Below are 57671 nucleotides of genomic sequence, written 5' to 3'. Positions count from 1 at the left end.
AGAAGCGATCGCCGCTCAAGTGCAAACACTGGCCTTGCAGGCATTTGCTGCGGTCGATGCAGCGGGATTAGCGCGAATTGACTTCTTTTATGTGGAGTCTACGGGGGAAGTGTTGATTAACGAAATCAATACATTACCTGGCTTTACCGCGACTAGCATGTATCCTCAACTGTGGGCCGCTAGTGGGGTTGCCTTCCCAACCTTGGTTGATCAACTCATTCAGTTTGCTCTGGAGCGACATTCCTAAAACCAAATCACAATTTTTGGCGAGAAGGCGATCGCTTCAGTACAATCTAGAGACAACAGAGAATTCTAGCTAAAATCCCTATTTCTAAACCCTTTGGACTCCCTAGCCAAGATGAAAGTAGCTATGGTTAACCAGACTCATCCCCATCGGCAGCCACAGCTTTTGGGTACGACTTCACAACTGATACAAAAGCATCCTTTTATCCTTTGGGGAGCGTCTTTAGTCTTAGTCCTACTGCTGGGAGGATTTGCCCTTAAAGGGTTAATTTATCCTGGTCCTGTTGACCCTGTCGAGCCTGGTGAGCCAAAAGTAGCCACAGCGCCCGCCAAAGTTCCATCTCCTAAGCTTCAGGAGCAAAACCTCAATCTATGGTTATTTAGTGCTGTTGCCTTGGGATGTGCAGCCGGTTCTATTTTCATTTCTCGACGAATTGAACGAATGGAGCCGAAGCCCCAGCAAGCACAGCCAAAGTCAAAGCAAAGAGCCATGCCCTTTCAAATGAATGCGGCTCAAAAACGTCAGCCTGCAACAGCGACTCGCCGCCCCAGCTCACCTATGCGCCGCAAAAAAGCAGCAGCGGTTTCAGCCAAACGAGCCAATGCTCCAGCGACCACTGTTCTCCACGCTGAGCCTGTACGCATGAGTCAAAGGGGCTACTCACCAAGCCCTGTGATCATAGAACCAGTCGTCACTGTGGTTCCAGAGAACGAAAGCCATCCTTTAGACTGGGGCGAGGCGAGCTTAGCAGAGATGATGGACCTGCGCAAACAGAAACCTCTTTCCTCTTTGCTTTAGCTCTACGGCCAGAACCCCGTGGAGCTTAGTGCAGCCCAAGAAAAATTTCATCTTAGGTTTGCGACTGAAGTTTAGCGATCGCTCCCCAGTCCTTGATCGTAGATTCGGTCCACATCCAGTTTTTGCTTAAGGCATCGGGCTGGAAGGCCACTGGATTCTCAGTCATCACTTTTTGATAAAGCTTGAGCGCTTCATTTTGCAGGTTAGCGCGTTGCTCGGCAGGTTGACTTTGGGCAGACTTGGCTAGCACTAGGGCTAGGCCAGCATAAGCCATCAGATTCTCTTGGTTCCCTGGCTTCGCAGTTGCGGCTGACGCAGTTGCTGCCGTTGGAGTGGAAGCAATGACACCTGACTCAGATGGCGTAGTCGTTTGCGCTTCTTCTTGCAAGTAGAGTGCTTGGAACCAAGCCCGATTAGCTCGGTCCCAATTCTGCTCAGCGTAGTAAGCGAAGCCTAAGGCATTTTGATACAGCGCTAAGGATGCTGCATCCGTCTGTTCAGCTTCAGCTTGTTGACGAACCGCAGTTTCCCAGTAGCGACGGGCATCATCAACGCTATAGTCTTGGTTGCCCGTTTGCATGGACTGCCAAGCCAAGCGACCGCGTAAAAAACTCACGGCTGGATCATCAATCACAGTATTAGGAACAGCAGCCAAGGCAGCACTGGCTTGAGGCAAGGCTCCACGATCCAGCAGTTCTGCGATCGCTTGTTGCCCTGCGACCAGTTGTTTCCGACTTAGGTAGTCAATAGCAGCGGCTGTGACTGTAGCCGTATTAGTTGCTTTCAGGTCTAATGTAGTTTGGTTAGTTTGCGGATCAATGGCAAAAGAACTGTTGGAGTTGTTGGAGATAGATTCGGGCAAGGTTGGAATCGAAACTTGAGGACTTCGGTTTCGCTGGAACCACCAAAAACCTAGCAAAGCGATCGCCGTGACTCCTGCTGCCGCCAAGATCAGCCACAACTTAGAGCGTCTACGAGGCTGCTGCAACCAAGCGCCCCAGCCGCTAGAACTCCGACGAGGATATTCAGGCTGTAACGCTGAGTTTCTACCTGTGGTTGAGTTCGTGCCGCTAGGCAGTGCCGCTAGGCTCACCGCTTGTTGATACGCTGTTTTAGCTTCTGCAACCTTGCCTTGCTTGTATAGCGCTAAAGCCAAGTTACTATACACCTCAGCCAAGCTGGGGTTAATTTTTAGGGCTGCTTGGTAAGCAGCGATCGCATCTGCAAAGTTACCTTGCTGATAGAGGGCTAATCCTAGCTGGTTGTAGGCATCAACATCATTGGGATTTGCTTGAATTGCTCTTCGAGCCGTGGCGATCGCGGTACTAGCATTGGTAGGGGCAGCTAAGCCTTGCTCCAAATCCGAGAAGACTTGACTTAAGCGCGGATCGATCGCTGGGTTGGTAGGCGGCGTTTGGGGTGGCGGGTTGTGAGGAGGCGTGGACTTAGGCGAGGTAGGTTGGGGTTTGGGTGAGCCTGGCAAATCCAGATAAGGGGGGCGCTGAGACTCTGATCGGAGATTTTCAGCCGCAGGAGCAGACAAAAACGGTTCTTCTGCGGTCAGTTGGGGATCGGCAGGATTTTTTGACAACTGCTCAATCAGCTCAGCCACTAAAGCCGAGTCGGCTTCAGACCCGAACTCATCATCAAACTCCAGATCATCTAACTCACCTAGGTCTTCGTCACCATAGTCATAGGGATCGTCCTCTAAATCTGCTGCTATACCATTGAGGGACTGAGCAGAGGCTAGAAAGGCTTCTTCGTCAACCAAACCAGAATGCTGAGCCTCTCCTAGAGGAGTTAAATGATTGGTAGGGCGATCGCTAGGACTCCGCCAACGTGCAGTCGCCATTTCTTGAGCCGCACTGTAAAGGTCCGGTACGTTCCCAGTGATCAACTGCCCATCAAATTCGGGATGCAGATAGAGAATGGGCAAAGCCCAGTACAACTGGTGAGAACCATAGGCCGAGATCAAACCCTGACGTGCCCGACTCAAGCTGAGATCCACTGGATACCCTTGCTTCAGATTGCGATAAAACAAGCGGGTTAAGGTCAGTGCCACATCATCTGGAATCCGCTCTGCCATTGCCAATACGCCAGGAATGCCCCGCTGCACCAAAGCTTCAGCGAGATTCTGTTCGCCAATCTCATGCTCCAAATCTGAAGTGGCGGTATAGGCACTACGGCAGGAGTTAAACACCACCATGCGGATGCCATTGTTGACCAAAAGCCCAGCCAAGTCATCTCCACTCAGCACCTCAGTTAGCCCAGTTTTGCCGTTCACCAGGTAGAGGTTGCCTCCTGCGGCCCCTAAGTTGCTGTGGCCCGCATAGTGCAAAACCTGAAACTGGCCTTGCTCTAAAGCTTGAGTCAATTGCTCGCGATCGGGTTGGTCTAAGATCGTCAACTGAATTTCTGCTGTGCCGCCACCTGCTTCTGAGGCAGCTCCATGACGGCCACGCAATTCTTCTTGTAGGTGTAGTGCTTCACGTTTCAGCTCCAGTTGCTCTTGATCCGTTGGAGCTGCGATCGCCATCAAAATCTTGAGCGGTTGTTGCGACTCACGCATCAACTCTCTCAGAGCTGTCGTTGCCCCCACTAAACCTGGGCTGGGTTGATAGCGAGAAAATAAAACATCTGTGCCCGTCGCTAAAGGCCGAGAAGCGCCACCTACGCGATGCCGTTCTCCGGTGTGCAATACCTCCCACGGCAAGCGAACTAAGCGGGCTCCTTTTAAACCTAAACGCAAACGCAAAACTTCTCGCCGATGCTGGGCAATCCCTTGCGCGGTCATCCAGCTATCGCGGATCGTACCCTGGAACAAAGCATTATAGAGCTGCTGTCCTAATGCTACCAAATGCCGTGGCGGTAGATTTTGGTTAGGCTCGCTGCCTCCGAGCACCAAGTCCAGTTCGCGATCGCCTGGGTTATGCAGTTTATCTATCCCAGGATCAAAAGCATCTTCCTGCAACAATCCCAGCAGCGGGTCGTTCATCAACTGACGCGCCTGATTTAGCCACTCTTCAACGGGCCAAACCACTTGTTCTTCAGCTAGGGGTACCCCTGGGGCCACTCGCTCCGTCCGTATTAAATACTCATCTTCCCCAACTGGGGTAACAGAAAGATGAAATTCCTGCGTCACAGCTACACTCCGCAAGACCATTAACCTACAAATGCACTCCTGCTCTCAAGCTCTTTTTTGAGAGCTTCCATCCACCACTGATGCCAAATCGGCTCTCACTCTACTCTAATAACAATCCTGCCCAAAAGCTTGAAATGAGCTAGAGCGAACGGAGAAGTTACAGAAAGCACAACATCCTTCACTCTTTAAGGAATGACGGTGAAGTTAGGCAAAAAGTTACCAGTCATTTGCCAATTAATCAGAGCAATTGTCCATTTGTACAGACAACCTTCCGGATCTCAAGGCATGGCGCTAGAAAAGTAGTTTGGTAGATGCACCCTGATTTTAATCCCCTGGCTCCTTCGGGCAGTCGGGGGATTTTCTTTTGTGGGCTGGCTCAAGGCCTGGATCTTCACTGGAGCTTGATGCGATCGCTCAACTGCCTTGATTGCGGCTTCATAAGCTCGATGCTATGGTCGGAAAGCAGCTAGCCCCTGGTTTCGCAGATGGCATCCGCTTTATCCACAATTACGAAGAATATTCGTCAACAGCTTTTGGGCAATCGTTCTGTGCTGTGGATCAATGGCTTAACCTTGGTGCTTTTCCTGGTTTTGCTCACGCATGCCAAAGTTTGGGGCAGTCCCCAGGAAATTGAGTTCTTATTTCATAAAGCAGACCCCACCAAACAGCCTCACCTAGGCTTTCTCACCCTGATCTCCAATGTGCTGTGGGGCTTACCAGTAGCCTATTGTGCTTTTAGCTTAGGGTTGATGAAGCAGATTCACCCTCAGGGTAGGTTGGACCGTTTTCTCCTGCTCTCTGCCACTGGAATTTCGATCATTTTGATTGATGAGGTCTACCGGATTACGATTAGTTTGGTAACTTGGTTTGGCGTTTCTAAAGTGCTAATTGCCAGCCTTTATGGCGTAGCTGCCTTGGGCTATATCTTCAGCTTTCGAAAACGGATTCACTCCACACCCTACGCCTTACTCTTAGCAGCGATTAGTTTAGTTGTCATTTCCAGGGTGGTCGATTTGCTCAGAATTGCGGCTCCAGGGGCACCTGCCAGAATGCTGCTAGAAGATGGCACAAAGCTTTTGGGACTGGTGAATTTGACTTTGTACTGGTGGCTGGTCTGTCAGCAGGAAGTTTTGCGATCGCTTCAGCGATATCGTCAACCCACCTCTGTAAACGCGCATCAGCACCTATGATCGAAATTAAACCCTAGCGTCAGCTTGTGAGCCGCGATCGCAGGGTTGCCTCTAGTTTCGCTCATTCTAGTTTTGCTCAACGAAGGCAAGGGAATTTTATGGATCGAGCTGTTATCAAGTTTTCTTCAGAAGACTGTGGGACTTGCCACAAAATGTCTTTCTACGACCAGAAGGTGGCTGAAGAACTCGGTCTCCGCTTCATCAACTGCATGATGCAAGATACGGCCACTTACCGCCAGTATCGCAAGATTTTGTTGGCCCAATATCCTGACAAAGAAGGGATGGGGTGGCCCACCTATATTGTTTGTGACTCTCCTGATGCAGAATTTAAGATTCTTGGAGAAGTTAAAGGCGGCCACCCCAAAGGTGAATTTAGAAGTCGGTTACAGGCGGTTCTAGAAACAGTTCCGGCTGGCGAGAGTTAATCTTTCACTTCAAATTTGGTGACTTCTAAAACGGGGCCAATCATAGCGAATGTCATCACATCCTCCCGGACTTGGCCTTCCACCGTGACTTGGATGCCAGACTTTTTCAAGTCCCCAGGAGCATTGTGCAGTTCGTAAGATTGGCCATCTTCACCGACTAGCGCCCAAGTACCAGGCCCGATGCCTTTGCGCTCGATTTTGCCCGTGACTTTAATACTCATGCGGCTTCTCCTTCTCCTCTCGTTACCAGATAGGCTAACCCGAAACACAGCAGGGCGTTTACGGCTAAGTAAGCTTGGGCGATCGCGCCTGTACCGAGCCAAAGCAGGTGTGGAGACATAAACGCACTAATGGCTAAGCAAGAAGCGACTCCCAAAGTTGTGCCAACGGCAAACCACTTCCATTCCGCATGGCCGAGAAACAAGGCCAGCAAGAGGAAGGGAATCAAAACGCTGGCAAAGATAGGATTCAGTGCATTTGTCCCTTGAAGCGCCGTGCCTAATTCGGGAATTGAACTACCCATCACCCGGAAGGGCCACTGGGGCAAATCCATAATATAAAAGCCGCGAAAGACAAATAGCCCCGCGCTTCCAGCAACTAACCCACTAGTGAGCGGCCAACTCCAGAAAGGTAAGTAGTTGCGGAGGAACCAAGCCAGCAAGTAAGACCCCAGCACCATTGCGACCTTAGGTAGTATGGCCACGGCACCGCCATCAATCCAAAAACGGGGGTTGAGATAGCCATTATCCCGCAGCCAGCGGAAGAAATCGCGGAAGGTGATTTGCCCTCGCATTGCCAGTTTCACAGCATTGGCGGCATCTAAGTGACCTGCCCCATAGTAGTTGAGACCGTCATCTGTGACGGCGCGGGCCGACTCCAAAAGTACATTCCGAATCGCATCAGGTTCTTGTACCCCAGACGCTTTGATCAGCGCTGCTACACCAGCCACATGAGGAGCAGCCATGCTAGTGCCTTGGAAAGCTGCAAAGATCGGTGCGCCCGTTTCTGCATCAATCGTGTTTTGCAGAATGCCGCCTGTGCTGTCTTCACCTTGGGTTTGGCCACCTGGGGCTGCGATATCTACACCTGCCCCATAGTTGGAGTAGATGGCTTTTTCGCCTGTGGGACCTAAAGCGGAAACCCCAATCACATGTGGGTAGCGAGCGGGATAAGAAGCTGAGTTTTGATTGGCGTTGCCTGCGGCAGCGATGATCACCACGCCTTTGTCATGCGCATAGGCGATCGCTTCTTGCATGACTTCACTTTCGCCGCCACCCCCCAAGCTCATATTGATCACATCAGCATCGTGGTCTGCGGCAAACTTAATTGCTTCGGCAATATCGGCCACTGTGCCGCCACCCGCCGCACTCAAAACCTTCAAAGGCATCAGGTTTGCTTCATAAGCAACTCCCGCTACACCATAACCATTGTTAGTGGATTGAGCGATCGTGCCTGCGACGTGAGTACCATGACCGTTGTCATCACTAGCATCACTGCGATCGCTGACAAAGTCGTAGCCTTCCACAAACTGAGTGTCTTTGAGGTCAGGTACCCGGCTAACTCCCGTATCGATTACGGCGACGGTAACCCCACTGCCCTTAGTTTCATCCCAAGCAGCTTCCGCATTAATGCTTCTGAGGTTCCATTGCTTGCTGTATTCGGGGTCGTCAGGGGTGAAAAAGGCTCGATAAATATAGTTCGGCTCGATCGCTTCGGTAGACTTAGCCAGTTTAGATTTTTGTAGCGCTTGTAGAAGTCGAGAATTTCCTTCCACAATGTAAAGATGATCGCCCTCGGAAAACTCGCTATTTAACCGAGGCTTCACTTGATACTGCTGCGCGATCGCATCCAACTGTTGTTGAATTTGCACCGCTGGAATATCCTCGCGAAAATCCAGCACAATCGATTCGTAGGTTCCGTTTGCTGCCAATCCTTTAAAGCTGGCGATCGCTAACATTAGCCCCGCCAGAAACAAGCCCACCAGCCCCAGCCTTCTCATAGAAAATCATTACTACAGCTCGTTGCCTTCAACCATAGCTCACGCACTAGGGGGTAGCGGTAATATTGCAGGATAGTTACGGACTGATAATTTTTCTGGATTATCTCTAAATTCGATTATGGAAAGAGGTCTTTTGTGGCTACCCTTGCTAGGCGTCTTTATTTGGCTCGCTTGGGCAGGCTGGAACGAGTATCAAAAAGTAGAAGCTTACCGCCGCTGGGCAGAGCAATTTGAGCGAGCTAAATACGATATTTACGCCGTTCTGGGGCAGCAGGGCAGTGACCTTACTTGGGGGCAACCCACCCGTCGCGGCCCAATTAATTTAGCTGCTTTTTCACTCAAGGAAGTTCAAGCCATTCGCCTACTAGTGGACGACCAAGCAGTAGACTTAAACGCATTGCCACAAAAAGGTCGTAGTATTTTTCTGGAATTTTCTTTACCTAACCCAGCCCAGCCCATCCGCATCCCTTTCACGGATGTCACATTAGCAGCGAATTGGGGTAGACATCTGCAACAAGAACTTGGCAGCTACTCCTAACTGTTTAGCAACTCGTGACCCCGGCGATCGCCCCAACGTATTTTATAAAAGCTAGTAAAATTCTTGGAATTTGCCACGTTGCATGCTAAATCTGGCAACCTAGGGCAACGAGAGGCTAATTCACCCTCTACTAGGAGCTATCCCCTCTTAGATTTGGCTCTAGCGATCGCAAATTAAGCCAGTAGCGATTAAACTTCTACAGGGTTGGTTGCAAACACAGTCAATTCCTCGTTAATTCAGTTGATGGTTTGGTAACCAGTCTGCTCTTCACCCAATTGCCCAATTGCCCGTTCCTCGCTGCACTCACAAACTTATGCATCTCCCCTCTTCCCCCCATACTCTTCCTTTTGCGAATTGAGAGGTACCGATGACTAGTATTTCATCAGTCTCTCAAAACGAACTCGCGCAAAGACGCCAGAAGCTCCGCCAAGAACGACGCTTGAAAGCCTTGCAAACCAGTTGGCGCACCATAGCAGTCAGCGGTCTAGCGGGAGGGCTCGCTTGGGTGATCACCTTGCCAGGTTGGGTGATTCGCCAACCCGAACAAGTGGCGATCGCAGGTAATCGGTTTCTCTCGTCTCAAGCCATCCAGTCTTTATTGCCAATGGCTTATCCTCAATCGTTGCTGCAACTCGAACCTCAAGCGATCGCAGCCCAGTTAGAATCAAAAGCGCCGATCGAGGATGCCACTGTAGCACGTCAGCTATTCCCCCCCAGACTGATTGTGCAGGTCAAAGAACGCTATCCCGTCGCCATGATCTCCGATCTCCCTAACGCTGAAGCTATTAAAGACAAAGAGACAAAACCAGCAGCAGGTCTCTCAAATGTGGGATTTCTGGATGCGAATGGTGTCTGGATTCCCATTGAGAGCTATACTTCCTTTGATCAATCGTTCCAGTTGCCAACCCTCAAAATTGTTGGCTATCAAGAACAGAAGCGATCGCAGTGGGCTGAGCTGTATCAAGCAGTTAGCCAAAGCCCTGTGAAAGTCACAGAAATTGATTGGCGTGACCCAAGCAATATAGTCCTTAAAACTGAGTTAGGAATCTTTCATTTCGGCTCTTATAGTTCTAGATTTGCTGAGCAAATCCAAGCGATGGATCAGCTACGAAAACTCTCAGACAAGCTGAATCCCAAGCAAGTTGCTTATGTCGATCTACAAAATCCAGATGCTCCCTCAATTCAAATGCAGAAGGCCAATAACTCGGTAAAATCTAATACGGATAGCACTGATTGAGCTTGCCACCTGTAGGTAATAAGTCAGCGATAACTATCTTTAGGAATGCTGCTGATCAGTCAGATCAAATCAGATTAAAGATGGGTGGGAGCCTAATGCTATCATTGGTTTTTCAATCGACTTACCCTATAGTTAACTAGAGTTGCCCAGCGCTGCCCAGAATTAAAAAGTTGTTTATAAGCCATCCCCGATCCAATGACATCTAATAGTACATCTAATAGTAAATTGGGCTCTATCACCGAAGGCTCCCACGCAGAAGAGCAATCCTCTTTCTCAGTGGCAGATACTGCCAAAAACCCGTTTAGCAACTCTACAGTTCGGTTTAATCAATCTCGCGACGCAAAAGTTGTGCTAGAAGAATCTCGGATGGAGGGGATTGTCCCCAGTAGTGTTGCCAAAATCAAAGTAATTGGCGTTGGTGGAGGGGGTGGCAACGCAGTCAATCGCATGATTGCCAGCGACGTATCAGGAGTTGAGTTTTGGTCCGTTAATACGGATGCTCAAGCTTTGGCTCAAGCGATGGCCCCCAAGCATTTACAAGTTGGCCAAAAATTAACTCGTGGTCTAGGTGCAGGCGGTAATCCAGCGATCGGGCAGAAGGCAGCGGAAGAGTCGCGCGATGAAATTGCGGCGGCCCTAGAAAACTCTGACTTAGTGTTCATCACCGCTGGCATGGGCGGTGGCACTGGGACTGGTGCAGCTCCGATTGTGGCCGAGATTGCTAAGGAAGTTGGCGCTTTAACGGTGGGAGTCGTAACTCGTCCGTTTACCTTTGAAGGCCGACGGCGCACCAGCCAAGCCGATGAGGGCATCGCAGCGCTACAGAGCCGAGTAGACACCCTGATTGTTATTCCCAACGACAAACTACTGTCGGTGATCTCCGAGCAGACTCCGGTTCAAGAAGCGTTCCGAGTCGCTGATGATATTTTGCGCCAAGGGGTGCAGGGGATTTCTGACATCATTACCATCCCTGGTTTGGTTAACGTGGATTTTGCAGACGTGCGAGCCGTGATGGCTGATGCAGGCTCTGCCTTAATGGGCATCGGCATTGGTTCTGGCAAGTCACGGGCGAGAGAAGCCGCGATGGCAGCTATTTCATCACCTCTTCTGGAATCCTCTATTGATGGCGCTAAAGGGGTTGTCTTCAATATCACAGGTGGCACCGACTTAACACTACATGAAGTTAATGCTGCTGCCGAAATCATCTATGAAGTCGTTGATCCCAATGCCAATATCATCTTTGGGGCAGTCATCGACGAGCGCATGCAGGGAGAAATTCGGATCACGGTCATTGCCACAGGTTTTACGGGTGAGGCTCAACCCGCAGCTCAACCCGCTAGAGTCGCGCCACTGCGCCGAGGTGTCACCCCTCCGATTACGCCTCAAGCTCCTCAAACGCCAGTCAACGAGCCGAGAAATAGACCTGGTGAACCAGACATTCCTGAGTTTCTTCAAAGAAGAAGAGAGAGACCCCCAACCCGTTAAAGACTCGCTCAAGAGTTGAGTGCCCTTAGGCAGTGATATTTCAGTTCGTCACTTTGGATTGATTTAATATGACCCTGACAGGGAATTCACGGATTCCTGTGGCACTGACGATCGCGGGTTCTGATAGCGGTGGTGGGGCAGGAATTCAGGCTGACTTACGCACTTTTGCCTTTCATCAAGTGCATGGCACTAGTGCGCTCACTTGTATCACGGCCCAAAATACTTTAGGAGTCAATCGCGTTGATGCGTTGCCTGCTGCGGCTGTCGTGGCTCAGATAGAAGCGGTGGTGCAAGACATCAGGGTGCAAGCGACTAAGACGGGGATGCTGCTGAACCAAGAAATTATCGCAGCGGTGGCACAGCAGGTGCAGCTTTTGCGACTGCAGAATTTGGTCGTCGATCCAGTCATGGTGTCTCGGACTGGAGCACAGTTGATCGATGACTCGGCGATCGCCACCTTAAGAGATGCCTTAATTCCCCAAGCTGCGATCGTCACCCCCAATCGCTACGAGGCTCAACTTTTAAGCGGTCTGACAATCGCCACACTCGATGACATGCAAGCAGCGGCTCAACGGATTTATCAGCTAGGAGCTAAAGCAGTATTGGTCAAAGGCGGGGGCATGGCTGGCGAACTGCGAGGGGTTGATGTCTGGTTTGATGGCCAGCATCTAGAAACTTTGACCACTTCTAGTGTTGACACAAAAAACACCCACGGCACTGGCTGCACTCTCTCAGCCGCGATCGCCGCTAATCTAGCAGACGGCAAAGATTTACTGTCTGCTACCAAGATGGCTAAAGATTACGTCACTACAGCCTTGACTCACGCTCTGGATATCGGGAAAGGACAAGGCCCTGTAGGTCACTTTTTCCCTTTATTGTCCCGCTGAGAGTTTAGCTGTAGGTATAAGCGAACCCCTAGAACGATTCCCAATCAGAGCACTTCTCTGTCTCTACTCCGTAGGGGTGCATGCCACAGACTAGAGGATTACCACCGTAAATTTGCCCGTGATAGTGGCTACATCCCATGCAAGCAGGATGTTTAGTGACAATTGGCTCTACGTTGTAGAACAAAGGTTCCATCGATTCTATGTCGGAACTCTCCAACCCAAAATATAGCTCTAGGAACGAGCTGGTCAGCTCATCAAGTCGCTGGTCAACTTCAGTAAAAATCGTGCCTTGTACTTGTTCTACGATTTCCTCTGAGAGCTTGGCAAAGATATCAATCGCATCATCAATATCTCGCTTTACCTCTAAAAAAAACAGCTCTACTTCATCAGCTACTAATTCGAAGCTAGTAAAGAAATCTTTTGACCAATCTTCCATAAATTTGTTGCTTGTCTGCAAGCGAGAGCGGGGACTGCGCCGAGCTTGTCTCTAGTCAGCGCCAACATACTGGATGAAACCCCCATCTACCAACTTCAGCTTTAACAATTGGTGAGGGAGACTGATCAAAAATCATAACTTAGATAGATGACTCCGTAGCATTCTGTTTACACACAGCAACTACTCTCGCTCTAGGCGCCGTAGTTCCTCTTGCAAATCCATCACTTGCTGGCGCAAATTGTCTACATTTTGCGTTTCAGCCTTAGTTGGCTCTTCATCATCTGAGAGAATTTCGATCCGTCGCGGTTCCGAGCTTGTTGGCTCTGGAGCGGGAGTTGCTCCAGGTTGCTGGGCTCGATTCACCATATCGTCAACAAATCGACGGGCTTCTTCTGTGCTCATCTCGCCCTTAGCCACGAGTTCATCTGCTAGTTTTTGGGCTTGTACCCGTAGTTCCCCTAGCTTGCCGCCTGCTTTCTCGCCTGCATAGGAGGCCAGTCCGACTCCTAGGTAAAACGCTTTTTGGACAAGATCACCAAATCCAGCCATATCAACCACAGCTCCTTAGCAGTTTAAGAGTTTAATTGTAGTGAGCCATGCCAGAAGTTTTGCTATATTTCACTTCTAGCATCCAGACTCTGGAAGCAGATGCTTCTAGGATAAGCAGAAATCGAAATCACTGCCCATAGCTATACGGCCTGGCTTGCTAGCTTAGCTTGTTAAATGAAAAACTCTATAAGCTCAGGTAAGCGTAATATGTAGCGATCGCCCCTGGCAGTTTGTAAGTACCCCTTAAAACAAAGGAGACCCGGAGACCACGCCTGCTATAAGCATCCCGTATTGCTGCTACCTTCCGGTCCTGACAAGATTTGGGCGTTATGGCCGCGTGGGTCCGAGTCGATCCTTATTATAGCCCGAGTTACGTCAATTTTTCTATCTAGCAACTCAAATTATTAACTCGATTTGCCATTTGGGCGTTGAACTACCGTTTCCATCATGCGGCGCTTGGCTTTGGGATCAATGCCCACCACCCGAACGTAGTCATTACTATGCTCTGCTAAGCAGGCTTCTAACGCTGTGATCGCTTCTGACTCATGGCCTTGAATCGCAGCGTAGGATTGCCAGGAGTTAGTACGGAAGCGACGCTCATCCACAAATTCAATGCCCAAGCGGTAGCCTTGAGCCAAAATTTGCTGGACTTGGTCCGCCGCCTCAACATTTAACTTGGTGCTAGTAGAGTGGGTCTGCTGAGCTGTAGGCTGGGGACGCTGGTTAGATTCCTGGTTCACGCTTTTGGAACGGTTGCCATTGGCAGGCTGAGGAGGAGCGATTGGCTGTTCAGGTCGAGGTTGGGGAGCCGGGCGAGATTCCTCTTCATTGGTCCGATGGAATCCTAGCCGCAAGTTGCGATTGTATTCTTCTGACAAGCGCATTTGCTGCACCCGTTGCTGCTCTTGCACCATAAATTCACCGACTTCAATTAGATGCGGCAAGCTAAAGTCAGGTCTGTGGAATTCGGGGGGGCGATCACCGCTATTAACCACCCTGAGGGAGACGCGATCGTACCCGATATCTTTAATGAAGTTCAGCACCTGTTCATCGTAGAGCCGAGACCGAAGCGCTCCAAAGAAATCGACAGACTGATTGATAAAGTGATCGACAAGCTGTTCAATGTTTTGCTGCTGAATCGCATCCGCTTCAAAAATGCCACCAACAATGCCAATTTTGTCGTCCCGATTCGGCTCCCAATAGAACTTATCCATCCGCCCGTCCCGGATCAGGGGGGCGTATAAAGTTGACAAGTCATTTCCTGTGATAATGATCGGCACACGGTGCAATGGGGTCGAGTCGTAACTGCCAGGGAGTTGGACGTTGGTAGGGTTGTCGGCAATATTCATTAAGGTGCCGTTCACCAACTGGGTGTTTACGGTGTACTGCGTCCCTTGATCAAGTCGCCCAGCTCCAGCGTCTAAGTCGTTGATCATCAGCACGGTCATTTTGCCTCGCGTCCGCACCAACTCGGCAGCTTCTCGGTACCTTAGGCGGATTAGGCGAGCCGGATCTCCCGCATCTGGACTCTCTAACTCGCCCGCCGACATATGGACAACTTCGACCCCCAGGCGCTCGAAAACTAACTCGCACTGAAAAGATTTCCCTTCACCTTTACGACCGTGGATGCCTAAGAGCAACGGAACTCGGACGTTGGGTAAATCGAGAAAGTTTTTTGTGATATGAACAGCTAGCTTATCCAGGAAGCGAGGCGAGATGTAGTAGCTCATGACGTTGGGGGAGGTAAACTGCTGGGCCTAAAACTAATGTTAAGTTTTTCTGACAAACGCAATCGCTAAATGGCGCAAAGAATCTTAAATAATCCAAAAAATAAGGAGAGGTAGAGTCTTCTACCCCTCCAGACTTTCACCTAGGAGAGTGATTGCACTAGGTTGATATTAAGCACAGGTCGACAAATGTCCTGGCTTACTTGGTAGATACAAGCTTAGTAGCGGTTGGTGTTGGGCTTGTGAACGATAAAGCTCAACACTTGGCACTGCTTGATGTTGTCGAAACCCACAACACGGATGTAGGAACCAGAGTACTCAGAGCGGCAAGCGCGTACTTCACTGAGAACTTCTTGAGTGCTAGATGCACCAAACAGAGGCAACTTCCACAAAGTCCAGTAGTGCTGCTCAGGATCAGAATCTTCGCTGAACTCTACAGCAGGAATGTAGCCTTGGTCGAGGATGTACTGGAGTTGTCTGGTGATTTGAGCGTCAGACAGAGGGGGAAGATAGGATAAGGTTTCGTAACGACGCTCTTTGGGTAGAGTTCTCATGGGTCCTGTTGCTATTTCTTACGTTTACGGGGACTAAATCTCACTGCTAACCCGGGAGGTTATCCAGATTAGATTCAGAATCTTGGACAGGTTCAGGCTGGGGGGAAACATCGGTCGTGGTGAGCTGGCTCATTCGCTCCAGCTGTTGACGCCGGTGCTCAACGTTGGCCTGCTTAATGTCAGCACGCGCCATTTCGGGTAGAAATTCGGTTACTGACTCCGCTAGATGCTCTCTTACGGTCATGATGCGAAATGCCAGTTCCTGATTTTCTTTCAGGAGCGCTTTGAGGTATAGTTCTCCGTCTTGGATGGTGCCTTGACCAGAGAAGCGATGCAACCAAAGGGCTAATGGCGGATTCGTTTCACTTAATTGAGCTAGGACTGTTCGCATTGCCTGGTAAGTCAGGTAGCTAACTAGCACCTTCGTTGTATCTTTGGCAATTCTTTTGATATCCATGCAACGACCCCAGCCAATGGAAACAGATGAAGGATGAGGGATGAAGGATGAAGTTTGCCTTCATCCTTTGTATTTCCTTCAGCCTTAGAGAGTGTCCATTGCCTCGAATTCGAACTTGATTTCTTTCCAGAGTTCGCAGGCGGTCGCCAATTCAGGGCTCCACTTGCAAGCTTCACGGATGACGTCGCCGCCTTCACGCATCAAGTTGCGACCTTCGTTACGAGCTTGGATACAAGCTTCCAAAGCCACGCGGTTAGCGGTTGCACCAGGTGCGTTACCCCAGGGGTGACCGAGGGTACCACCACCGAACTGCAAGCAGGAGTCATCACCAAAGATTTCTACCAGCGCTGGCATGTGCCAAATATGGATACCACCAGAAGCCACAGGCATTACACCAGGCATGGAAGCCCAATCTTGGGTGAAGAAAATACCACGAGAGCGGTCTTGCTCCACGTAGTTCTCACGCATCAAGTCAACGAAGCCCATGGTGATCGCTTTTTCACCTTCGAGCTTACCTACAACGGTACCGGAGTGCAGGTGGTCACCACCGGACATCCGTAAGCACTTCGCCAAAACGCGGAAGTGAATACCGTGGTTCTTCTGACGGTCGATAACCGCGTGCATAGCCCGGTGAATATGGAGCAGGACTCCATTATCACGGCACCAACGAGCCAGGGTGGTGTTTGCAGTGAAACCACCGGTGAGGTAGTCGTGCATGATGATGGGGGTGCCAATTTCTTTGGCGAATTCAGCCCGCTGCATCATTTGCTCACAGGTAGGAGCAGTCACGTTGAGGTAGTGACCCTTGATCTCGCCAGTCTCAGCTTGAGCTTTTTCAATTGCTTCTTGAACGAACAGGAAGCGATCGCGCCAGCGCATGAAAGGCTGAGAGTTGATGTTTTCGTCGTCTTTGGTGAAGTCGAGACCACCACGCAGACATTCGTAAACGGCACGACCATAGTTCTTAGCAGACAAACCAAGCTTAGGCTTGATGGTGCAACCCAACAGAGGACGACCGTACTTGTTCAGTTTGTCGCGCTCAACTTGAATCCCGTGGGGAGGACCTTGGAAGGTCTTCAAGTAAGCAACAGGAATCCGCATGTCTTCAAGACGCAGAGCCCGGAGTGCTTTGAAACCAAACACGTTACCTACAATCGAGGTCAACATGTTGGTCACAGAACCTTCTTCGAACAGGTCGAGAGGGTAAGCGACGTAGCAGAAGTACTGGTTGTCTTCACCAGGAACGGGCTCGATATCGTAGCAACGACCCTTGTAGCGATCGAGGTCGGTCAGCAAGTCGGTCCATACAGTGGTCCAAGTACCTGTGGAAGACTCAGCAGCTACAGCAGCGCCAGCTTCTTCGGGAGGAACGCCAGGCTGAGGAGTTACCCGGAAAGCAGCCAACACGTCTGTATCTTTGGGTGTGTAGTCTGGGGTGTAATAGGTCAGGCGATAATCTTTAACACCAGCCTGATACCCAGTTTTTGTCTGAGTCTTACTTTGCGAATATGACATACTTTCCCTTCCTAGGAATCACTCAACTTACATCGATTAACTGAGTGCATCCAGACCAAATTGAGACTATAAAGATACTTCTCTAACCGAGTCTGAATACTGTGCGTAGGTACCTTTGCCTATGAACTTGACATTGCCAAAGCTTCACTAAGCTGGTGCGACCCCACCTTTTACCTGGTTCACTCTGTGCCCATCGGTAAGCTCAAACAAAATATATCAGGAATTCAATAAGCTAAACCTTAAACATTCTTTACTCACTTATATTTTTTACTTATAGAAAGATCTTAAAAGTAAAAGTTACATATTTTTCTTGATGGATCTCAATTCAAACGGGAGTAGAACCGCATAAATTCGTCGTTTTCTTAAATTAAGTTCATTTGAAAAATTGCCATCTTATGCATGTAGAGTTCAATCGAAAATAAATTAGGGATCAAGAATCTCAGGGAAATATTAGATAAATTCATCAAGTCGTATTCAAAGTAGGGGGACTTACGATCGCCCACTGATCAAGCCTATGTTTTTTTCACGGCCAAGCAATTTTTAACTCTGAATTTATTTGCATCTAGTAGCTGGCGATCGCTCTAAATTCGGAACATTTTTTGCCGAATTCCTGACTGATTCAGGAACTAGCGGGGTATGCTGATGCACAAGATGCTATTCAGCCTCAACTGTTCTAGCTCTAGGGACTCAACTCGGCTGTCCCTAAGGCTTATAGTAGGGTGGGTCGAAATTCTCTATTCCTAGATAATTAAGGCGCGATCGCGCTCTAAAACTCATACACTTACTGGGTTGAGAGCCTCTCATTTGACGTCTATTATTTCACTGCTTACTTCCCACGGTAGGAGCTTTGTCATGGCAGCTTTGCGAACTCATATTGGTGTGATTTTTGGTGCCACATTGCTATGGCTAGGTTTGCCGGGGGTAATTAGTCAATTTAACGGGCTAGCTAGCCGTACCTTGGCTCAATCAGCAGTTGGAGGTAGCGCGCCCGTTTACCCCAGAGAAGCGCCACCCCTCCGCGTGAGGCCGCTACCTAGCGATCGTCAATCACAAGAAACTGAAACCCTGGGAGCAGATTTCCGGGTGACTGCCTTACAGCCAGGCTCTACAGGCAGTTTGTGGGTGGGGTCTTGGCAGGGTTTAGCCCGGATTAACCCCAATACAGGCAACATTTTGGCGCGAATTAAACTGCCAAACTACACCATTGGAGCCTTGGCGCAAGACAAAGTGGGGCGGATTTGGGTAGGAACTTATACAGGTCTATTGCGCGTTGACCCTCGAAGCAATGAAACGACCGCCCAAAATTTCTCTTTGCCCTCTAACCGAGTCTTGTCGCTGCTAACCGATCGCCGGGGCTATCTGTGGGTAGGGACCGATCGCGGTTTGGCACTGATTAGCCCCGATCAAGGGCTGCTGATGACCACCGTGAAAGATTTGCCAGGGGTGAGTGCCAATGCTTTAAGCCTCGACCCGCAAGGGCAACTGTGGGTGGGCACTTTAGAGGGATTGGTGCAGATCAATACTGCCAATGGCTTTATCCTCAGACAACAACCGGATGTGCCCGGAACCACGGTTCAAGCCTTGACGCTTGGTCCTAGAGGGACTTTGTGGGCTGGCACTCCCAATGCGCTGCTCGAAGTTGACCCTAGGACTGGCCAAGTACTGCGATCGGTGACTCAGCTCCGGGGTCGCAATGTCATATCGGTACAGTTCGACAAAGTGGGGAGTCTTTGGGTTGGCACCACTAAGGGCTTGGTGCGGGTCAATCCTTACAACGGAGCGATCGCGGGTCAAATCCCTAACTTGCCTTCTGATGAAATTTTGGCCCTCTCTCCTGACACGGGAAATAAAGTGTGGGTAGGCACCAGTGAAGGATTGGGTTGGGTCAGCTTGACAACTGGCGAATCTAAATCACATTTAGCTTTTACTCGTCAAGATGCTGAATCTCAAAATCAAGCTCAACAGCCCTAACCGGAATTGAGAACTATGAAGGATTAGTTATTTTCAGGTGTTAAGTCAAGTCCGAAGTTTAGAATTTGCCAATTCACTCGGATTTATTGACCTTCGACCTGTTTACTGATCCTCAGTTTGAAATTGCTTATGGTTACTCGGCGCTTTTTCGACAGTCTACCGTTCTCGTGGGAAGGAAAATCTGCTGAAACCATTCAGAATGATTGTCGTTGGCTAGAATTCATTACGCGCAATGCGGCCCCATTTTCTGACTGGTGGACTAAAGCGCGAATTGTTCAGCTGGCTTATCCCACGCCTCCCCATCCGCTAGTCACGACAGCAGAGCCCTTACCAACTTATGCGGGGTTAGGCTCGGAAGCAGCGATCGCCGAAGTTTTGCAGAGCTTATGCAGCCCAGAGAAGTATCCTGACTTTCATCGCAAAGTGAATGTTGAGTTTGTGACGGAAACGCTCAACTGTTGGAAGTTGCGCCAGTTTTCTCAAGCAATTAGCCGCAACTTTGAGGTTTACGCCGATCTTGAGCATCCCAATACTTTTTTGGTGACGAGTACCGCTCCGGTTTCGCTAGAGGTCGATCGCCAACTGCCTCCTTCACACCGATTTCGGCCTCTGTTCAACGTCGATGAATTCGCTCGGATCGTTCAGGAGCGTGATGCTAAGCGGCTTAGCCTTAGAACTCATGGCTATTCCAGCCCTGCTTCAGGTTTTTACGAATCGTTTACCAATGAAGCCGACGAGCTAAACCGTCCTGACCCCGCGACCCACGCCCGAACGCTACAGGACGACCACTTTTACATCGGCTACCAATGGCCGAGTGAGCAGCCTGTGACTAGTCCTGGTTTGTGGGCTGACTACCGCAGCCATCTCGGCATTGTTTTCAAGTTTTTATTTGTGGTGAGCGGGATTGCGGGAATTTTTGGCACGCTGCTCTACATTTTTTTGAAGCTGTTCGGCATTCCAGTACTGAAGTTGCTGGGGTTGCTACCTGGCGTTGCTCAAGTCTGGGAGTGGACCGATTTTGTGGACACCGTCGATTTGGCGGTGCAGTGGTACTGGATTGTACCCACGATATTTCTGCTGTGGACGATTGTGTTTCTGCTGCTGCGGGTTGTGGTCTATCTGCGCGATCGCTATCGAGCGATTCACTATGGCGCGCCAGATTTAGCTGAGTTTTTCTGGCGGTTGGACCGAGCCTTAAGCAATCTCGCCAAGCGTTCAACCTCTGATTCGCCTCAGGCAATAGAGACAAATGCACCAACCACAAGCGGTCGCCAGCTCAGCCTCAATCTCATCGGCCACAGCATGGGTGGGCTTTTGGTGGTCACTGTGCTGCGAATTTTGTCCGATCGCTTTGGCAAGGATGACCAAGGTAGCTTACTGCCTGACCCCAGCAGCCCAGTGGGAGAAGAAGCTGACAGCATTGGCGAGCATCTGCGCTTAGACACGTTGATTTTGGCCTCACCAGATATTCCCTTGGAATTTATGCGAGAGGGCCGCAACAACTATGTGCGATCGGCGATGCGGCGCTGTCGACGAATTTATTTGATGTCGAGCGATCGCGATATTGTGCTGCGTTATCTGTCTACGGTGAGCAATTGGTTTAGTGAGCCGAGTATTCAGATGGCGGGGATGCGGTTGGGCAATCTGTACCTGAAGCCGATTCGGGTCAGCGGTAGTATCCAGTACCGTCCTTACATCCGCATCATGGTTCATTCGGAGCGAGCGGTACAACCAACTTCGTCTTATGAGCTGTTCCGCAAGTTCAATTATCTAGATTGCTCGGAGATGCGGGGTGACCAAGGAACGGGTGGCGTGAATGCGGTAGCTTTTTCGCTGAATCGGTTTAATGGTCTGCTGATTGACCTGATCAACACAACGCTATTTTTGTTTGGCATCAAAAAGCTGGATGTGCATGGTGGCTATTTTCAAACCAACACGCAATCCTTCCAGATTCTCAAGTTTTTACTCACGGCTAATTTTTTGGCGGATGAGGTGATTAAGGGTGAAATCGAAGCGATGATTGCGGGGACTCCGATTAAGTTTTTGCCGAGTGAGTCTTGGGTGATGCCTACTTCTACTGCTGACTCAACTGTGACTGGAGCTTGAGTGGGGCGATCGCTAAATTCGGCCTGTGGTGATTAATTTAGAACCCCCACCTAAACAGAGCAAGCATAAAAATAGTGTCCACAGGCTGGTAGGCCGCAACACTACTCCGCCGCTCATAAATACTAGGAGAATTCCTAGACCCACGAACAACCATCCTGTCTGGCGAATACTGCGACTTCCCAAAACTAATATACCGATACCGCTGGCTATGGAAATTACTGAACCTGCGGCTGGAATGTCTCGCCACCAATAAGGTGATATCCGGGTGGTGAAAATGATGTTTTGGCCCAGGAAGTAGACACCAACTAAAACTAGAGCCAGACCAATCAGTTTATTCAGGAGGCGCATGAGTCAATTGCACAGCTAGGTCGTCCAGTCAGTTCTAGCATGTCTGTTAGCGATCGCTTGGATTTTGAGAAAAGCTCAATTTGGTAAATCCGATCCCTTGAGGGCACCTGCCCTCAAACTCCCGCTGAGGGACGGTTGCGTCCCCCAGACCCCCTCCAAACGAAGCTGACGGTGAGTGTTTCGAGTCTTTTTTCTCTGACTTCTCTCTCCTCTCACTCCTCACCTTTCATCCTTAAATTCACAACCGCACTAAGCCACCATCGATCGCTAGGGTTTGTCCGGTGATCAAGGCGGCATCCTGGCAGGCGAGAAATGAGACAGCACCAACGATCTCGTCGGGGACAGCAGTTCGTTTGATGGCTTGCATCTGGGCGATCGGGTCAAACATATGCAGTTGTGGTCCTGCTTCTGTGGTGCCTGTGCGGACTAAGCCTGGAGCAACTGCGTTGACGGTAATGCCAAATTCTCCCATTTCGGTGGCTAAGGCTCTGGTTAAGCCGATCACACCCATTTTGGCGGCGTTGTAGTGAGCCAGGTTGGGAATCACTAGCCAATTAGCGGTGGAAGTGAGGTTAATAATGCGGCCAAACTGACGCTCTTTCATGCCTGGAATAAAGGCTTTGCACATGAGGAATGTGCCATCCAAGCTTACAGCTAGCACTTTGCGCCAATCTTCAAAGCTCATCTCATCAAAAGCATGAAAGGGATAAATGCCTGCGTTGTTGACCAGAATGTCACATTTTCCCAGTTGCGCTTGCACTACCGCTGCAAACTCAGCGACAGATTCAGGATCAGTAACGTCACAAATTTGCGCGATCGCCTTCTGGCCTATCGCTTTCACGATGTCTTCGGTCTCGGTGGCGAGTGAGGTGGCGGCGATCGCGACATCAGCTCCATCTTCCGCCAGTCGCTTGGCAAAGGCTTGCCCCAAACCTTTAGAGCCACCCGTCACCACAGCCACTTTACCTGCTAATCTTTTACTCATAACAGCGTCCCTATTCCTTAAGCTGGCGTTATTTTAGGAACTTGGCTTTCTGGAAGTAAAGCAGCAATAAATTTTAAGTCGGAGTTGAGGAGCTTAAGCGTTGGCGCAGAATGAACTCTGCGATCGCCAAATCTACTGGAGTAGTCACTTTCAAGTTGGTTTCTTCTCCGGGCACAATCCGCACAGGCAGGTTGCACTTTTCAAACAAGGCGGCATCATCGGTGACTTCCCAACCTTGCGATCGCCCTGCTTCGTGACATTGCTTTAGCTGGCTTACGTCAAAGCCTTGTGGCGTTTGAGCGGCCCACAAAAATTGGCGATCGGGGGTGCTGTTGATCCAAGGGGTTTCTGGCTCTACAACTTTGATTGTGTCTTTGACGGGGATGGCGGCAATCAGCCCGGAACACTCGAACAAGGCTTCAGCACAGCGATCGAGCAATTCTGGAGTTGCTAAACAGCGGGCACCATCATGAATCAGCACACGATCGGCTGCAGGCGGGAGTGCTTGCAGACCGTTGTAAACCGATTCCTGACGAGTCGATCCACCTTGAATCAGCTCTACAGGCTTGGTGAGGGAGACGCTAGCAATAATTTCTTTGAAGTCAGGCCAATCTTCTGGCTGGCCCATAATGCCAATCCATTGGATGTGACGAGACGCTTCCGCCGCCCGCAAGGTCCAAGCGAGCAAAGGTTTTTCTAGGAGGGTCAGGAGCAATTTATTGCGATCGCTACCCATGCGACGACCCATTCCGGCGGCTGGAATTAATAAGTACACAAGACTGACTAGTTAGGAATGATTGTTTTGCTAGGTATATCTTCACCTAAAATAGGGAGCGTCAGTCAACTTAAACTCTTCTAATAATGCGAGTACTGGCCCTTGTCCCTGGCGGGATCGGCGATCAACTTCTGTTCTTCCCGACCCTTGATGACCTAAAACGGGCATACCCCGATGCCCAAATTGATATTGTCGTGGAACCCCGCGCCAAAGATGCTTACAGAGTCTGTAAGTCTGTTCACGACATCATTCCTTTTGATTTCAAACAAAACAATAGTTTGGCAGACTGGGGCAACCTGCTCGGTATCATCCGCGATCGCGAGTACGATATTGCCTTGTCACTCGGTCAGCGTTGGGCGATCGGGCTGTTGCTTTGGCTCACTGGCATTCCCACGCGGGTTGGCTACGCAGCTGGTGGGGCTCGTTTCTTAACTAACCCAGTGCCGCTGAAGCAAGAGCAGTATGCCGCTCAGATGTACCATGACCTCTTGCAAGGTCTTAACATCTCCGGGGCATCTTCCGAAATCACCATTAATGTTCCTAAAAAAGATATTGAGTGGGCCGAAGCGGAGCAAAAGCGCTTAGGTATTCAGGAAAGTGGTTATGTCCTGATTCACGGTGGATCCAGCAAACTGTCTAAAGCTAAAGGTATTGATAAAATTTACCCGGTGCAAAACTGGCAAAAGATTATTCAAGATTTCCGAAAACGGCAACCCAATCTCCCTATTGTGGTGGTGCAAGGGCCAGATGATGCGGAGTTTGTCACTGAGCTACAGGCAGCAGCCTCAGATGTAAAAGTGACCAAACCGAGTGATATTGGCAAACTGGCAGCCATGATTGCGGCGGCTAACTTGATGCTCTGCACCGACAGCGCCCCGATGCATCTCGCGGTTGCGGTCAAAACCTTTACGCTAGCGTTGTTTGGGCCTACCAACCCTGACAAACTCCTCCCTCAAACCAACGGTTCGAGAGAAACTCGCTTCGTGGGCATCAAATCTCCTACTGGCAAGATGGCAGACATCACGCCAGAAACGGTCCTCAAGAAAGTTTGGGGCAGTTAGAGGCAGGATGTACGCCTTTGGCGTTCCCGCAGGGTGGGATGAAGGGGCAGGAGGCAGGGCTGCGGTTTTTTTGGACCGTGATGGGGTTCTGAATATTGAGGCTGGCTACATTCACAACGTTGAAGATTTGCATTTGGTCCCAGGTGCAGCTGAAGCAGTGCGGCGGTTGAATGACCAAGGCTTATTTTGCTGCTTGGTGTCCAATCAATCGGGGCCAGCCCGCAACTACTATCCCATTAGCCATGTCGAGGCTTTGCACCAGCGGCTCTGCGCTCTCTTGCAGCAAGAAGCACAGGCCCATTTAGATGCGCTATATTTTTGCCCTACCTTAAGCCCCCCAGAAGGTGGGATAAATCCAGATTTAGCGAGCTGGAGCACCTGGCGTAAGCCCAATACAGGCATGCTGATTGCGGCAGCATGGGAGCATAACCTCGACATCAGCCGTAGTTTCATGGTCGGAGATAAAGCGACAGACATTGATATGGCCCATAATGCTGGCTGTACGGGCATTCTCGTCCAGACTGGTTTTGGCGATCGCGTTCTGGGTGGTGAGTACCAACATCACACCCGCCCTGATTACATTGCCGCCGATCTCCCTGCTGCTGCTGAATGGATTCTTAAACAGTTAGCTACACAGCCACTAAATTAAAAAATTCGTCATCCAGCTCATAACCAAACATCTGAGCCATTGATTTGACGCGGGCTTTGCTGGGGATGCCATACTGCTTCAGCCAATCCGCCAAGGTAAATACCTTCTTCATCACAAACAACTCCAAAGCCTCTGGGTTGTATTGGATGCCTTCAACGCGATGAAACTGGTGGGGCACTAGCATGGCAGTGTAACGAGCCAGTTCTCCCGCCTTCCAATCGAGCAAAAAAGGTAACCAAGGATAAGCGGCATCAAGCCGCACAAACCACAGCCGAATCTCAGGGATTTCGGGCAACTCTCTAGGGTCTTCAGGCTCACGCGGATATTCAATTTCAAAGGTGATTTGCTGTTCTGTAGCCGCGATCGCTCCCTCTCGAATGAGTTTCTCAATCACAGTTTGCACGGGCGATACATCTAGGCTGTTGAAATGTTCGGGCTTGAGCGAAATTGTGATTGTCATTGACCTTCCAAGCTGAAGAAATTGTTTCGGCAGCCAGTCTGCCAGGAATGATTCAATTTTCGCTGAATTCAACCGCAATATTGCATTCTTACCAACTTCTTGGCGAAACCAAGGGGCGATCAGGCAGTCAGAAAAGCAGTATGATCAGTTCCCGTGATTTTTAGAGATGGGCGGACATGCAGAGATTCCAGGTTGAAGTCCTGAGGGCAACCTCAAATCCTCAACAGGCGATTTATTTAGCCATGCACCAGGACTACAGCGAAGCCTGGGTTTACGCAGAGCGCGATCACTGGCCTGATGAAGCTAAGTGTGGCGAGCTAATCACCAAAAACTTACTAGCCGGAAATCGGGGCCACTACGGCCCCCTAGAGCATCCGCAAATTATCCTCAACTGCGGCTGGTTCCCTCACTCCACCATGCAGCAAATTCGTACTCATCGCGTGGGCGTCTCTTTTGATGTTCAATCCTTCCGTTATACAGGTCAGCGCATTATTGATGTCGTGGAGGGAAAGCGAGATGTTGAAGATGTCTTCTATCTACGTCCCCTAGGCTTTTACACCGATCGCCAAGGTAAGCGCTACGAATACACCGAAGAACTGAGAAAGCAAGATTTGGAGTGGTGTTTTGCAGGTTGCGAACGCTACAAACTCCGCATTGACCAAGGTTTCTCTGAGGAACATGCCCGCAGCCTAATTCCCTTTGATGTGCGGCAGCATTGGGTAATGTCCGCCAACGTGCGATCGCTGATGCATCTGATCGACCTCAGGTGGAAAGCAGATGCCCAACTAGAAGCTCAAAAGCTCTGTGAGCTCATTTGGCCTCACTTCCAGGCTTGGGTTCCGGCGATCGCGGAGTGGTACGAAACCAACCGATTGAAGAAAGCTCGCTTAGCGCCATAGCTCTTTGTGAGTGCCAGAGTCAAGCGGTAAAAGAATTTTTTACCGTTAAAACATATTTCTCGAGTTTAGGAACCTCCGAATTTGCTCAGCAGTCAAGTGGGTGGAAATACGAGCGACTTTTAAGAGTCAAGCGTAAAACTTTACGAGTCCGTGCTCTTTCACCTACTTTCATCGACCTATGAAGAATACTGTGCATGGTACTTCCAAGCCGAGTCGTCCACTCTGGCAGCGAGCTTCAGTTGTAGCGATCGCTTCAACGATGATTTTGGGCAACTACAGCGCTCAACAAGCCATCGCTTTTACCCAAACCAGCACTGACAACACAGAAACGGCTGTAGCATCTGATATGCAGCTTAGCCAAACCGTGCAGATTGCCAAGAAGTTGGATGCTCACCGGGGTCACTTTGGTTTAACGATTTTGCAACCGCAAGGTACGCTTTCCTACGTCACCGCTCGCGTCTCGCTCAAGGCCAAGCGTTCTAATACCTACTTAGCAGAGCGCTTGATCGGAGATTTTCGCTACAAGTTGAAAGGCAAGATTAAAGAAAAAGACGGCAAGTACAAGCTGAAATCTAAGGCGAAATTCATCCGAGGCTTGAACGAAGGCGATCGCGTCGTGATCCGCCTGTTCAACCAACAAAATCAGCTTATCGGTTACACCGAGTGCGATCTGCTGTCGGATAACGCTGCCATCACCCTGATTCTGCCCGACCAACCCAGCCAATATGGTGTAGTACGAACTATTTACGGAATTGATGCCAACCAGGATGGCCTGATTGACGCTAGAACCAACACCTACGATTACTTTACGCAGGTGACAGGCGCTAGCTACAGCGAGCAGCGAGTGACTTTCCTCAGCAGTTCTCAGACGATCAACACCAGCAGTTTCCAGATTGCGGGTCTCCCCACCCCACCCCAAAACTGCGCTTACACCAACTCTTTTACGAATGGCAGCTTTGCGGTCGTCAACCGTACTGTACAGGTCTTCAGTTCCAACTTAGCTTCTGCAATTACTGCACCTCCGGGTCAAGTCGTACAAGTAATCGATGTGAGCGATACTAATGTCTCAACATACGAAGCTAGCAATCTGATCCTGAACTACAAGGCGGTAGGGGTCAGCGAAGGCAGCGTTACCAGCACCAGCGATTATGAATACAAGTCAAGCACCAAAGTGAAGGAGAAAAAAGGCAAAAAGGACAAAAAATAGCCTATATTCACTATTCATTTAGCCTCTGAATTGCAATCTAGTAGGGAGTTGGCTTCAGCTCGCTACTTTTTTTGTCGCTACTGAGGTTTGCCGCTACCGAGGTTCTACCTTGGTAACCGATCGCTCATCTACACCCAGGGTCAGCTCTAGGGGTGTGTTGTTTGGCAATGCCTTGACGATGGTTCGGTACACGTCATAGTTAGTGGAGGCGGTGGTTGAGCGATCCCCACTCTGATAAGTAATTTTATACTCCACAGTTTTGAGGATCTGGGGAGTACTAATTTTTTCGTAGGTGCGTTGCCGCCGCTCCATTTCATCTACAGTTGGCCGAGGCGGTAAAGCAGGCCACCACAAACCCCGGTCATCTGGTCCTGTCACTGCGCCTTCGGGCCGATTGCCGTTGCGATTGAGTAGAGAAGTCGTCGCGAAGGCTTCGGTACGAGTTGCTTGATCACGACCTGGGTTGGTGGAATATTCCACTTGCCACGTATAAATAGTACGAGCCGTCGCTTCATATTGGTTGGTGGTTAGAGTTTCGCACCCTACCAGCGCGATCGCCAAACTAGCTCCCATGCAAAGCCTCAAAAGCCTCACAGAAGCACCCACACTGTAAGTCATAAAACCCTCCCCATCAAAATTCTAATTTTTTGTCTATTCCTTAACAAAAAGCTAGTTTCTTAGAGAACAAATATAGAAATAATTAATTTTTAAGCCGATCGCTAATTTAGCTTTGCTCTTAAGCAGGGTAACAGAAGATAGATTGGCATTTCCCAACAAAATCTTTACTTTTTAGCCAAGATTTTTCTTGCACCAGAATTAGAAGCTCATAAATCCATATCTACATTAAAACTATTTCTTAATAATTCATTGGCATCAAAAAAACTAAGACTCAGCGCAATAACTATTCAAAACAACTCTCACCTTCTTCCAAATTCTTCAACTTTATTGCTTTCGCTTAAGATGTCCTTTCTTCAACTTGAGCCTTAATTGAGAAGCACCATCTGTAAAGAGTTTCACCGATCATAAAGACAAGTATGAAAAAGATTGGAGGCACAGTAGACATATTAAAAGATAGGTCGATATGAACCTTAATATTTTTTACTTAAACTGATTTTCATCAATGATCATGCTGCAAAAAATATATTTATTTTAGCAGGCGTTAATCTTCGGCAATATAAATAGCTCCTGCCTAACACCTCAAAGCTAAAGAAAGTAAAAAGCTGGATTTAGCTTCTACACAACCAGAAGATAATTAAGGCGAGAGATTTCAGCAGTTTAAAGACCATCCAAAGAACAGTTTTTTGTAGATATATTGTTTTGTAGCGTGCTGGGTTATTTATGCAATCAATTTCGAGTTATGTGTTGGTTCTGAGCCAACAATCAGATGATTTAGATGTCTTAAAGTCTCTACTAGACCGACTGTGTTGTGCTGTCAGTGTGGCTAGCTCAGAAGCACAGGCCGTAGCTCAAGCCAATCGAGAACCACCTTATCTAGTAATTTTGTCAGGCGATCGCCACAGATGGTCACGAGGCTTAGTTCATCATTTGCGTAGCATGACTCAGACTTGTAACACGACAATTGTGGCCCTTACAGATTGTCATGCTCCTAGCTGGCTACCACAGGAAGAAAATCCAGGATTTGATGGCTTCTTAGTCAAACCGATCAGTGGCGATATCCTTTCCTCGTTAGTGCAATCGGCTAAAGTTCGACGCAGTTGTTTGGTAAAGAGTTGAACTTCGTTAGGATCGAGGCAATTTGCTTCTAACTTAAGCCACATCACTCATGCAGCTTGCTCCTCTCTATCCAGTCTTATATCAGCTCCTCAAGCCTGCTTTTCCGGGTTGTCTCTGGAGTGGTCATTGTAGCTCACCCGCGATCGCCCTTACGTTTGATGATGGACCTCACCCGGAGTACACCCCTCAGCTTTTAGAAGTCCTCAATACCTACAATATTCCAGCGAGTTTTTTTTGGCTCGGTGCTTGTGTCGATCAAGCGCCTGCTGTAGCTCAAACTGTTTATGAACAAGGCTACTGGATTGGCTTACACGGTTACAATCATCGAGCTTTTCCCAAACTGACACCAGCAGCCTTAAAGCAAAGCTTGGAGCAAACTCAAAACGCGATCGCCCAAGCTTGTCATTTGGATCTAGCTTATGTACAGCAGCATGTGACCGATGTGCGGCCACCTAATGGCTTTTTTACCCCTCAAACCTTAAACCTGCTAAAAAATTGGGGTTATCGCCCTGTGATGTGGAGTGTAGTTCCAGAAGATTGGGAACGACCTGGCATTTCCATCGTGACGCAGCGAGTACTTAAACAAGTGCAACAGGGTTCGCTGATTGTTCTGCACGATGGCTATTTTGGGGGAGTTGACGTGGCAGCCACAGTAGCTGAGCTGATTCCTCTACTTCTACAACTCGGTTATCACTTTGTTACGGTCGATCAACTTTGGCAGATGCAAAGCCAACACTACAATAAATAATCATCAGGGTTGCATGATTTGACTGGTTGTAAACCTTTTGGGTTTAATTTTCATTCCTAGGCTAGGTTCTAGGGTGCAATAGTAAGCTGCACAATTTCAATTCAGCTCAAAATTAAATAACTTAACAATCTACTGATTTTTCACCCTCTCCGTTGAGAGGCTGGGGAGCAAGACTCTTATGCAGTCCTAGCAATTCCCTCATTTATAACGGAAGGCTACTGAATCTAAAATCAAGCAACTCTCTGGCAGGTACATCAAGTGTTACCTTTTGTTGTAGATGAGAGAAAAATTCTTATTTTTAAGTTTTGGTTTGGTGATAGCGTTCAAGACGGCTTGTCCTATCAAGGAGAATTATTTTGCCGACTGCAAACTTTGGAGCTACAGTACCGTCCTCAGCTCTATCACTTCGGTTGCAAGCTTGCCCAACAAGGCACCTCAGTCGTCATTAGTTCCAGCCTCAACACTTGCAGTCTCTGGATTAGCTTGCGCGATCCTGCGCTTAAAACGATGTTGGCGGATTCAGGAACTTTAGACTTACCTAAGGTGCCGCCGTTCTCCTTAGTAGAAGCTTCTGACCCGCCTCAAGCTGAAGAAACCAGCTATTAGCTGCCTAGGCTTTAATGGAAAAACTTAATTATCCGAGTGGAGCAATTTAGATCTCTTAATCTCTTCTCCAAAATAATCATGCTTTAACTGTAAGTTCACGGAGCTAGGGTGGGTAAGTTGAATCAACCGCTGGTGACTTGTGAGCTAACCTACGGCAAGGGCGATTGCCTTTCCAACTAAACTCAATGCTGCCGTTGGCGGTCCTAAAGCCGCACGCTTTAAGGCTCTCCGAAAATCGCCCAGTTTTGTGACTTCCCTTGATGAAAACCTCATCGTTCTAGTTTAGAAAGCTAAATTAACCTGTCAAAATTACTGACTTTTACAGCTTTGCTGGACTGGAAATCACATTTTTAGCTTGCTACGGTTATTGGCAACCCGTTATTGCATGAAATGTTTGCCTGAGTTCTACTTCTTCGTGATGTTTACGCTATCATCAGAAGCTCACGGATTTCTCACGAGTGTAGTTGATGAAAATCAAACTCCCTCTTGGCTGCATCATGCTGAGTGTGCATATCCTGTCAACCTTCCTTTGGAAGTTACTGCAGGCAAAAGGATGCAACTTTTGTGAGAAAAGCTACAATCGGAGAGACATTCAAAATTTCAGTATTCACCTATACCTTGGCAAAGCCTCAACCAAGCGTTGTATGTTTGGGAATGTGGTCGATTTTTGCGTTGCTAACAATTAGCGGTTGGAGTATTTCGCAAAGTTTATAACCAAATTCTCTAACTTCAGGGGGTTATCTTCTGAAAAAGCATGCTACCAATGATGGATAGGGATCTTTAAATCTCTGTTAGCTTGTTGAGGTGAATGCTGTTGTAGGGATAGCGATACTAAAGCTAGATGAGCGTCGCGTGCTCGACGGCATGATCACCTAAACAACTTGTTTGAGATTTCGCCAAACAAGTTTTTCAATTTAGATCTTTATGGTCTTAACTTTTTTGACTCTCTACATATAAGGAGCATGAGGAACGCGGCATGACCCAGGCCCATAACGTACTCGAAACCATCGAATCGCTTCGCGACGCTTCTGACGAACAGCCGGATGGTGAGCTGGATGACTTCTTAGTTGAAGAAGAAGATGATGACTCTCTAGATGTGCAGCCGGATGAAGAAGATGGTAAGCCTGGCAAGGGTCGCACTACCCGACGACGGGCTCAAGCTAAAAAGAAGCACTACACCGAAGACTCAATTCGGCTTTATCTTCAAGAAATTGGCCGAATTCGTCTCCTCCGGGCAGATGAAGAAATTGAGCTAGCGCGAAAGATTGCTGACCTGTTGGAGCTAGAGCGAATTCGCGAAAGGCTCTCCGATAAGCTAGAGCGTGAACCCCATGACGGTGAGTGGGCAAGCGAAGTCAATATGGGGCTGCAAGCTTTCCGCTCTCGCCTCCACCTCGGTCGGCGGGCTAAAGAGAAAATGGTGCAGTCTAACCTGCGCTTGGTAGTCTCCATCGCCAAGAAGTACATGAATCGGGGTCTATCGTTCCAAGACTTGATTCAGGAAGGTAGCCTTGGTTTAATTCGGGCTGCTGAAAAGTTTGACCACGAAAAGGGTTACAAGTTCTCTACCTACGCAACTTGGTGGATTCGTCAGGCCATTACGCGGGCGATCGCAGATCAATCTCGGACGATTCGTCTGCCAGTTCACCTGTATGAAACCATTTCTCGGATCAAGAAAACTACAAAGCTGCTCTCTCAAGAAATGGGCCGCAAACCCACGGAAGAAGAGATTGCCACTCGCATGGAAATGACCATCGAGAAGCTACGGTTTATTGCCAAGTCTGCTCAATTACCAATTTCTCTGGAAACTCCCATTGGTAAAGAAGAAGACTCCCGCTTGGGTGACTTTATTGAATCCGATGGCGAAACACCTGAAGATCAAGTCTCCAAGAACTTGCTGCGGGAAGATTTGGAAAGTGTTTTGGGTACCCTCAGCCCTCGTGAGCGCGATGTTCTCCGGTTGCGCTACGGCCTAGACGATGGACGGATGAAGACTCTGGAAGAAATTGGCCAAATCTTCAACGTCACCCGCGAACGGATTCGTCAGATTGAAGCGAAAGCGTTGCGTAAACTGCGTCACCCCAACCGCAACAGCGTACTCAAAGAGTATATTCGCTAAGCGATTTTTGATTTAGTACAGTTTTTAGAAGAGGCTCATAGCATACTGCTATTGAGCCTTTTTTGTTGTTTAGGAAAGCAGAAATGAAAAACTGGAAGCTTATTATGAAACTTCCAGTATCCTAGTAATTTGAGGTTGACAAGACGTTTTAACTAGAGCAATTACACCAAGCCCCAAAAGTGCAAAAACCCTTCATTGGAAAAGAGCTCAATTAAAGTAGCGGCTAGGAAGCCTAGCATTGCCAGGCGACCATTCCAGATTTCGGCTTGGGGAGTAAAACCAAAACGCCAAGCGTTGCGATCGTCCATGACAGGAGTGTTGGTCTTGTTGATGTCTTGCATCATTTTCTCTCCGAAGGTGTGAGATAAATAGAGATCACTCAGCAAACAACTTAGGTTTGGCTAAGCAAGAGAGTTGGTACGAAGTTTTTATAAACTTATGTGAACTAATGTAACCAATAATCTTGCTACATGCAATGTGAGTTTTCGCGATCGCTCCATCTATCGTCAGGGAAATTTAGGATAGCCTCGTTCAGGCTACATCAAGCCCCAGAAATGTAGAAATCCTTGCCCCGAAGCCAATTCAATTAAAGCGGCTGCCACAAATCCCAACATAGCAAGACGACCATTCCAAATCTCAGCTTGAGGCGTAAATCCGACCCGCCAAGCGTTGCGATCATCCATTGTGGGAGGAGTTACTTTCGTAGAGTCTTGCATCAGGTGCTTTTCGTGGAGTAGTTGGTTTTTAGTCAGCTCGTTAAGCTTTGCAAACAAATGTAAATTTAACTGAGATTAGAGCGCCTCTCTCATAAGGATGAGATATTAGTGTCACAAAAGTCAGAAACTATATCTCTCCTAGCTTCTGGACCTTGGCTCCAACTCACTCTGTATACATCTCTACCTAGAAAAAACAGCATGACCTGTTTCAGGTTCAAACAGGTGAATTTTGTCAGTGGCGATCGCGAGCCACATCTCCTCACCCAATTTCACCGCTTGCTCAGGGTTAATTCGGGCTTGTAGGGTTAACTCGGAGGTTTCAGCGCCCACTAGACGCACGAGCACTTGGGTTTCATTGCCCAGTGCTTCAACTCGCTCAACTCGTACGGGTAGGTTCTTGGGTGCTGGTACGCTGACGCTTACATGCTCTGGCCGAATTCCGAGCAGGAGCGATCGCCCATCATATTTTTGCAAGGTTGTAGCCCAAACTTCAGGTAAAGTGAGGCGAAATTGGGGGTGGGTAATTAATAGGGGAGCTTTGACCTGAACTGGCAAGAAGTTCATGGTAGGGGAGCCGATGAACTCTGCCACAAAGCGGTTTACGGGTCGGTTATATAGCTCTAACGGTGAGGCAATCTGTTGAATCTGGCCCGCATTCATTACGGCAATGCGATCGCCCATCGTCATCGCTTCCACTTGGTCGTGGGTGACGTAGATGGTGGTGGTGCCCAGTTGTTGTTGTAGTTTCACAATTTGGGCACGAGTTTCGGTGCGGAGCTTGGCATCCAGGTTGGACAAGGGCTCATCCATCAAGAAAACTTGAGGATTGCGAGCCATCGCCCGTCCCAATGCGACTCGCTGCTTTTGCCCACCGGAAAGTTGTTTGGGTAAGCGGTGCAAGAGTGGCTCAATCTGGAGCATTTGGGCCACGGTTCGCACTCGTTCATCCACGGCGCGTTCTCGATCCGACCAGTAGCGTAATCCTTTGGGTAGCGATCGCGTGGAACTAACCAACAAATTCTCAGCCCAAACGGGTAATCCTTGCTGTCTGCTATTTCTCCGGGTTCTGGTTGATTCTGGATTGCCTAATTCTGGGTTGCCCAGTTTAGTGCGCCTGAGGCCAAAGGCAAGATTATCGTAGACGCTCATGTGCGGGTAGAGCGCATAGCTCTGAAACACCATCGCGATATCCCGCGCCTTGGGGGGTAACTCGTTGACTAAGCGGTCGCCCACCCAAATATTGCCTCCAGTTAACTCCTCTAGCCCAGCAATCAACCGAAGTAAGGTGCTTTTTCCGCAACCCGATGGCCCCACCAGTACCATAAACTCGCCGTCATTCACGGTCAGGTTGATGCGCCGCAACACGCTCACATTAGGCGTTGGCAATGTTGTAGGCTCGGTTGGCGTAGCTTCCACCTCACTCACAGGCGCAATGCCCTTAGCGAGTAAAGGCTCCGCTGGAGCAGGAACACTCGTCCCTTCCCCTCGCCGACCAGCAAAGCTTTTATAGATATTTTCTAGAACAACCTGCGCCACGATAGTTGCGATCCAAAGCGTTGAAATTTAGCTTACTGGACTTTATCGCCAGATTGCACTGTCGCTAGCCCTTGTAGCTGGATGAATCTGTCGCTAATCTGTTGTCAATCCGTCTCTAAGGAACTAGTTGAAGTTTCTAGCACTGTAATCGTGGCAATTTTCTCCCCGGAATTGAGAGGGAAGAGGCGATCGCCTGGACTATCTTTACCCCGAATCGCCACTGTCTCAACTTCCAAGCGAGCTAAACGGTTTTGATTGGTCCACAACAGCACTTCAGTCTTAGGCAGAGCGGCGCTCATAGCTGCCAAGTTATCGGTTTTGGCAGTAAATTGAATCGCTTGGATACCAATTTCACCCCGGTTAGTCAGCCGCAAAGCTGTGACAGGCATCCGTTTCGCATAGCCGCGTTCTGATACCAGCAGTAGATGGTTGTCTGCTTCCAAGACGGCACAACCCACCAGTCTTTCTTGCTTGCGGAGACGTAAAGCTTGGTTGCCTTGGGCAGCGCGTCCCATCAACGGGAGTTGGTCTTCGTCTACCTCAAAGCGTAGCAATCGCCCGCCTGAAGTTGCTAGAATAATTTGTTGACCAATAAAAGCCGGACAAGCATACACTAGTTCATCATCATCTTTGAGCTTGAGAGCAGTCAACCCGCGACTCGTGAGGTTGGTAAATTCTGAGAGCGGTACGCGCTTGGCTCGGCCATGTTGGGTCAGCATGACCAAACTCAACTCTTCAACATGTTCTGGAATTAAAAGTTGAGCACTAATCGTTTCTGGATCACCTTGAGCCGCGTTGGGCAATAGCGTGACGAGAGGAGTTCCCTTGGCATTGCGCCCTGCACTAACTGGAATATCTCCGACCTTAATCGTGTAGGCTTTGCCGCTCCGGGTAACAACCAGCAGTTCTTGGGCGGTGTTGGTCCAGAGGGTTTGGTTGACGGCATCGCTGCTTTCTTCCGGTTTCGTAGATACCGATGAATCAGGTTTGCCGCGATTCTGCCGCTGAAAGGCTTTCACTGATAGTCGCCGGACATAACCGCGTTGCGTCAGCTCTAGGACTGTTTCCTCTTCGGCGCTGGGTGCCTCAGCTAGCAGTTCTTCTTCCGAGGCAGTTCTCACTGAGTCATTGCCAGCGATCCGAGTCCGGCGAACATCTCCATGCTTTTTCTTCAAAGCCCGGAAATCTTTTTTCAAAGCTTTTAGGAGTTCATGGCGATCGCCCAACAACCGTTGCAAGTTTTGCATCCGGCTGGTCAGTTCGTCATACTCTGTCTGCAAGTTTTGTCGCTCTAGCCCCGTTAAACGCCGCATCGGCATGGACAAAATAGCATCGGCTTGGCGATCGCTCAGGTTCAACTCGTTTTGCAGGCTGATTTTGGCAGTAGTGCCATCTGGAGCGTGACGCAAAATCTCGATTACAGGGTCTAGGTGAGATAAGGCGGTTAATAGCCCTTCTACCAAGTGGGCGCGACTCTGGGCTTGACTCAGCTCGTTGGTATATTGCCGCGTCAAAGTGACTTCGCGGAAGTCGAGAAAATGTTGTAGCAGTTGCTTGAGGGTGAGCTGACGAGGTTGACCATCAACTAAGGCCAGTAAAATGGCTCCAAAGTTGGTCTGCAATGGAGTTTGCTTGTAAAGGTGGTGCAACACCAGTTGCGGATTGACATCTCGTTTCAGCTCGATCACGATCCGCATGCCATCGCGATCGCTCTCGTCCCGGATGTCAGCGATTCCTTCAATGCGGCCTTGGTTGACCAAGTCAGCCATCTTCTCAATCAAGCCCGCTTTGTTGACCTGATAGGGCAACTCCGTAATCACAATTGCCGTGCGGCGCTGCCGTCCCTTGCCCACAGGCACTTCTTCTACTTGGGCAATTCCTCGCATGGGAATGCTGCCTCGCCCTGTGGTGTAGGCATCCCGAATTCCCTCTTTGCCCACGATCTCTCCTCCGGTCGGGAAATCGGGGCCAGGAATAATTTCTAGCAGTTGCTCATCAGATAGTTGCGGGCGATCGATTAAAGCGATCAAGCCATCGACAACTTCGCCTAAATTGTGCGGAGGAATATTAGTCGCCATCCCCACAGCAATGCCAGAACTGCCGTTGAGGATCAAGAATGGCAATTGAGCAGGTAGAACGGTAGGTTCTTGCTGCGAGTTGTCAAAGTTACCAATAAAGTTAACTGTGGCTTCGCCAATCTCGCTCAGCAAGCCTTCATTGCCAATCTGCGCTAGCCGAGTTTCGGTGTAACGCATGGCGGCGGGAGGGTCGTCATCCACCGAGCCAAAGTTGCCATGCCCTGCCAAGAGCGGATAGCGACTGGAAAAGTCTTGCACCAGCCTGACTAAAGCGTCGTAAACCGCTTGGTCGCCGTGGGGGTGATATTTACCCAACACATCTCCCACCACACGGGCACATTTCCGGTAGGGACGATCGGGGGTGAGACCGAGTTCATGCATGGCATACACAATGCGCCGATGCACTGGCTTGAGGCCATCCCGGACATCTGGCAACGCCCGCCCCACAATCACACTCATGGCGTATTCCAGGTAGGACTGTTGCATCTCTGTGTGCAGGGCAGTGGGGATGACCTGTCCGTTTTGGATCAGGTTCAACTGTTTCGCCATGAGCTTTATTCCTTAATTCCTGACTTCAAACCAATCTCTTGATAACTTGCAAACAGTGAGGCACAGCATACCTCAAATGACCCTGTTTACAGCATTCCTCACAGTAGGATCAAACGGGAGGGATGTGGCATAGGCATACCGAAGGGTAAACTACTGCATTGTGGGGCCATGAGTAAGGAAATCAAGATGAAAACCGTTTTAATTGTGGAGGATGATTTGGTAAACGCTCGCGTTTTTGGCAAAATTCTGACAAAACGTGGGGGTCTAGCCGTGAAGCACACAGAAAATGTCGAAGAGGTGATACAGATTGCCCGCTCTGGTGAAGCCGATATTATTCTGATGGATGTTTCTTTGGCTCGAAGTGTTTATCAAGGCAAGTCGGTTGATGGCATCAAAATTACGCAAATGCTGAAAGCAGATCCGCAGACAGCTCAACTTCCCATCATCCTAGTTACAGCCCATGCCATGCAGGGCGATCGCGAGACTTTTCTGAAGCAGAGTGGAGCTGACGGCTATATTTCCAAGCCTGTCGTTGATCATCAACAATTTGTTGATCAAATTACCGCTCTATTGCCTCAAGACTAGATCCAATTCAAATATCCTTCCAGATTTCTGAATTGATGCAAGCTGTTTAGCTTGGACCATACAGCAGGTTTTTCTAGTCTTATACAAATGTACTACTAGAGAAATTGTAGCAAGTCTTACTGACAATAGTTTTAGGCTGTCTGGGAGTCTCTACTCGGCTGGTCGATTCCTGATTGATAGGTTTGTAGCAAGGCAACCTAGCTTAGGTAAGCAACGAATGAGACCAAGGAGCTATCTGAAGCTGAGTTCTCCTAGCTCCTACTGATAGCGGCACCCTAGGCTTTGCTCCTGCTTGTAGCTACTGGGGAGGTTGCTGAGGGGTTGGTTGCGGCTGGCTCCGAGCTAGGGTCGCTTGGATTCTCGGTGTATTTAGCAGCTTCTTGGCATCTGTGAGTAAGCGATCGCCCCAGAGATTCTCCTTGAGGAACTTCAAATCGCCATATCGACTATCCAACTCAACCGCTTTTTCGCCCAAAACTAATCCTTGGTTGCGATCGCCTTTGTTATAAAGCGCCACCGCCAACGCTAATTGAGGCTCAGCCGCCTTAGCATCCATTGAGACTGCAGTCCGCCATTGCTTAATTGCTGCATCTACCGAGCCTTGCTCATATCGAATCAAGCCAATGTTGTTGACCGCAGGCCAAAACTTGGGGTCTTGTTCTACCGCAGTTTCGTACTGGGCGATCGCTTCTTGATAGCGCTCCAGCATGTAGTAGGCATTGCCCAGATCAAATAAAGCTCCAGCTGTATCTGGCTTGAGCTTCAAGCCTGCTTGCAGATAATCAGCCGCTTTGGCGTACTGGGCTTTTTGAAAATGTGCTGAACCCAGGGCAAACAAGATGGCAGTATTTTTGGAGTCTAGCGATCGCGCCCGCTCCAAAGCCCTAATGCCCTTATCTAGCTCAGTCTCTTGCAAATATAAGCTGCCAAGCAAGGACCAAACTTGGGAATTATTAGGAGCCAACTGAGACGCTAATTGCGCTCTGGACAGTGCTAATTCGTACTGCTGGAACTGAGCCAGCTGAGCTGCTTCCTGTGCTAAACTGAGGCCCTGCTGCTCTAATTGATTCGAGTTCAATTGCAGCGTGTGGGGAATCATTGCTTGCGCCGAGGCGGGTTGAGCCACACTCCACAAACCGAGGGCGATTAGGAGAGGAAGCAGAGGAGAGCGGTTAGGCACAGTACAGTCCTAAAGATAAAGAACACGAGTTTTCAGTTAGCTTAGACCATCTCACCCCAATCATGGCAACACCCTGAAGCAAAAGTCAGCCGAGATAAAGATAGCTGATTTATGAGGGAGATTGGCATCTGTAGCCCTTCCAGTGTAATTCATCGTCTAGGCTGTAAAGTTTCTCGCCTTTGTCTGTTATTAGCCTCTACCTTGCTTACCAGAGAGCAGTTGTTCACTTTCTAGGTTGAATTTGTCTTGAGCGCTCAGTTTACTTTTCAATGTCAGGCCCAGTGTTGTCGTACTCAAGCTAGAGCAGGTCTGTTTACAACACCACATGGTGTGGTCGAAACGCCTCGATTCATGCCAGTGGGCACTTTGGCGAATGTTAAGACCGTTACACCAGACCAACTCCAAGCCACTGGTGCCCAAATGGTACTCGCCAATACCTACCATCTACACCTCCAACCAGGCGAGGAGATTGTCGCCCAGGCAGGCGGACTGCATCAATTTATGGGTTGGTCTGGCCCAATGCTGACTGATTCGGGCGGCTTTCAGGTGTTTAGCCTGAGTGAAATGCGCCAAATCGACGAGACAGGCGTGAAGTTTCGCTCTCCCAAAGATGGGCAAATCATTCACCTGACCCCCGAGCGATCGATTCAGATTCAAAATCAACTGGGTGCAGACGTGATTATGGCGTTTGACGAATGTCCTCCCTACCCCGCTACAAGGGAAGCGATCGCCGAAGCTACAGCCCGGACCTATCGCTGGCTAGAGCGCTGCATTGCGGCTCATCAGCGACCTGATCAAGCTTTGTTTGGGATTGTGCAAGGTGGAGTGCATCTGGATTTACGGGCCGAAGCCGCTCGCTCTCTGGCAGCGCTTGACTTGCCTGGATACGCAATTGGCGGTGTGAGTGTGGGCGAGCCACCCGAGCTGATCGAACAAATTGTTAAAGCTACTACGCCTTTGCTGCCTGTAGACAAACCCCGCTATCTCATGGGTGTGGGCACTTACCGCGAAATGGCTCAAGCGATCGCGGCTGGCATGGATCTGTTTGATTGTGTCATTCCCACTCGGCTGGCGCGGCATGGTAACGCTTTAGTTCGAGGCGATCGCTGGAACCTTAAGAATGCGCGTTTTCGGGAAGACTTTACGCCACTGGATGCCACTTGCCCCTGCTATACCTGCCAGAAATTTACGCGGGCATATATCAGTCACTTGTTGCGATCGCGGGAAATTCTGGCTTACACCTTGCTATCCATTCACAACATCACTGAACTAGTTCGATTTACTCAAGAGATTCGAGCGTCCATCTTGCAAGGCTCGTTCGCAGAAGATTTTGCTCAGTGGTTAGTGCCTGCTCCCACTCCCGCCTCAGCCCCTTAGAACCAACAGCCAAAATCATCGTGACCTCAACGGCGCCTAGCAAAGCGTGTTAAGATACGTACCAATTCTGAAATCTGTGTTGGAGAGGTAGAGTCATTCATGGAAGCAGCACTGCTGTTGGCAAAACTGCCTGAAGCTTACGCAATCTTCGATCCCCTAGTGGACGTTTTACCCATCATTCCAGTCTTTTTCTTGCTGCTCGCCTTTGTTTGGCAAGCTGCTGTGGGCTTTAGATAAGCTGATAAACCTGTCTAAATCACCGATAAGATACCTGATTAAAAAAGGATGGCTATTCTGTTTATGAGTAGCCATCCTTTTTTAATTTGTTTTTGGCTCTTAATGAGAACAGCTTGGGTCGCAAGTAGTCTCAGCAGAGATTAGGTCGCACGCGCAGACATTACCTTTTGATAGGCTGGCCGTTCTGTAACTCGCTTTAAGTAAGCTAGGAGGCCAGGATAAGCACTGAAATCTAATTTCAGCATCAAGGGCATATAGGCTAGCATTGACCCCACTGCTACATCTGCGACACTAAATTCAGGGCCAAGCAAATAAGGTTGTTGCTCAAAAATTTGGTTCAGCGCAGGAAATAGGCGGGCGGATTCCCGTTCTCGACTCGCCTCAACAAAAATTCCTGGCCCCAGCGTCGCATTAGCAAACAAAACCCACTGAGCAATCTCACCTCGCTGCTCAGGTGAAGTAGGGGTCTGGCCATATTTCTCAGCCAAGTACAGCAAGATCGCCCCCGATTCCCAAAGATGATAGTTTCCATCCGCGATCGCAGGCACTTTCCCCATTGGGTTGATCGCCAGAAACTCAGGCTGTAAGTGCGCCCCCGCCTGCATATCTAGCAAGACAAACTCGTAGGGAAGGCCAATTTCTTCTAGATACCACTGCACAATAGATGCTCGACTACGGGCTCCACCATAGAGCTTGAGCATGAATGGACTCCTCGGCTAAATAACTTACCAAAGTCCTTTTTTACCACCCGGACGCACCGTTGCCCAGTTGGTGCGAGCCGCAGACAACTGCTCGTCGGTTACTTTAGCACCTGTCAAATTAGCGCCACAGAGATTCGCACCCCGCAAGTTGGCATTCGCGAGGTAAGCATGGCTCAGATCCGCGCCGCGTAAGTCAGCCCCTTCCAAGTCCGCATGGCTTAAATAAGCTCTAGACAAGTTGGCATCTCGAAGATTAATGCCGTTTAAGCTGGCTCGCCCAAAATCAGCATTGAAGAGATTCGCACCTTGGAGGTTGGCATTGTTCAGTTTGGATTGGTGAAAAATTGCTCCGGACAGACTGGCGCGTTGCAGACTCAAGAGACTCAAGTCATAGGCTGCAAAATCACGTCGGCCTTTAGAGTAAGCCAGTTGTAACGCTTGGGCATCAATTTTTGGTGGTACTTTTGGCTGCCCAGTGGTAGACCCTTTACTGCGTAGGGCAGTCAGTGAGGAGGGTTTCGCAGCTAACACTCGATTACGAGACATGCCTGACTGCAAACTCGTGGAGTCTGATTTTGCCTGTCGAGCTCGAATTGCCATTGCTACCCGTGCGGCGGGAGAAGCGGTGACAGGGCTACCGGTCTCATCCGTGCGATCGCCTGACTGACGACGAGTTGGATTCTGAGGATTACCCTGGTTCTGAGTTGACATACTCTTAGCCAGACTATCTAGATAAGGCTCTAGATCTAAGGCTCGGAGAATTTCAGCCGCAGACTGAAAGCGGTGACGTACCGAAACTTCTAGCATTTTCCGCAGCACAGTCGCAAAGTGCTCCGTAACATGCACATGCTTCTCCCACATGAGTTCCCCTGTGGCTGGGTCGTAGTCTAAATCTTTAGGAGATTTTCCGGTTAGGAGATAAATGCAAGTCACACCGACGGCATAAATATCACTGGCATATACAGGACGCATCGCCATCTGCTCTGGTGGCGCATAGCCAGGTGTCCCAATCGCGTAGGCGGTTAACGCCGTTTGCTCCGACACGCTCATGGAGGTTTGGCTAACCTGATCTTTCACGGCACCGAAGTCAATCAGTACCAGCTTGGCATCTTGAGTCCGGCGAATAATGTTGGCAGGCTTAATGTCGCGGTGAATGACTTGTTGGCTGTGGACGTATTGCAAAACAGGCAGAATTTCGCTGAGGAATTGCTTAATTCCTGCTTCGCTTAAGGGGCCACCTCGCTTGATCTCTTGCTGTAGAGTGGCACCGCCAACGTATTCCTGAACTAGATAAAATTCTTGGTTTGCTTCAAAATAATCGAGCAAGCGCGGCACTTGGGGATGGCTACCAATTTTGCCCAAAGTTTTTGCTTCTCGACGAAACAAATCTCGTGCCATTTGCAGGACGTGGGGCGCGGTTGAGGTAGGCCGCAACTGCTTGAGGACACAGTTGGGTTCCCCTGGCAACGATTCATCAATTGCCAGAAAGGTGGCTCCAAATCCACCTTGTCCTAGCGCTTGGCTAATTCGATAGCGATCGCGAAGCAATAGCTTAGAGCCACAGGCCTGACATAATTCAGTGTGGGTTATGTTCTCAGGATTAGGACAGGCTGGATTTATGCAGTAGCTCATTCAGCATCACCCACTACAACTTCGCTCACTTGGGAATATTCCTATTCCACCTTAATTATCTGGCTAGAAACGACGAAGCGTAGTGTAGGTCATGCGGGAAAACCCTTGAAGACTTGCTAAAGTTACGTGGAGATTCCTTAAAGCATCTGTAAATCCCCAAGTATCTACGGTCATCGTCGTTACTTCAACCATACATTCTGTAGAAAGAATGCCCTGAATTCGTCTACAAACCACTAATAACTCACGCAATTAGCTGATTTTGCTGTGGTTTAACCTTTTGGTGTTAGCTATCTGGCCCAACCCTGCCTAGAAAGTGCGATCGCTTCTAGCCGTATCAGCCAATGAATAACTTAATTTTGACCGAACTCTTCAGGCTTGAGTCAGTTCTAACAGATTTTGTCACGATTTCTTCTAAACTGACAATCGGAACTCCAGGCATTGGGATCCTTGAGCGCTACAATAATTTGGCTGACATCGGTTGACATAAGTATTTAAGCAGGGCAATGCGTATTTCTCTGAACTGGCTGCGGGAACTGGTGGACATTACAATGACCCCAGAGGAACTGGCTGAAGCCCTGACGATGGCTGGGTTTGAGGTTGAAGATATTGAAGACCGCCGGACTTGGGCGAATGGGGTGGTGGTCGGAAAAGTTTTAGAGTGCCAACCTCACCCCAACGCTGATAAGTTGCGGGTTTGCCAAGTCGATATTGGTGCAGATGAACCTGCCAATATTGTCTGTGGAGCGGCGAATGTCCGAGCCGACGCTTATGTACCCATAGCAACCTTAGGCACCTATCTGCCAAACATTGACCTAAAAATTCGTCCAGCCAAATTGCGAGGCGTGCCCTCAGCAGGGATGATTTGTTCGCTGACGGAATTAGGTTTAGCCAAAGAATCGGAAGGCATTCACATCTTTACCCAAGCAGACTTAAAGCCTGGCAACGATGTACGGCCCCTCCTAGGTTTAGAAGATGTGATTTTGGATGTCACTTCGACGGCCAATCGAGCCGATGCCCTCAGCCTGGTTGGAATTGCGCGGGAAGTTGCTGCCTTTACGGGAGCCACACTGCGCCTACCTGAACCTGCCGATGTTGCAGTTCAGACGGGTTCTGCTAGCTTGACCTTAAAAATCTCTGAACCACAAGCTTGTCCGACCTACATCGGTACGATAATTGAGCAGGTCAAGATTGCTCCATCTCCAGCTTGGTTGCAGCAGCGACTCCAATCGTCTGGTGTGCGACCGATTAACAACGTGGTCGATATCACTAACTACGTCTTGTTGGAGTGGGGTCAACCTCTGCATGCCTTCGATCGCGATCGCCTACAAGCTGTAGCTGGAGGTTCTAACCTCACCCTTGGGGTGCGATTCGCGCAAACAGGAGAATCGCTTAAGACCCTAGATGGTCAGCCCCGCACGCTTCAGGAACAAACACTGTTAATTACAGCCAACGATCGCCCCGTTGCTTTAGCAGGGGTAATGGGCGGAGAGGAAACTGAAGTCCATGAAGGCACCCAAAACTTAGTGCTAGAAGCAGCGCTATTTGATCCAGGGGCTATCCGGCGATCGGCTCGTAGTCAGGGTTTACGCACCGAAGCTTCGGCTCGCTATGAGCGGGGAGTTAATCAAGCCGAGCTAACGGTTGCTTGCCGTCGCGCCTTGCAATTACTCACAGAGTTAGCCCAAGGTACAGTGGTTGCTCAAGAAACAGAAACCCGCGCGGATCAATCTTGGACCCGTTCGATTGAGCTGCGTTTGGATCGCGTCAACCAAATCTTAGGTCCGATTGAGGTCGGGGATGATGTGGGTGACTTGCCCGCTGCTGAGGTAGAGCGGACTTTAACGAGCTTGGGATGCAGCTTGGCCCCCGCGTCTCAGCCAGGAGTTTGGACGGTTACGGTGCCACCCTATCGCTACCGCGACTTAGAGCGGGAAATTGACCTGATTGAAGAAATTGCGCGGCTCTACGGCTACAACAAGTTCTGCGATACGTTACCCAACAAAACGGAACCTGGATATCTCTCCGTTGACCAAGTTTTGACTCGCAGAATCCGCGAATGCTTACGGGCTGCTGGTTTAACTGAACTCATTCAATATTCTCTGGTGAAGCCCGGTGAGGATCGGCAGGTTGCGATCGCCAACCCTTTGTTTGTGGAGTATTCAGCTCTCCGCACCGATCTGATCGCTGGTTTAATTGATGCATTCCAGTACAATTTGGAGCAAGGTAACGGTCCCCTGAATGGTTTTGAAATTGGCCGCATCTTCTGGAAAGAGGAGGATGGGTTAGCGGAGGCCGATGCGCTGGGCGGTATCCTGGGCGGCGACTCTAAAGAAGGCAAGTGGCTCCAGAGCGGTCGAGATGTATCACTGTCCTGGTTTGAAGCCAAAGGAATTCTGGACAGCGTTTTTCAGCGCCTAGATATTGCGGTGGAATATCAGCCAGATCGTCGGGACTCTCGTCTCCATCCTGGCCGTACTGCTTCTCTATGGATCAAGGGCAACCGTTTAGGAACATTTGGTCAACTGCATCCGCAACTGCGGCAAGAACGAGGCTTACCTGAGTCTGTGTATGTGTTTGAGTTGGTGCTAGATGTACTCTTAAATGAGTTAGACCAAGACGAAAATATTACCCCTGCTTTCCGTCCTTTCTCAACTTATCCACCGTCTGATCGCGATATTGCTTTCTTTGCCTCCGTACAAGTCTCTGTAGCTGAATTGCAACGCACGATTATTAAGGCGGCGGGAGATCTCCTGGATCGGGTTGAGTTATTCGATGAGTACCGGGGTGAGAGTGTACCGACTGGGCAACGCAGCTTGGCTTTCCGTTTGGTATATCGGGCTAGCGATCGCACTTTGACGGACGCAGATATTGAGCCTGTACACCAGAAGGTGCGCGAGGCTTTAGTAGAAAAGTTCCGTGTTGAGCTGAGAAGTTAATCGTTTATGCCTAAATATGTGATGCAGGGACGTTACTGTGAGAATGTCCTGGAGAAACGCGCTCCTTTTCGCCAAGCTCACCTAGATGGTCTTGCGGCTCAAAAAGCGGCTGGGACTTTGGTTACAATTGGCCCCACGAAGGATTTGGCTCAGTGCTTCGGCATTTATGAGGCGGAAGATGAGCAGACGGTTCGGCAGTTGGTTGAGGCTGATCCTTATTGGCAAAATGGGATCTGGACGGAATACAACGTCTATGAGTGGATTCAGGCGGTTTAAGGTTTAGCGCTAACTGTTTGGATCATTGGTCTTGGATCACTGCTCACAGTGTTGCTTTTGAAATCCGAACCTTGGGGGATATCCCCCAAACCCCCTTGTTGGAGGACGCAACCGTCCTCCAAACCTCCTCCAAAAGGGCGCTGGGGTCTAAAAATCGCTCTTTTCAAAGCTTGAGGAATTACAACTAAGGTGCTGATGACAGAATTTCAGGGCTGTTGCTAGGTCGCTGGTTTGTTGTGGGTATGTGATGGGGGGACGGGCGATCGCGACTAAGGGTATCCCTAATTCAGCAGCGACTTGTCGCTTTACGTCTTCTCCACCAGCAATGCCAGAGGATTTGGTGACGACTACAGAGATTTGCCAATGTTGCCACAATGCTTTCTCGAGGTCGGGGGAGATGGGAGGACGCATGGCGAACAGGCGATCGGGGGTGAAACCTGCGGCGATCGCGGCTTCAATGGCGGTGACGGAAGGCAATAATCGGGCAAATAAGGTGGCGCGCTCTTGCCAAGGCTGAAAGAGGGCTAGAGGTCGATACCCCACAATCAACAACACCCGCTGGCCCTCTAAAACATCTGTCGCCACAAGTTCAGCAAAACTCTGAAAAACTAATCCCTTCTTCTGTCCCTTTTCCTCTTCATCCTTCCTCCCTCCCCCTTCATCCTTCCCTCTCGCATCCTTCCAAACCTCTCGCTCAAATCGGAGATAGGGGATGCTGAGTTGGGTGGTGATAGCGATCGCGAGTTGGGAAATTTCCACAGCATAGGGATGGGAGGCATCCAACACTGCCACAATTTGTTGCTGTTGCAGGAAGGATGCGGCTGTCTCTACGGTTAGTCGTCCGACCCAAACTCGCAAGGGTGCATGGTTCTCTGCCCTCTCGATAGAGGAGACATAGAGCTGTTTGGCCGTTTTTGTGGTGACTGAGACGATACAAGATAATTGAGCTTCAGCGATCGCAGCGGCTAATTGAGCACTTTCTTGTGTGCCGCCGATTAACCAAATTCGTCCTTTTGCCTTCACTCAATTGCTTATCTTTTTGAGGGTCAAATCGAGGGTTCAAAACTGCACTTTATAGAGTTGAAATAACTCGCCAGCCTGGGTTTTGACAATTTTCCCGCCTGCCGCTTGAATTGTTCTTTTCCAATCCTCTAGCGATTCTAAAAACACTTCTGCACCTAAATAGGTTTCTAGAATGGCCCAGTTTTCTGCCAGGGGTGTGTCTGAATTCAATACGTCGAAGACAAAGGAGGCTCCTGGCTTCAGGACTCGCTTGACTGCGGTCATGACGGTTTGCCAGTACTCTAACGGGTAGTAGCAACTAAAGCCAGTGGCGATCGCCAGGTCAAAGAAAGCAGGCTCGTGTTTAAGTTGATGAGCGGGAGCCAGTTCTACCCCTTTGAACAGCTTGGAGTTGAGTTGGGGGCCACGGGCGATGAGCGTATCACGGGCAAAGGTGCTCATCTCTTGCCCATAAAATAAAGCGCCCCAGTCGCGCCAGGGATAAATCAAAAAGCTCACACCACAGCCTAAATCTAAGCAGCGCTGATTTTTTTGGGGTTGAGCCATCTTCCAAAACGGAGAGGCAGTTTTCGTTTGCAGGGTTCCTGCGGTCCATTCTTGAAAGATGGGCATCGCTTCTACAGCTTCTGGCAGCTCAAAGGCTTCCCGGCGATATTCGCGATCGAAACGCTGGGCAACCCCAGCAATCTGAGCTTGCCAGTTACCGCTAGAGGAACTTAACACATTAGAGAGCAGGTCGCCTGATGAAAACGCTTTCGAGGAACGGCTACTACGTTTCTCAGACATCGCCTAATTCCTCTAACGAAGCTAAATTTCTGTAAAACACTACGCTTGTTTTTAACCCTTCAGTGCTTTGGTAAAGTTTTGGCGATAGGACTTATTCACGATCAGCACTGGCCAAAGCAGCCCTAAGTAGATTCGTCCTTGGCTAAAGTTCGTCCGCCGAAAACCACTCCAGAACTTCCAGGCTCCACCTGCATAAGCACCTATCAACAACAGGCTAAGCAGTGTAGTCATGTATCTATCTCTCCCATTCACACATCAACTTTAGCTGAGCGCCTACTCTACACTCAATGTAGCTTCGATTTGCTGGAAACGTATGTTTGGTCCTGACCTGACTTGGCGATCGCCAGAAAACTTAATGAATTAAGAACTTTATGCAGCAAATCGGAGATTTCAGTATTCTGTAAGAGCATGGATACGGTCTAAAAATTTCACTTCAATCGTAAGCAGAATCTAGATTACTTTTCTCTCTGCTATTCGTTAGTTTCTAGCGCTTGAGATAGTCAATCATTGCAATCTACAAGATGGTTGACCAGAGGGAGTGACTCCGCGATCCAGTTGGTTTGCTTTGTCCGGGAAGATGGCGCTAACCCCCATGAAGCTTACCTTCTGGAGGATACCCACAGTCTTACTGCCATAGGAGACTAGAGAACACGAGTCATTTGACGACTGAGTACGGCACGGGAATAAAAACTAGGAAGTAAAAACTAGGAAGGAGGATTTATGCGAGCAGTGCTGATGGCCGGAGGCTCAGGGACGCGGCTCAGACCGCTAACTTGTGATCTTCCTAAACCCATGGTCCCGATTCTAAATCGACCGATCGCCGAGCACATTGTTAATTTATTAAAGCGGCATCGTATCACTGAGATTATTGCGACGCTGCATTATTTACCTGATGTAATGCGGGATTACTTCCAAGACGGCAGTGATTTTGGCGTACAAATGACTTATGCCGTAGAGGAAGACCAGCCTTTAGGAACGGCAGGTTGCGTTAAAAATATTTCTGAATTACTTGATCAAACATTTTTAGTAATTAGTGGTGATAGTATCACCGACTTTGATTTAACTGCTGCCATTGAATTTCATAAACAAAAGCGATCAAAAGCAACTTTAGTATTGACCCGTGTGCCCAACCCAATTGAGTTTGGAGTTGTCATTACTGATGAAAAAGATCGCATTCGACGCTTTTTAGAAAAACCTTCAACTAGCGAAATTTTCTCGGACACTGTTAATACTGGTATCTATATTTTGGAGCCAGAAGTTTTAGGCTACCTACCCAACAATCAGGAGTCTGACTTCTCTAAAGATCTCTTTCCTCTACTCCTCGAAAAAGACGAGCCAATGTATGGCTATATCGCTGAGGGATATTGGTGTGATGTAGGCCATTTGGAAGCTTATCGAGACGCTCAATACGATGGGTTGCAACAACGGGTCAAGCTGGACTACGCCTATGAAGAGCGATCGCCCGGTATCTGGATTGGTCAAAATACCCACATCGACTCCACTGCCAAAATTGAAGCGCCAGTGCTAATTGGGCATAACTGCCGAATTGGGTCGAGAGTCCAGATCAGTGCTGGCTCTGTCATTGGCGACAATGTCACCGTGGGAGCCGACGCCGACTTGAAGCGGCCCATTATTTGGAACGGAGCGATCGTCGGAGAAGAAGCTCATCTGCGGGCCTGCTGCATTGGCCGTGGTACCAGGGTGGATCGTCGCGCCCATGTGCTGGAAGGAGCCGTGATTGGTTCACTCTCCATCATTGGGGAAGAAGCTCAAGTTAGCCCCAACGTCCGCATCTGGCCCAGCAAGAAAGTTGAGTCCGGAGCGACGCTCAACATCAACTTGATTTGGGGTCATGCCGCTCAGCGCAATTTGTTTGGGCAGCGGGGTGTCTCTGGATTAGCCAACGTCGATATTACGCCAGAGTTTGCAGTGAAGCTGGGTGCAGCTTATGGTTCTACCTTGAAACCAGGCGCACAAGTTACGGTTTCTCGCGATCAGCGCAGTATTTCTCGGATGGTGTCGCGATCGCTGATTGCTGGCTTGATGTCGGTCGGCGTTAATGTTCAGAACCTAGAAGCCACAGCGATTCCCGTGGCTCGGACGGCAGTGCCTACCTTATCGGTGCGGGGCGGCATTCATGTACGAGTGCATCCAGAGCGAGCCGACCACATTTTGATTGAGTTCTTTGATCAAAAAGGCATCAACACTTCTAAGGCGCAGGAGAAGAAAATTGAAGGTGCTTATTTCAAGGAAGATTTTCGGCGTGCCTTAATTCACGAGATTGGCAATGTCGTCTACCCCAGCCAAATTATTGACATTTACAGCACTGCCTTTGAGAAGCACATTAACATCGAGGCCGTGCGGCACAGCAGCTCTAAAGTCGTGATCGACTACGTTTATGCCGTATCTGGCGCAGTCCTACCACAGCTGTTGGGCAAGTTTGGTTGCGATGCCGTCGTGTTAAATGCCAGCCTCAGCCAGAACTCACCAACCACAGCCGATCGCGAGGGCTTGCTAAACCAGTTAGGCCACGTAGTGGAAGCGTTACGGGCCACCTTTGGCGTCCAAGTTTCTGCCAATGGCGAGCAGATGATTTTGGTGGATGAAGCAGGCATTCCGATTCGCGGAGAAATGCTGACTGCCTTGATGGTAGACATGATGCTGACCAGCCATCCACGCAGCACCGTGGTAGTGCCAGTCCATGCCTCTAGCGCTGTTGAGCAAATTGCGCGTCGTCATGATGGCAAAGTCATTCGCACAAAAGCTAACCCGACCGCTCTCATGGAAGCCTGCCATACCAACTCTCATGTCATCCTGGGTGGCAGTGGCGAGATGGGCTTTATCTTCCCGCAACTGCATCCTGGTTTTGACGCCATGTTCTGCATTGCCAAGATGATTGAGCTGCTAACCTTACAGGAGCGCTCCATTAGTCAAATTCGGGCCGACTTACCACGGGTTTGCCATCGCACTTATACCGTTCGTTGCCCCTGGACGGCGAAGGGAGCTTTGATGCGGCACTTGGTAGAAATCCATTCAGCGGAGAACTTAGAGCTGGTCGACGGCGTGAAAATTTTCAACAATCAGCACGAAAGCTGGGTTCTGATTTTACCGGATGCAGGAGAACCGTTAGTCCATATTTTTGCCAACAGTGATGACCGTGGTTGGGTAGACGAAATTCTGCGCGAATATCGTGGGCGAGTCCAAGACTTTGTCGATCGCGAGGAAGGGAGGGAAGATTCCAAAACTGAATCTTACAGCCTCTTGCAAATGTAGCGGATAAACGTTATTAGATGGCAAAAGCTTTGTCTAGCCTGAGTCTGCTGCCTGTTGAGGTGCCAATTTACTTCTACAGCTGCGATCGCCGTCCTAACGGGTACTGCAATTTCCTAATTCAACCTCCAATTCAAGTACGAATGTACTAAAATTAAGATCAGAGGACTGGTAGCTGAGATTGAGGAAAAGCTGTTTTCAAGCCCCAAAAAATCACTTAACTCTTAGGATGTGATCTATTAGGGTAAAGCATGAGTCACGATTGATATAACAGTTCCTGTCGCCCTAAACTGAACTCCCTGGGATTAGGAGAATTTTGATCTATGAATAGCTGTATCTTGATGGCAGAGATTATCCAAGACCCGCAGCTGCGCTACACATCTGATACTCAAACTCCGATCACGGAAATGATAGTGCAGTTTTCCGGGTTGCGGGCAGATGACCCCCCAGCCACCCTTAAAGTCGTGGGATGGGGCAACCTGGCTCAGGAAATTCAAGAGCGTTATCACCAAGGCGATCGCGTGGTGATTGAGGGTCGGTTGAACATGAATACAATTGAGCGGCCCGAAGGCTTCAAGGAAAAACGTGCTGAGTTAACGGTGCAGCGCATCCACAGCTTAGATGGTAGTTCTAGTAGTGCTGCTGTTCCTGCCGCAACAACAACCACTAGAGTCGCACCTGCACCCGCCGCTGCTCGCACACCCGCTGCCACTACGGCTAACCGAGCTGTGCCCGCCGTGAGTACTCCTGACGCTGCCCCTAGAGCGGCCACAAAATCTAAGCCTCCAGCTCCTCCGGTTGCGGAACCAGACTACGACGACATCCCTTTCTAGCTCCAAGCGCTAGCACCATCTAGGTCATCTCTGTCAGAGCATCAGTTGTACTTCTGGTGCTTATTTTACTTTGCCTATTTTGTTTGCTCAGAGAAAGTCTTGTAGAAACTCAAACGGATCATCATCCCAGCAGGGCTCTGGCCAACGGGTGAGCAGATTGCGGATGATATCTGTCTCAACATCGTGAATATCCTCTCGCTCAAATAGACCACCCAGAGCCGTTAAATCCCGTTCTCGCATGGGTGCTAGAGGAGCCGCATAGCTATCGAGCAGGCTAGCAAAGCCCTCGTATTCTGCTTCAGGCTGAGGCGATCGCCAACTCCCTGCGTCAGAGGTTTGAGTAGGGACAATTCCTAGCGGCCCTATTCGCTCTGGGGTCAAGGATGGAGCTGACAGGTTGGCTCCGTATCTTGATTTAACTGCATTTAGTCGTCGAGCGGGGGTAGAACGGGCCGCTTGAGTGCGTAAGAGATTCAACTCTGCCGGAAACGAGGTGGCATCGTCCGTGGAGGAAGGATTAAACATGGAGTGCACCAAATAACCGCCTCAATGCAGTCGCGCAGTCGAGCGGAGGAAAATTCACTGAAGCATGGCTTACAAGGTCTAGGCACCAGAGTTGAAAGTAGGTGCAGCCATGTTGCGTTTTTTCAGTAGATGCAAAGCCTGATTAGCTCTTACAGCGGCTTGATGAATCTCACACCCAAAATTTGCTCAAGCAGTTCAAGCAGTTATACAGGTTTAGCGCTGTGATGACCTGATTGATTTTGTACTTTCCCTGTCCTCAACCTTACATCCCCCCACCAGGGAATGAGCAACCAAAAGTTACGTTTTTTCACGTATTCTCATTGCTCATATTGTTACTAAACATGTAGTAATCCTACTGGATGAATTTGCTGAGGCTACGGCAAAAGCATCAAGACTAAAGCTTAATAGAGAACCGAGGGCTGCGAACTCTGTCTAAGGTAGAGCTAACGCTGGGGCGATCGCTTAGCTGCTGCCACTTCTGCCACCAATCGGTCTAGCTCAGCCTGCATTTGAGCGCAGACTTGCTGATAGCAGACTTCTACGTAAGCGCGATCGCTAGCAGCCGCTCGACCAGAGCGCTCGAAGACAATCGGAGCACAAACACGAGTATGAATTTGTACCGGAAGCGGAATATTTGGTACAGGCCCAATGCCGAGTCCCCAAGGCAATCCCAAGTACAGGGGAAACACTACTGGGTCGATCCCTAGTAACCAAGGCATGCCCCACTCGTGTAGTTGCCGCGCTTGCTCATAAAAATCTCCTAGGACGAAGAGGGTATCGTGTGCTCCCTCCGAGATCACGGGGACAATCGGTACACCTTCCCGCAATGCTAATTTGATAAAGCCTCGTCGTCCTGCAAATTCTATTTTGTGCCGCTGATTGTGAGGCCGAAACACATCTTCTGGACCTCCGGGATAAACCAATACTGCTGCGTTGCGACGGAAGGCAGCGATCGCCATTTGTGGATGGGCAATCACGGCCCCAATCTGAGCCGCAGCGGGCGCGACTAAAGGAACAGGTGCCCGCCAAACACTCGGATGCATCAAGCCATAAGCTAAACGCTCTGGTCCAAAACGTTGCACCCAGTCATACAAAAACATAAACATGTCAGGAGCAGCCAACCCGCCGTTGTGGGAGCCGACAATCAGCATTGGGCCTTGCTGAGGCAGGTGGTGCCAACCATCTGTCCGCACTCGAAAATAATGGTGATACAGCCAACCCCAAATCGGCATCCAGGCTTGAATGGCTTGAGGATCGCGGTCTTCTAAGGACCAACCATCAAAGCGATGAGTAGCATCAGGGCGATCGCTAGCGGAACGGTAAAGAAAGGGGTTTAAATCGGGAAACAATGGCTTCTAACTGCTTTATTCAATCAAATTGCGTTCTTTAGCCTAGTCTAGAGCCTCACCTGTTGCCAAATCCCAAGGGGTGAGGTCATGGGTCGTAGGTTGTACTAGCCTGACCCCAAGCACCTGAGCAAAGGCGATCGCTACTTGTTGTTGCACCTGTTCCAGATTTACGTCAGGCACAAACTCAGCCAAGCTGCCCACAGGCTTATCAGTAATGCCACAAGGCACAATATTTTGAAACCCTGTTAGATCTGGGCAAACGTTGAGCGCGAAGCCATGCATCGTAATCCAACGGCTGACTTTAATCCCGATCGCCGCTACCTTGCGTCCTTCTACCCAAACTCCTGTCAAACCTGCGTAGCGCTCTCCCTGCAATCCATACGCTGCCAACACTTGAATCAACACTTCTTCTAGCTGCCGTAAATACCAATGTAGGTCTTTGCGATAACGGTTCAGGTTCAAAATGGGATAACCCACGACCTGTCCTGGACAGTGATAGGTGACCTCTCCTCCGCGCTCCACTCGGCACAACTGCAAGTCAATTTGAGCGGGATCGAACTTAAGAAAATCTAAGCTGGCACCTTGGCCAAGGGTATAAACGGGGGGATGTTCTAACAGCAGCAACACATCGCTGAGTTCTGGATCTTCGCGCCGTTGCGCTACGAGCGATCGCTGCCAAGCCCAAGCCACCTCATAGGGCACCAAACCGGGTGTGTAAAGCCAGCAATCTTGGTAAGGCAAGCTTGGTACGGAGACACTGGATGGGGATGTACTTAATTCCATTAGCAAAAGCAAGCGAAATTTAACGCAATTTTAGAGTTTGTGTAAAGCGGCGAAATCAAGAATTATCAACAGATGCAAAAGATTTTAAAGGCCCCTGTTCTCCAGAATACAAAGTGCTAGGGTGAGACTAACACCCAAATTCCAAGGGGAGGAAGCTCTATGAAGCTTGTTATCCAGGGCAAAAATATCGAAATCACCGATGCGATTCATGAGTATGTGCATCAGAAGATTGAAAAGGCGGTTAACCACTTTCAGAATCTAATGACCGAAGTTGACGTGCATCTGTCTGTGGCCCGCAACCCCCGGATAAACCCCACTAAGCAAACCGCAGAAGTTACGATTTACGCCAACGGTACAGTCATTCGCGCCGAGGAGAGCAGTGAGAACCTATACGCGAGCATTGACTTAGTTGCCGACAAAATTGCTCGCCAACTCCGCAAGTTCAAAGAGAAGCGGCAAGACAAAAACCACACGCAAATTCGTACAGGTGTAGTGGTCGATCAACTGCCAGTGGAGACTTTGATTGGCGATCGCACCCCAGAACTACCTGAAGACGTAGTTCGGACCAAGTATTTCGCCATGCCGCCGATGACCATCCATGAAGCCTTGGAGCAGCTAGAGCTGGTCGATCACGACTTCTATATGTTTCGGAATGCTGAGACGGGTGAAATCAACGTGGTTTACGAACGGAATCACGGAGGCTACGGTGTGCTTCAGCCTCGCAATACGAACGGCCAGATCTCCACGAATGGCAAAAATGGCAAGACCGCCCATAGTGATCAGGCTGTGACAGAAAAACTCGATTCTGCGAAGCTATAACCAGCTTCTCGCCAACCAGTTCTATACCAGAACCCAGGAGGAAGGATGAAACTAGCATCTTTCCTCCTTTTTATATTTTTGGGTTGCCGCTGATTGAAGCCAGAAGGCACAAGACGCACGAGGGGCGATCGCGATGGCTTCGGCAATGTAACTTAACAATTTATAAAACATTTTGTTAGGCGATCGCGACTTAGTCACAGATAGCTAACTCGATCCGCGCAATAGCCCCTTCAACTCCCGCCATAACAATGGTTCACCTCGTTGAGCTGCGGGATATGTAAAAACTCCTTGCGTTGGGCTAAACAGAAGCGCTAACAAAAATAGCCCCGACACCACCAAAACAATGGCAGGGCCAGAAGGCACGTTGTAGAAATAACTGAGATACATGCCGCTGACACTCGCCACAATCCCAATGCCTGCTCCTAACCACATGACGCTGTGTAACCGCTGCACCAGCAAATAAGCCGTAGCGCCTGGGGTAATTAAGAGCGCCAGCACTAAAATGACGCCTACGGTTTTCATGCTGGCTACGATCGTCAGGGCAATCAGCACCATCAAGCCGAAGTTCAACAGGTTCACGGGTAAACCTGCGGCTTGCGCTCCCAAGGGGTCGAACGTGTAAAAAAGTAATTCTTTATAAAGCAGGACAACTACCAGCAAGACAAAAGCCGAAATCAAGGCTGTATCTAAGACTTCCTGCCGCGTTACACCCAAAATATTGCCAAACAGAAAGTGATTCAGGTCAATCTTGTTGTCTTTTTGAATCAGCGTAATCAGCGTCACACCAAGGGCAAAAAAGGCCGAGAACACAATCCCCATCGCGGCATCTTCTTTAATGGGCGATCGCGCCCGAATCCAGGCGATCGCCATTGTGCTGAGCACGCCCGCAATGAATGCCCCAACAAAAATATTGGCTCCTACCATGAACGCGATCGCTAAACCAGGCAGAACCGAATGGCTAATCGCGTCTCCTAATAAAGCTAAGCGCTGCACCATCAAGTAACTGCCCACAACCGCACAAATCAGCCCCACCAAGACCGCAATCACCAGCGATCGCTGCATAAACTCGTACTGCAACGGCTCTAGCAGTGCCTGCAACATTAGGCCGCTTCTCCCGCATGGAATACCACTTTGCCGCCGTAAGCGCGATAGAGATTTTCAGTGCTGAGCACCTGTTCACGCGGACCACTCGCAATTAATTCTGTGTTGAGCAAAATCAAGTCATCAAAGTGCGTAATCGACTCGCCCAGGTCGTGATTAATCACCACCACCACTTTGCCTGCGGCGGCCAGCTCATGAAAAATTTGGAAAATCACATCCTGGGTTTTTTGGTCAATACCGACGAAGGGTTCATCGAAGCAATAAATATCAGCTTCTTGGGCGAGCGATCGCGCCAAAAATACTCGCTGCTGCTGCCCTCCAGAAAGTTGCCCAATGGGACGATTCCGATAAGCACTCATGCCTACGCGATCCAAAGCGGCTGCGGCTAAATGCCGACTGGTGGTAGAAAAGCGACGGAACCACCCTGTCTTACGCACCCGCCCCAGCATTACTACATCCCAGACGGTCGCAGGGTAAGTCCAGTCAATCTGCGATCGCTGCGGCACATAAGCCACTCGCGCTAGTTGC

The 57671-nt window shown here is 49.5% G+C and carries 55 protein-coding genes and 1 other RNA gene (2 of these 56 running past the window's edge); 26 read left to right on the top strand and 30 right to left on the bottom strand.

Annotated elements, in window-relative coordinates; all coding sequences use genetic code 11:
* Positions 1-247, top strand: partial view of a D-alanine--D-alanine ligase family protein gene (locus tag H6F90_RS21390; RefSeq protein WP_190554215.1) — the 3' portion only. The gene continues 824 nt to the left of window position 1, outside the view; 247 of the gene's 1071 nt are visible here — the last part of the coding sequence; the start codon falls outside the window, past its left edge; its stop codon occupies positions 245-247.
* 123 nt (positions 248-370) lie between these two features.
* The gene (locus tag H6F90_RS21385) at positions 371-1042 is read left to right on the top strand and encodes a hypothetical protein (RefSeq protein ID WP_190554214.1); all 672 of its coding nucleotides are present in this window, start codon (positions 371-373) and stop codon (positions 1040-1042) included.
* Between the two features lie 52 nt (positions 1043-1094).
* Here the strand turns inward: H6F90_RS21385 and H6F90_RS21380 are convergent, their stop codons facing one another.
* Complete coding sequence (locus H6F90_RS21380) at positions 1095-4184, bottom strand: CHAT domain-containing protein (RefSeq protein ID WP_190554213.1); 3090 nt, start codon at positions 4182-4184, stop codon at positions 1095-1097.
* Between the two features lie 485 nt (positions 4185-4669).
* On the opposite strand from H6F90_RS21380, the gene H6F90_RS21375 reads away from it, so the two are divergent.
* On the top strand, positions 4670-5374 hold the full coding sequence (locus H6F90_RS21375; RefSeq protein ID WP_190554212.1) for a hypothetical protein: 705 nt from the start codon (positions 4670-4672) through the stop codon (positions 5372-5374).
* Positions 5375-5472: 98 nt separating this feature from the next.
* A complete protein-coding gene (locus H6F90_RS21370) occupies positions 5473-5799 on the top strand; it encodes a thioredoxin family protein (protein ID WP_190554211.1) in 327 nt (108 codons plus the stop codon).
* Here H6F90_RS21370 and H6F90_RS21365 read toward each other — a convergent pair.
* Both H6F90_RS21365 and H6F90_RS21360 read right to left on the bottom strand, forming a co-directional pair.
* Positions 5796-6020 (bottom strand): hypothetical protein, encoded by a 225-nt coding sequence (locus H6F90_RS21365; protein WP_190431609.1) that lies wholly within the window; start codon positions 6018-6020, stop codon positions 5796-5798. The two genes, H6F90_RS21370 and H6F90_RS21365, sit on opposite strands and share 4 nt — an antisense overlap.
* Positions 6017-7798, bottom strand: coding sequence for a S8 family peptidase (locus H6F90_RS21360; protein ID WP_190554210.1), 1782 nt, complete (start codon positions 7796-7798; stop codon positions 6017-6019). The genes H6F90_RS21365 and H6F90_RS21360 overlap by 4 nt, the downstream gene beginning before the upstream one ends.
* Positions 7799-7916: 118 nt before the next feature.
* Between H6F90_RS21360 and H6F90_RS21355 the strand changes: the two genes are divergently transcribed.
* From H6F90_RS21355 to thiD, 4 genes are all read left to right on the top strand, one after another.
* On the top strand, positions 7917-8336 hold the full coding sequence (locus H6F90_RS21355) for a hypothetical protein (protein WP_190554209.1): 420 nt from the start codon (positions 7917-7919) through the stop codon (positions 8334-8336).
* A 367-nt stretch (positions 8337-8703) separates the two neighbouring features.
* On the top strand, positions 8704-9573 hold the full coding sequence (locus H6F90_RS21350) for a cell division protein FtsQ/DivIB (protein WP_190554208.1): 870 nt from the start codon (positions 8704-8706) through the stop codon (positions 9571-9573).
* A gap of 366 nt (positions 9574-9939) precedes the next feature.
* Complete coding sequence (ftsZ, locus tag H6F90_RS21345; RefSeq protein WP_199296090.1) at positions 9940-11058, top strand: cell division protein FtsZ; 1119 nt, start codon at positions 9940-9942, stop codon at positions 11056-11058.
* Positions 11059-11126: 68 nt separating this feature from the next.
* Positions 11127-11945, top strand: a complete 819-nt coding sequence (gene thiD, locus H6F90_RS21340; protein ID WP_190554206.1) for a bifunctional hydroxymethylpyrimidine kinase/phosphomethylpyrimidine kinase — start codon at positions 11127-11129, stop codon at positions 11943-11945.
* Positions 11946-11973: 28 nt separating this feature from the next.
* On the opposite strand, the gene H6F90_RS21335 is transcribed toward thiD, so the two are convergent.
* The 7 genes from H6F90_RS21335 to H6F90_RS21305 all read right to left on the bottom strand — a co-directional run bounded on the left by H6F90_RS21335 (position 11974) and on the right by H6F90_RS21305 (position 17183).
* A complete protein-coding gene (locus tag H6F90_RS21335; RefSeq protein WP_190554205.1) occupies positions 11974-12381 on the bottom strand; it encodes a hypothetical protein in 408 nt (135 codons plus the stop codon).
* Between the two features lie 180 nt (positions 12382-12561).
* The gene (locus H6F90_RS21330) at positions 12562-12930 is read right to left on the bottom strand and encodes a phasin family protein (protein WP_190431595.1); all 369 of its coding nucleotides are present in this window, start codon (positions 12928-12930) and stop codon (positions 12562-12564) included.
* A 253-nt stretch (positions 12931-13183) separates the two neighbouring features.
* Positions 13184-13280, bottom strand: an RNA gene (gene ffs, locus H6F90_RS21325) — signal recognition particle sRNA small type.
* 54 nt (positions 13281-13334) lie between these two features.
* Positions 13335-14660, bottom strand: coding sequence for a ribulose bisphosphate carboxylase small subunit (locus tag H6F90_RS21320; protein ID WP_190554204.1), 1326 nt, complete (start codon positions 14658-14660; stop codon positions 13335-13337).
* Between the two features lie 215 nt (positions 14661-14875).
* Positions 14876-15211: a ribulose bisphosphate carboxylase small subunit gene (locus H6F90_RS21315; protein WP_190554203.1), complete on the bottom strand. Its 336-nt coding sequence runs from the start codon at positions 15209-15211 to the stop codon at positions 14876-14878.
* A gap of 46 nt (positions 15212-15257) precedes the next feature.
* Positions 15258-15668, bottom strand: coding sequence for a chaperonin family protein RbcX (locus H6F90_RS21310; RefSeq protein ID WP_190554202.1), 411 nt, complete (start codon positions 15666-15668; stop codon positions 15258-15260).
* Between the two features lie 84 nt (positions 15669-15752).
* On the bottom strand, positions 15753-17183 hold the full coding sequence (locus tag H6F90_RS21305; protein ID WP_190431588.1) for a form I ribulose bisphosphate carboxylase large subunit: 1431 nt from the start codon (positions 17181-17183) through the stop codon (positions 15753-15755).
* 852 nt (positions 17184-18035) lie between these two features.
* On the opposite strand from H6F90_RS21305, the gene H6F90_RS21300 reads away from it, so the two are divergent.
* Complete coding sequence (locus H6F90_RS21300) at positions 18036-19154, top strand: two-component regulator propeller domain-containing protein (protein ID WP_190554201.1); 1119 nt, start codon at positions 18036-18038, stop codon at positions 19152-19154.
* 129 nt (positions 19155-19283) lie between these two features.
* Positions 19284-21260, top strand: coding sequence for an alpha/beta hydrolase (locus tag H6F90_RS21295; protein ID WP_190554200.1), 1977 nt, complete (start codon positions 19284-19286; stop codon positions 21258-21260).
* Positions 21261-21272: 12 nt separating this feature from the next.
* On the opposite strand, the gene H6F90_RS21290 is transcribed toward H6F90_RS21295, so the two are convergent.
* From H6F90_RS21290 to ispD, 3 genes are all read right to left on the bottom strand, one after another.
* Positions 21273-21608, bottom strand: a complete 336-nt coding sequence (locus H6F90_RS21290; RefSeq protein WP_190431583.1) for a hypothetical protein — start codon at positions 21606-21608, stop codon at positions 21273-21275.
* A gap of 238 nt (positions 21609-21846) precedes the next feature.
* Positions 21847-22593, bottom strand: a complete 747-nt coding sequence (locus H6F90_RS21285) for an SDR family NAD(P)-dependent oxidoreductase (protein WP_190554199.1) — start codon at positions 22591-22593, stop codon at positions 21847-21849.
* A 73-nt stretch (positions 22594-22666) separates the two neighbouring features.
* Positions 22667-23368, bottom strand: a complete 702-nt coding sequence (gene ispD, locus H6F90_RS21280) for a 2-C-methyl-D-erythritol 4-phosphate cytidylyltransferase (protein ID WP_190554198.1) — start codon at positions 23366-23368, stop codon at positions 22667-22669.
* Positions 23369-23454: 86 nt separating this feature from the next.
* On the opposite strand from ispD, the gene H6F90_RS21275 reads away from it, so the two are divergent.
* A complete protein-coding gene (locus H6F90_RS21275; RefSeq protein WP_190554197.1) occupies positions 23455-24429 on the top strand; it encodes a glycosyltransferase family 9 protein in 975 nt (324 codons plus the stop codon).
* A gap of 7 nt (positions 24430-24436) precedes the next feature.
* Complete coding sequence (locus H6F90_RS21270; protein WP_190554196.1) at positions 24437-25078, top strand: HAD-IIIA family hydrolase; 642 nt, start codon at positions 24437-24439, stop codon at positions 25076-25078.
* Here H6F90_RS21270 and H6F90_RS21265 read toward each other — a convergent pair.
* On the bottom strand, positions 25059-25538 hold the full coding sequence (locus H6F90_RS21265; protein ID WP_190554195.1) for a CRR6 family NdhI maturation factor: 480 nt from the start codon (positions 25536-25538) through the stop codon (positions 25059-25061). The two genes, H6F90_RS21270 and H6F90_RS21265, sit on opposite strands and share 20 nt — an antisense overlap.
* Before the next feature lie 176 nt (positions 25539-25714).
* Between H6F90_RS21265 and thyX the strand changes: the two genes are divergently transcribed.
* Positions 25715-26437: an FAD-dependent thymidylate synthase gene (gene thyX, locus H6F90_RS21260; protein WP_190554194.1), complete on the top strand. Its 723-nt coding sequence runs from the start codon at positions 25715-25717 to the stop codon at positions 26435-26437.
* Between the two features lie 178 nt (positions 26438-26615).
* A complete protein-coding gene (locus H6F90_RS21255) occupies positions 26616-27644 on the top strand; it encodes a hypothetical protein (RefSeq protein WP_190554193.1) in 1029 nt (342 codons plus the stop codon).
* A gap of 93 nt (positions 27645-27737) precedes the next feature.
* Here H6F90_RS21255 and H6F90_RS21250 read toward each other — a convergent pair whose 3' ends face one another.
* Complete coding sequence (locus tag H6F90_RS21250; RefSeq protein WP_242024566.1) at positions 27738-28262, bottom strand: hypothetical protein; 525 nt, start codon at positions 28260-28262, stop codon at positions 27738-27740.
* A 720-nt stretch (positions 28263-28982) separates the two neighbouring features.
* On the opposite strand from H6F90_RS21250, the gene H6F90_RS21245 reads away from it, so the two are divergent.
* The 4 genes from H6F90_RS21245 to rpoD all read left to right on the top strand — a co-directional run bounded on the left by H6F90_RS21245 (position 28983) and on the right by rpoD (position 32851).
* Entirely contained in the window at positions 28983-29378 is a 396-nt protein-coding gene (locus tag H6F90_RS21245) for a two-component system response regulator (RefSeq protein WP_190554192.1), read from the top strand.
* 49 nt (positions 29379-29427) lie between these two features.
* Positions 29428-30126: a polysaccharide deacetylase family protein gene (locus tag H6F90_RS21240; RefSeq protein WP_190554191.1), complete on the top strand. Its 699-nt coding sequence runs from the start codon at positions 29428-29430 to the stop codon at positions 30124-30126.
* Between the two features lie 258 nt (positions 30127-30384).
* Positions 30385-30732: a hypothetical protein gene (locus tag H6F90_RS21235; protein ID WP_190431564.1), complete on the top strand. Its 348-nt coding sequence runs from the start codon at positions 30385-30387 to the stop codon at positions 30730-30732.
* A gap of 976 nt (positions 30733-31708) precedes the next feature.
* The gene (gene rpoD, locus H6F90_RS21230) at positions 31709-32851 is read left to right on the top strand and encodes an RNA polymerase sigma factor RpoD (RefSeq protein WP_190431563.1); all 1143 of its coding nucleotides are present in this window, start codon (positions 31709-31711) and stop codon (positions 32849-32851) included.
* Between the two features lie 161 nt (positions 32852-33012).
* On the opposite strand, the gene H6F90_RS21225 is transcribed toward rpoD, so the two are convergent.
* From H6F90_RS21225 to gyrA, 4 genes are all read right to left on the bottom strand, one after another.
* Positions 33013-33195 carry a chlorophyll a/b-binding protein gene (locus tag H6F90_RS21225; RefSeq protein ID WP_370527427.1) on the bottom strand — a complete coding sequence of 61 codons (183 nt, stop codon included), beginning with the start codon at positions 33193-33195 and terminating at the stop codon, positions 33013-33015.
* Positions 33196-33387: 192 nt separating this feature from the next.
* A complete protein-coding gene (locus tag H6F90_RS21220) occupies positions 33388-33567 on the bottom strand; it encodes a chlorophyll a/b-binding protein (protein ID WP_190554190.1) in 180 nt (59 codons plus the stop codon).
* Between the two features lie 180 nt (positions 33568-33747).
* A complete protein-coding gene (locus H6F90_RS21215) occupies positions 33748-34890 on the bottom strand; it encodes an ABC transporter ATP-binding protein (protein WP_199296088.1) in 1143 nt (380 codons plus the stop codon).
* Between the two features lie 317 nt (positions 34891-35207).
* Positions 35208-37730: a DNA gyrase subunit A gene (gene gyrA / locus H6F90_RS21210; protein WP_190554188.1), complete on the bottom strand. Its 2523-nt coding sequence runs from the start codon at positions 37728-37730 to the stop codon at positions 35208-35210.
* A gap of 186 nt (positions 37731-37916) precedes the next feature.
* Here gyrA and H6F90_RS21205 point away from each other — a divergent pair, with 186 nt between their 5' ends.
* Positions 37917-38315, top strand: coding sequence for a response regulator (locus tag H6F90_RS21205; protein ID WP_190431559.1), 399 nt, complete (start codon positions 37917-37919; stop codon positions 38313-38315).
* A 298-nt stretch (positions 38316-38613) separates the two neighbouring features.
* Here H6F90_RS21205 and H6F90_RS21200 read toward each other — a convergent pair whose 3' ends face one another.
* Positions 38614-39495 (bottom strand): tetratricopeptide repeat protein, encoded by an 882-nt coding sequence (locus H6F90_RS21200; protein WP_190554187.1) that lies wholly within the window; start codon positions 39493-39495, stop codon positions 38614-38616.
* A 246-nt stretch (positions 39496-39741) separates the two neighbouring features.
* Between H6F90_RS21200 and tgt the strand changes: the two genes are divergently transcribed.
* Positions 39742-40872: a tRNA guanosine(34) transglycosylase Tgt gene (tgt, locus tag H6F90_RS21195; RefSeq protein WP_190554186.1), complete on the top strand. Its 1131-nt coding sequence runs from the start codon at positions 39742-39744 to the stop codon at positions 40870-40872.
* A 99-nt stretch (positions 40873-40971) separates the two neighbouring features.
* Positions 40972-41109: a photosystem II reaction center protein K gene (locus tag H6F90_RS21190; RefSeq protein WP_015172773.1), complete on the top strand. Its 138-nt coding sequence runs from the start codon at positions 40972-40974 to the stop codon at positions 41107-41109.
* Between the two features lie 140 nt (positions 41110-41249).
* On the opposite strand, the gene H6F90_RS21185 is transcribed toward H6F90_RS21190, so the two are convergent.
* Together H6F90_RS21185 and H6F90_RS21180 are read right to left on the bottom strand one after the other, a co-directional pair.
* A complete protein-coding gene (locus H6F90_RS21185; protein ID WP_190554185.1) occupies positions 41250-41810 on the bottom strand; it encodes a glutathione S-transferase family protein in 561 nt (186 codons plus the stop codon).
* 24 nt (positions 41811-41834) lie between these two features.
* A complete protein-coding gene (locus H6F90_RS21180; protein WP_190554184.1) occupies positions 41835-43442 on the bottom strand; it encodes a serine/threonine-protein kinase in 1608 nt (535 codons plus the stop codon).
* Between the two features lie 503 nt (positions 43443-43945).
* On the opposite strand from H6F90_RS21180, the gene pheT reads away from it, so the two are divergent.
* The gene (gene pheT / locus H6F90_RS21175; protein ID WP_190554183.1) at positions 43946-46378 is read left to right on the top strand and encodes a phenylalanine--tRNA ligase subunit beta; all 2433 of its coding nucleotides are present in this window, start codon (positions 43946-43948) and stop codon (positions 46376-46378) included.
* Between the two features lie 6 nt (positions 46379-46384).
* Positions 46385-46654 carry a YciI family protein gene (locus H6F90_RS21170; RefSeq protein WP_190431547.1) on the top strand — a complete coding sequence of 90 codons (270 nt, stop codon included), beginning with the start codon at positions 46385-46387 and terminating at the stop codon, positions 46652-46654.
* 147 nt (positions 46655-46801) lie between these two features.
* Here H6F90_RS21170 and H6F90_RS21165 read toward each other — a convergent pair whose 3' ends face one another.
* Genes H6F90_RS21165 through H6F90_RS21155 form a run of 3 tightly spaced genes read right to left on the bottom strand, consistent with a single transcriptional unit; the run spans position 46802 to position 48694 of the window.
* Positions 46802-47677, bottom strand: coding sequence for a cobalt-precorrin-6A reductase (locus H6F90_RS21165; protein ID WP_190554182.1), 876 nt, complete (start codon positions 47675-47677; stop codon positions 46802-46804).
* Positions 47678-47713: 36 nt separating this feature from the next.
* Positions 47714-48463: a class I SAM-dependent methyltransferase gene (locus H6F90_RS21160; RefSeq protein WP_190554181.1), complete on the bottom strand. Its 750-nt coding sequence runs from the start codon at positions 48461-48463 to the stop codon at positions 47714-47716.
* Positions 48464-48514: 51 nt separating this feature from the next.
* Complete coding sequence (locus tag H6F90_RS21155; RefSeq protein ID WP_190554180.1) at positions 48515-48694, bottom strand: hypothetical protein; 180 nt, start codon at positions 48692-48694, stop codon at positions 48515-48517.
* Between the two features lie 489 nt (positions 48695-49183).
* On the opposite strand from H6F90_RS21155, the gene H6F90_RS21150 reads away from it, so the two are divergent.
* Entirely contained in the window at positions 49184-51736 is a 2553-nt protein-coding gene (locus H6F90_RS21150; RefSeq protein WP_190554179.1) for a mannose-1-phosphate guanyltransferase, read from the top strand.
* Between the two features lie 320 nt (positions 51737-52056).
* On the top strand, positions 52057-52566 hold the full coding sequence (locus H6F90_RS21145; protein ID WP_190554178.1) for a single-stranded DNA-binding protein: 510 nt from the start codon (positions 52057-52059) through the stop codon (positions 52564-52566).
* An 87-nt stretch (positions 52567-52653) separates the two neighbouring features.
* Here the strand turns inward: H6F90_RS21145 and H6F90_RS21140 are convergent, their stop codons facing one another.
* From H6F90_RS21140 to lipB, 3 genes are all read right to left on the bottom strand, one after another.
* Entirely contained in the window at positions 52654-53091 is a 438-nt protein-coding gene (locus tag H6F90_RS21140; RefSeq protein ID WP_190554233.1) for a hypothetical protein, read from the bottom strand.
* A 443-nt stretch (positions 53092-53534) separates the two neighbouring features.
* Positions 53535-54440 (bottom strand): lysophospholipid acyltransferase family protein, encoded by a 906-nt coding sequence (locus H6F90_RS21135; protein WP_242024565.1) that lies wholly within the window; start codon positions 54438-54440, stop codon positions 53535-53537.
* Between the two features lie 42 nt (positions 54441-54482).
* Entirely contained in the window at positions 54483-55223 is a 741-nt protein-coding gene (gene lipB, locus H6F90_RS21130; protein WP_190554177.1) for a lipoyl(octanoyl) transferase LipB, read from the bottom strand.
* 159 nt (positions 55224-55382) lie between these two features.
* Between lipB and hpf the strand changes: the two genes are divergently transcribed.
* Positions 55383-56042, top strand: coding sequence for a ribosome hibernation-promoting factor, HPF/YfiA family (gene hpf / locus H6F90_RS21125; RefSeq protein WP_190431530.1), 660 nt, complete (start codon positions 55383-55385; stop codon positions 56040-56042).
* Between the two features lie 204 nt (positions 56043-56246).
* Here hpf and H6F90_RS21120 read toward each other — a convergent pair whose 3' ends face one another.
* Both H6F90_RS21120 and H6F90_RS21115 read right to left on the bottom strand, forming a co-directional pair.
* A complete protein-coding gene (locus H6F90_RS21120) occupies positions 56247-57143 on the bottom strand; it encodes a metal ABC transporter permease (RefSeq protein WP_190554176.1) in 897 nt (298 codons plus the stop codon).
* Positions 57143-57671 carry the 3' portion of a metal ABC transporter ATP-binding protein gene (locus H6F90_RS21115; protein ID WP_370588061.1) on the bottom strand. 281 nt of this gene lie beyond the right edge of the window, so only the last 529 of its 810 coding nucleotides appear in the window; the start codon falls outside the window, past its right edge — the gene reads right to left on this strand; its stop codon occupies positions 57143-57145. Before H6F90_RS21115 ends, H6F90_RS21120 begins: the two co-directional genes overlap by 1 nt.

The organism is Trichocoleus sp. FACHB-591 (genome assembly GCF_014695845.1).
Lineage (GTDB): Bacteria > Cyanobacteriota > Cyanobacteriia > FACHB-46 > FACHB-46 > Trichocoleus.
Note: the sequence above shows the minus strand (reverse complement) of the source record. Positions and strands in the feature narration are given on the sequence as shown.

Bases quoted from the DNA above. Each gene is read 5' to 3' on its own strand.
- H6F90_RS21370 (WP_190554211.1), top strand. From the start codon at position 5,473: ATGGATCGAGCTGTTATCAAGTTTTCTTCAGAAGACTGTGGGACTTGC.
- H6F90_RS21350 (WP_190554208.1), top strand. From the start codon at position 8,704: ATGACTAGTATTTCATCAGTCTCTCAAAACGAACTCGCGCAAAGACGC.
- H6F90_RS21240 (WP_190554191.1), top strand. From the start codon at position 29,428: ATGCAGCTTGCTCCTCTCTATCCAGTCTTATATCAGCTCCTCAAGCCT.
- H6F90_RS21250 (WP_242024566.1), bottom strand. From the start codon at position 28,262: ATGACTTACAGTGTGGGTGCTTCTGTGAGGCTTTTGAGGCTTTGCATG.
- H6F90_RS21205 (WP_190431559.1), top strand. From the start codon at position 37,917: ATGAAAACCGTTTTAATTGTGGAGGATGATTTGGTAAACGCTCGCGTT.
- H6F90_RS21245 (WP_190554192.1), top strand. From the start codon at position 28,983: ATGCAATCAATTTCGAGTTATGTGTTGGTTCTGAGCCAACAATCAGAT.
- H6F90_RS21310 (WP_190554202.1), bottom strand. From the start codon at position 15,668: ATGGATATCAAAAGAATTGCCAAAGATACAACGAAGGTGCTAGTTAGC.
- H6F90_RS21170 (WP_190431547.1), top strand. From the start codon at position 46,385: ATGCCTAAATATGTGATGCAGGGACGTTACTGTGAGAATGTCCTGGAG.
- H6F90_RS21185 (WP_190554185.1), bottom strand. From the start codon at position 41,810: ATGCTCAAGCTCTATGGTGGAGCCCGTAGTCGAGCATCTATTGTGCAG.
- gyrA (WP_190554188.1), bottom strand. From the start codon at position 37,730: ATGGCGAAACAGTTGAACCTGATCCAAAACGGACAGGTCATCCCCACT.
- rpoD (WP_190431563.1), top strand. From the start codon at position 31,709: ATGACCCAGGCCCATAACGTACTCGAAACCATCGAATCGCTTCGCGAC.
- H6F90_RS21180 (WP_190554184.1), bottom strand. From the start codon at position 43,442: ATGAGCTACTGCATAAATCCAGCCTGTCCTAATCCTGAGAACATAACC.
- H6F90_RS21300 (WP_190554201.1), top strand. From the start codon at position 18,036: ATGGCAGCTTTGCGAACTCATATTGGTGTGATTTTTGGTGCCACATTG.
- H6F90_RS21290 (WP_190431583.1), bottom strand. From the start codon at position 21,608: ATGCGCCTCCTGAATAAACTGATTGGTCTGGCTCTAGTTTTAGTTGGT.
- H6F90_RS21365 (WP_190431609.1), bottom strand. From the start codon at position 6,020: ATGAGTATTAAAGTCACGGGCAAAATCGAGCGCAAAGGCATCGGGCCT.
- H6F90_RS21315 (WP_190554203.1), bottom strand. From the start codon at position 15,211: ATGAGAACTCTACCCAAAGAGCGTCGTTACGAAACCTTATCCTATCTT.
- H6F90_RS21275 (WP_190554197.1), top strand. From the start codon at position 23,455: ATGCGAGTACTGGCCCTTGTCCCTGGCGGGATCGGCGATCAACTTCTG.
- H6F90_RS21255 (WP_190554193.1), top strand. From the start codon at position 26,616: ATGAAGAATACTGTGCATGGTACTTCCAAGCCGAGTCGTCCACTCTGG.
- H6F90_RS21160 (WP_190554181.1), bottom strand. From the start codon at position 48,463: ATGTCTGAGAAACGTAGTAGCCGTTCCTCGAAAGCGTTTTCATCAGGC.
- H6F90_RS21375 (WP_190554212.1), top strand. From the start codon at position 4,670: ATGGCATCCGCTTTATCCACAATTACGAAGAATATTCGTCAACAGCTT.
- H6F90_RS21190 (WP_015172773.1), top strand. From the start codon at position 40,972: ATGGAAGCAGCACTGCTGTTGGCAAAACTGCCTGAAGCTTACGCAATC.
- H6F90_RS21320 (WP_190554204.1), bottom strand. From the start codon at position 14,660: ATGAGCTACTACATCTCGCCTCGCTTCCTGGATAAGCTAGCTGTTCAT.
- thyX (WP_190554194.1), top strand. From the start codon at position 25,715: ATGCAGAGATTCCAGGTTGAAGTCCTGAGGGCAACCTCAAATCCTCAA.
- thiD (WP_190554206.1), top strand. From the start codon at position 11,127: ATGACCCTGACAGGGAATTCACGGATTCCTGTGGCACTGACGATCGCG.
- H6F90_RS21145 (WP_190554178.1), top strand. From the start codon at position 52,057: ATGAATAGCTGTATCTTGATGGCAGAGATTATCCAAGACCCGCAGCTG.
- pheT (WP_190554183.1), top strand. From the start codon at position 43,946: ATGCGTATTTCTCTGAACTGGCTGCGGGAACTGGTGGACATTACAATG.
- H6F90_RS21220 (WP_190554190.1), bottom strand. From the start codon at position 33,567: ATGCAAGACTCTACGAAAGTAACTCCTCCCACAATGGATGATCGCAAC.
- H6F90_RS21265 (WP_190554195.1), bottom strand. From the start codon at position 25,538: ATGACAATCACAATTTCGCTCAAGCCCGAACATTTCAACAGCCTAGAT.
- H6F90_RS21120 (WP_190554176.1), bottom strand. From the start codon at position 57,143: ATGTTGCAGGCACTGCTAGAGCCGTTGCAGTACGAGTTTATGCAGCGA.
- H6F90_RS21305 (WP_190431588.1), bottom strand. From the start codon at position 17,183: ATGTCATATTCGCAAAGTAAGACTCAGACAAAAACTGGGTATCAGGCT.
- H6F90_RS21385 (WP_190554214.1), top strand. From the start codon at position 371: ATGGTTAACCAGACTCATCCCCATCGGCAGCCACAGCTTTTGGGTACG.
- H6F90_RS21355 (WP_190554209.1), top strand. From the start codon at position 7,917: ATGGAAAGAGGTCTTTTGTGGCTACCCTTGCTAGGCGTCTTTATTTGG.
- H6F90_RS21225 (WP_370527427.1), bottom strand. From the start codon at position 33,195: ATGATGCAAGACATCAACAAGACCAACACTCCTGTCATGGACGATCGC.
- hpf (WP_190431530.1), top strand. From the start codon at position 55,383: ATGAAGCTTGTTATCCAGGGCAAAAATATCGAAATCACCGATGCGATT.
- H6F90_RS21140 (WP_190554233.1), bottom strand. From the start codon at position 53,091: ATGTTTAATCCTTCCTCCACGGACGATGCCACCTCGTTTCCGGCAGAG.
- H6F90_RS21330 (WP_190431595.1), bottom strand. From the start codon at position 12,930: ATGGCTGGATTTGGTGATCTTGTCCAAAAAGCGTTTTACCTAGGAGTC.
- H6F90_RS21360 (WP_190554210.1), bottom strand. From the start codon at position 7,798: ATGAGAAGGCTGGGGCTGGTGGGCTTGTTTCTGGCGGGGCTAATGTTA.
- ftsZ (WP_199296090.1), top strand. From the start codon at position 9,940: ATGGAGGGGATTGTCCCCAGTAGTGTTGCCAAAATCAAAGTAATTGGC.
- lipB (WP_190554177.1), bottom strand. From the start codon at position 55,223: ATGGAATTAAGTACATCCCCATCCAGTGTCTCCGTACCAAGCTTGCCT.
- H6F90_RS21285 (WP_190554199.1), bottom strand. From the start codon at position 22,593: ATGAGTAAAAGATTAGCAGGTAAAGTGGCTGTGGTGACGGGTGGCTCT.
- H6F90_RS21150 (WP_190554179.1), top strand. From the start codon at position 49,184: ATGCGAGCAGTGCTGATGGCCGGAGGCTCAGGGACGCGGCTCAGACCG.
- H6F90_RS21295 (WP_190554200.1), top strand. From the start codon at position 19,284: ATGGTTACTCGGCGCTTTTTCGACAGTCTACCGTTCTCGTGGGAAGGA.
- H6F90_RS21155 (WP_190554180.1), bottom strand. From the start codon at position 48,694: ATGACTACACTGCTTAGCCTGTTGTTGATAGGTGCTTATGCAGGTGGA.
- H6F90_RS21335 (WP_190554205.1), bottom strand. From the start codon at position 12,381: ATGGAAGATTGGTCAAAAGATTTCTTTACTAGCTTCGAATTAGTAGCT.
- H6F90_RS21270 (WP_190554196.1), top strand. From the start codon at position 24,437: ATGTACGCCTTTGGCGTTCCCGCAGGGTGGGATGAAGGGGCAGGAGGC.
- H6F90_RS21215 (WP_199296088.1), bottom strand. From the start codon at position 34,890: ATGGTACTGGTGGGGCCATCGGGTTGCGGAAAAAGCACCTTACTTCGG.